Here is a 57,671-nt window from a genome sequence, read left to right on the forward strand (position 1 = left end):
CAGGGATCACTCACGGGCTCGTGGCTCAGAGCCAACAACCTATCGTCGACAACCGGATTGTAAACCGCCGTCACTTTCGAAGCCGAGATACCCAATTCATTAACAAGATCATCGGCGACACCCCTGGATACCGTAATCACGTGGTCGGCATAAGGGTAGGCCATGGCAACCAGGCGTTTTATCAACATCATTCGCAGGGAATTTGCCTTAGCCGCAGAAACAGAAAGATTTGCTCTCTCGCTAACAACAAGCCGGAACTTCACGCGCGCAAACAGGCGCGCCAGAATCGCCGCCAGGTTGGCATGGGTTAAAGCAGATAAGACAACCGCAGGTTTAGACTCACGAAGGTACCGAACCAGAGCCGGGACAGAGGACATCACTCGGGCAGACTTCAGGTCAATCACCCTCAACTCTGGGCGAAGCTGATTGAGATATTCCCCCTCGGCTCTGGCCAGCACAAGGTCCACTTTATATCCCGTCTCGGCAAAGGCATTGGCCAGGGTTACCATCACCCGTTCTGCACCACCTCCGCCAAGTGATGGAACGAAAATGGCAATGCGCTCTCCCTGCTGAACCATACTATCCATTCCTTTGATCAAGAAAACGAGAATTGCTGTGCCAAAGTGAGATCAGAAGCAGGCGGTAGATCAGCCCCAGAGCCACCTGCGCCTCTCGGCCTTGCCCATGCGCCGCGCGCTGAAGCCTCTGAACCAGCCGACTCACCGCTTCGGTACACCAAAGCCCACATGAACAAATAACAGAGTGCGCCCAGGCCCAATTATTGAAAACCACCGACGCTCTGTTGTAGGAAAATCCCAGTTTCCCCAGTTTATCGCTATCCAATCCCAAGCGTGTTTTCAACAGATCTCTCAACATCAGCTTGTTGCGAAGCGCGGAGCGGTCAAAAAGCAGTTCCTCGGGTAGCGTTGAAAACAACGAGGCAACCTTCTCGGAAGCCCAGGGCAAAACCAGATTACCGCCATATGCATCCGTGAAGTTTCTGACCTTTCGAATAAAAATTTCCTGATCAATCGCCCGCCCGCGAACCTCTGCCCGCAGATCAAGATAATCCTGCCCCGTATCAAAGCTACGCCAGGAGCCGGATATATCCGTTGATTCCGGATAAATTTTTCTCGCATCCGATAAAGAAAAGCCATTCAACCCAGTGTGTTCGACTCTGTGCTTGGCTGCCGCGTGGAGAAACCCGTCAGAAGCAGTTCGATCGCCTAGCGGCCTCAGGTACTGCAAAAAACGGGAAAGCTTCTGCTTCTTGAATTCATCAACGGAGGGAATGTGCCCAATAAAAACATCATTTCCCATACCATCGATAATATTCGCGCCCTTCAGTTCGGGTGCCTGGATGCCATATAACGGATAGGCCATAGATACACCGTCTACACAGGGAAAAGGCGCTTTGGCAAAGTAAGCTTCTACGTCATTGATTGCGCTTTCGCTCAAGGAGTCCACTTCCTGCAGTACTTCATGCCGGAACCCCAGCTTTTTCGCGATCTTTTCGCTCAAACCACTCTCATCCTTCGGCCCTGCGGATTTATGAGTGATCAGAGTAACGCGATCCTGCAGGCCCGCGTCGGCAAGGGCAAGGGCAATACTGTTGCTGTCTTTACCAGCGCTGTGAAACAGAAACGAAGGCCTGGATGCATCCAGCTTGCTTGTAGTTGCTTGGGCCAGAAGCTCAAGATATTCGTTGTCATTGCACGAGCGCGTGCCCGGTGCCGGCCTTCGGGCATTCAAAAAAGGAAACTGGTATCGGAAGCGAACAGATACTTTCGCATGGGCCGAGCTAAGCACGGCTTCATCACCAATGCCCAGCAGATATAACCGCTGATAGATTGTGCGGGGGGGCGGAATCACACCACTTTGCAGAAGGAACGAAACCGCATCGGGGCAGATTTCAAGCGGTTCGATTTGGTGGGCTCGCTCAAGCAAGGCAACAAGGTTCGAGGAATAGAACGCTGCCTCCCCATCCCGTGTGCAATAGATGTATATCGGAGTGGATGCCGCCAGATCCGAAGACAGAGTGATCTGTTCACTGGTTAGATCAAATGATTGCACCACACTCAAACTCCCTCTCCAACTGCCAATACCCAACAATCTTGCGAGGCCAGTCAAATTAGCGAGATAACCTCGCCCGCAGTGCCTGCCTCACATCCGCAAGATCAACCAACAAACACGCCATCCCCCCCGCAAAGGTTCCCGCGACAAGTCCACTTGCCAGCCCCATCCAGGGCGTATCAAAAAATCCAACGCCCAGCTTTGCCAACCAGCCCACGGCAAAAGCCACGACAATGGCCTTGGCGAACAAAGGCAGCACCCTTGGCATCTGAAACACCCGCACTCCAAGCAGAAAGCTGGACGCCAGGGCAATCAGGAAGGCGCCGAGTGTAGCCCAAGCCGCACCAAGAATGCCAAAGTGGGGGATTAAAATCAGGTTAAGCCCAACATTAGCAAGAGCTGCCAGCGCACCATTAAAGAGTAACCACTTGCTTGCCATGCCTAACTGAAAGGCCAGATCAAAATGATACGCCCTGATGCCGGCGGCCGCGCCAGCTAGGGCGATCCAGGGAAGAATCGCCAGTGCGGCCGCTCTGAACGCCTCACCAATCACAATAGCAATCAGCGCAGGGCCAATAGCCACCAAACCTGCACAACCGGCAATGGCGGCCGCTAGAATCAGCTGGCCATTCTGAGACAATTGCTGCCTGGCCTCCGACTGCCCGCCACGCTCCATCGCGTTTACCGCAAGCGGATAAGCCGCCGTATTAATAATGATCAACACCAGCATGAGTGTTTGAAAAATCAGATCATAGCCCGCCGAATACATCCCAACGGCCTGCTCATCCAGAAGCCACGCAATGATCAACCGATCAGAGCCCGACACAACCCAGGACAGAGCAAAAGTCACCGTTAAAGGCAGCCCATAACCCAGTTGTTTCCGCAGCACATCGCCCGACGGCAATCTCATTGATACGCCTTTCCAGGCACCCAGCGCATAAAGCAGAAAAGCCATAATATGAGCGGCAATCAGGCCTGCTAATGGAGCTGAAGACCCTAAACCTAGCCAGGCCAGCGCAGCACCCACGATCACATAAATTATCGCTTTACTGCCGGAAAGACGTCCATACCACGCGGGCTTAACGCTGGCCTGGGCCAAAGAGAGACTGAGCTCAAACCAGGCCTGGCTCAGTAAAAGCAGCACTGCCAGAAACAGAAGTTGCTGCCACACCGGATCTGGCCAAAGTAACCCGAGCAAAACACCAACACCTGTAACGGGAACCGCCACCCACAGAAACAGCGCAAGAATCCCGCCTAGAAACGCTTCCCGGTTCTCACGGTTGGCCTGGTAGAAACGCCCCACCACCATACGCAGCCACTGAAACAAGACAACATTCGCTAAACCCACGCCCGCCAGAACCAGGGCATAGCGCCCGAACTCATCCGGAGCAAGTAACCGAGTGAAGATTGCCAGAGCTGCAAAATTCACGATTCCCGGCAAGCCCCGGGCGATAAAGTAAAAAAAGGTTTGGCGCAGTAACATGACAGCCTCTAAGCAAAAAACGCCCTGAAAGGGCGTTCTAAATGGGAAGAGAAGTAGCCAAGCCGACAAAGGCTAACTGATATTCAGAAATGCGCAATCAAGCTTTATTACGTTGCCGTCTGAAGATAACCAGCAAACGCCATACATGGGTAAGCGCCCAATCATATATCGCGAAAACAACAACAAATCCAGTGAACATTATCCACTCAGGAACTCTTAGAACCTCGCTCATTAAACCAATACTAGCGAACAAAAGAGCGAAAGCAGTAATCAGCAGGAGAGCTTCTCGGTCACTAAATCCTGCGCGCATAAATATATGGTGCAAATGTTCTCTATCAGGCTTCATAATTGACTGCCCTTTACGTGCTCGCCTGATCATAATCGCAACCATGTCCATCAATGGGATGGCAATAATCCATAGCGCCGTAACCGGACGCATCGCCATCTGGCCCGGCTGGGTCGCATTCACCAAGAGCCAGACCACCGCAAAACCGATAAACATAGACCCGGCATCGCCCATAAAAATCCGCCGGCGAAACGGAGGAATGCGAAGATTCGCCATAAGATAAGGAACCACGGCGCAGGCTATGGCAAGCGTCAGTGCGAGTTCGTGCTTGAAGCCCTCGGGCGCTGCAAACAGAAACCCGAGTGACCCGAGTGTAACCAACGAAAGAGCCCCTGCCAGACCGTCAATGCCATCAACCATATTGAACGCGTTGGTCGCTCCGATGACGGCGGCAATCGTAATAAACGGCCCTAAAACCCCAAGCCCTATCTCACCGAACCCGAACAGATTTCCAAACGTGGCCAAGGAAAAGCCCGAACCAAGCGTCAAAACGCCTCCAAGAAGGACCTGAACGCCCAAACGAAACTTCGCCGGCAAATCAACCGCATCATCGGCCGCGCCCACCATCACCAGCACGGCAGCACAAATGATAAATAAACCGTGCGGCCCGGCCATCGGCATCCAGATCACCCACGCTAGAAGAACCCCAAGAAATACACTCAAGCCCCCAATAAGCGGCACGGCTCCAGTGTGGAGCTTTCGGTGGTCAGGATTATCCAACAGCCCAACCCAGCTGGCTGCGGGCCTGAGAACAAAAAGGAAGAAAAAGGCGAAAAAACCGGCCATCAAACCGGTAGAGGTAGCGGCTTCCATGTGGGAGTTTCTCGTAAGTTGGGTGATTCACCGAGCACCGGCTCAGTAGGCATTTAGTCAATTATTAACGAGGGAAAACGGGATACTATCTGGACTTCTTTCACATATTCCAAAATGACACTTTTCAACAAATCCCTGAGCTTCTCACCCCCCCCTTTACCAGCGAGATCAGCGGTGGACTCTCCCTGGCCACGATAAGGCTGTCCGATTCGTCTCCGGATAACACCGCCAAGGCGTACGGCGCAATGCACATAAGAAAAAGCTTACTCTCTTCATGCTCTGTCCAATTACCCGCCCGACAAGCTTCGATAAGGTGGGCGATGGTTTCGGTATCCGAATTGAACCGATAGCCCAGGGTTTCAAGTTGTGCGCCCAATGCCCAGTGGCTTTCAATAATGCCCTGATGCACCACCGCGAGTCCGCCGGAAAAATGCGGATGGGCGTTGCGCTCTGCAGGCACACAATGAGTTGCCCAACGGGTATAGACACTACCTAGCCGGCAAGTCCACCGTCGAGTAATCACGCTCCCGGTTCAGCCACCCTACCCATGGAAAGAGCCCGATGAAAAGAGCCATTCAGCAGAGCTATACCGGCAGAGTCATATCCCTGAATTCAAGGGTGAGACCATTGATCAGAAAAGGAGCAATTTCACAGTGCGTTAAAGCAGCAACTATTCCGCACATAATAAAGAAAACCTTGGTTGGGGGGCTTGGTTAAAGCCGGAGGTCCGCGTCGCCGAGCGGCAACGCACCCTTCAGGTCAAACAGCACTCCATCAGCACTCAAAAGCCGGCGGAGGTCCGCAGCTCTCATAGCGGCGTACTCCCGGTGAGGTACAGCCAACACAATGGCCTGGTAATTCTCAGGAATAAGCTCCTCCACCAGGGAAATACCGTATTCTTGCTGAGCTTCGGCTTTATCAGCCCAGCAGTCCGTTACATGCACTTGGCAGCCGAAGTCCTGTAACTCCTGAATTACATCGATAACCCTTGTATTTCGAAGGTCCGGGCAGTTCTCCTTGAAAGTCAGTCCCATCACCAGGACCCGCGCATTCGCAACAGCATGGCCCTCCTTAATCATGCGTTTAATCAATTCGGCAGCCACATAAGGCCCCATGCCATCATTTACCCGGCGGCCCGCCAGAATAACCTCAGGGTGGTAACCAATGGCTTCAGCCTTGTGGGTGAGGTAGTAGGGATCCACCCCGATACAGTGGCCGCCCACCAGGCCAGGTTTGAACGGCAGGAAGTTCCACTTGGTGCCTGCGGCTGCCAATACCTCGTGTGTATCAATCCCAAGACGAGCAAAAATCATAGCCAGCTCATTCATCAGAGCAATGTTAAGGTCACGCTGGGTGTTCTCAATGACCTTGGCGGCTTCCGCAACTTTAATGGAACTGGCCTTGTGGGTACCTGCCGTAATAATGTCGGCATACAGAGCATCGACTTCATCGGCCACCTCTGGAGTGGAGCCAGAGGTAACCTTCACTATTGTCGTCACCCTGTGCTCCTTATCTCCCGGGTTGATGCGTTCCGGGCTATAACCAGCGTAAAAGTCCTTATTGAAAGACAGACCTGACACCCGTTCCAGTACTGGCACACAGACCTCTTCGGTGGCGCCGGGGTACACAGTCGATTCATAGATAACAATGTCCCCTGCCTTGAGCACCTTACCCACTGTCTCACTCGCCCGAACCAAGGGGGTCAGATCCGGGGTGTTGAACTCATCAATGGGTGTGGGCACTGTGACAATGAACACCGTGCAATCCGCCAATTCTTCCAGATTGTCTGTAAACGATAACCGGTTCGCTGCAGCCAACTCCTGCGAAGATAACTCCCGAGTGGTGTCGATTCCTTCCCGCAGATCGCTTATCCGCTTGGAATTGATGTCAAACCCCAACGCCGATCGTTTTTCACCAAAAGCAGCGGCTAGCGGAAGCCCCACATAGCCGAGCCCAATTACTGCAATTTTTTTCATTTAAAGAATGGTACCTTTACGCATAATTTTTAAAAACTAAAGACGATGTAGCGAGCGCCGGCGTTTCATAATTCATGGGGGTGTCGAAAACCTTGTTCAAAAGTACTAGAAGAAAATGCCGATCAACGGGAATGGGAATGTCTCTGGAGACATACGCTATACTCTGGTCGAAAGCCCAAACGGCTGAACGGTTCCATTCAAACGCGCCTATCGATGTCATTTAATTTTTCTGAGATGAGATTTCCATCAGGTCGAAGTAGGCACGGCCGACGTGCTTCCAGGTGTAGCGCCTTTGTGCAATCTCCCGCATATGCCCCCCGATCTCCTGCCCTCGCGCATCGTCTATCTTCTCGACCTCTGCTATAAGACTCTCAACGCTTTCAAAATAACTGGCACAACCTTCGGTCGTGTGGCGATTAAAACTGCAACCATGGGCAAAAACAGGAATTCCGAAATGCATCATTTCCACAAGTGATGGATTCGTTCCTCCGGCCGAATGTCCGTGAATATAGGCTCTCGCACCGTCACGGACCCAACGGAGACGACCTCCATCATAGATCGGGTCAATCAGATTTAGATTCGCATAAGCGCGATATCGCTCCCGGAGCTCCCGACCATAATCGCTATTGTCCCAATTACCCACGAAAACTAGCTGGCGCTCAGGCATTCGGGCAAAAGCCTCAAGAATCATCGCTACGTTATTTTCAGGCTCAATACGGCAAAGCGCGAGAGAGTATTTGTCTGGCAACTTCAGCGTAGGATCTGCAACTGGTTGCGATGCTAGAGCGTGATCGCCCCCATAGGCGATAACATGACATTCAGCACCATAGCGGTTTCGAACATGATCTGCGATAGCTACATTATCTGCTATAACGACATGGGACCACCGAACCGCTACCCGTTCAGACCAGCGAAGAATCAGCCGCGCCAAACCACGCCATTTACCGCGCTTCCATTCAATTCCGTCAATATTTGTAAGCACACGGGCGCGCGACACCAGCCGAACTAGAGGCAACGCGAGTGCGCCCGAAACACCAAGCAATACGATAACATCCGACCTACGCCGAATCGCATCGAAAAGGGAGAGCACATCATATGGTACAGATTGAGAGCCATTGGCATTCAGGTTGATATAGCGCAGTTCAGCACCGCGGTATTTGGCAGGGTGCGTATCAAATGCTTTCGCCGAGCAGTAAACGCTTAGTTGACCGCCCGGTCTGTGTGTACTGTGGAACCCCACTAGGTTTTCAGCAAGCGTCTCGAAACCTCCGTAGTTGGCTGGCACGCCGACAGTACCAATGATTGTACAACTCAGGCCTGACATCAGAAAGCAATCTCCCCCAAAAAAACGCAATTTAGACTAATATCCCCAATCTCCAGAGGGACTCAAAGCAGCAATAATAAGTCCACCTTTTCTGCAAAGTGTTTTTGGAATAAGAAACCCCCACGCGATTTTAAATAAAGAAATCAAAGTTTTTAAAAAAAATCTTTATTTAAAAAAAACAAAATTATTTTTCCAAAATATATATTAAACAAGACATGAAAGAATAACGCCTTTGCCGAAACCAACTACTAAAAAAGGTTCTATTATATTTCAAGAGCTAACCAGAAGCGCTTTTTGGGTTGTGATTTTAATCAAAACAAGTGGAACCTTTCACTCAAGTCGGCATAGACCTCATAAAACATTCCGCTCTCATTGGCCAAACCAAAGAGCGAAAAAACCTTCGAGCTACAGCCAGTGACAGACCATTTAGGCATGAAAAAAAGTATGGACGCCGCACGGAACATTGAATTCTTCTAAAAAGAGAAAAAGCACTTTATTCCAGAGGAACACCCCGTGGAGCAGCCTTGAAGTTTAGAAAATCCCCAAAATGCTATTAGTGGGAAAGGCTTGTTCAGTAATCAATAGACAAAAAGCCAAAAAATTAAAACAGGGCATCAACACCACTTTTCATCGATAATGCTTAAGATGCCTTCTATCGCACTACTCAAGTACCAATCAGGCTTTATAGAACTTGAAATTTGGTCTGAACCAGAATTACCCAGCATTCTCTCAGCCTCGTTCAAAAAATCTGAACACTTGTTGTAGTTTACTATAAATTCCGAATTATTAATCTCAAAATCCATTGAAGTGAGGCAAGGACGATTATACTTCATGTATTCATACAACTTCAATGGAGATCCATCATGACTCTTATCTTCTAAGTAAGGAATAAGACCAACCTTAAAAGTACTAATTAACCGAGGAATATCTGAATATGTGAACTTCCCACGCAAACAAACGTTAGGTATTTTTTTTAGCTCCCTATATACCCCTTTATCTAGCGCTTTTCCATAAACAACAATGGAATATTTTTCAGCAATTTCTTTTAAAACTCCGAGGTCAAATTTATCCGTAATAAAACCTAAGAAACCGAAATCGAATTCAGGCTCGGATTCATGATCTGCAAGTCTCTCCGCACCAGCTGCCAAAAAAATTTTATTGGACACGATTACAGGGTCTGTGTCGGATCGCCAATTCCTGCTACGAAGACACGCATCGCTAACACCAGTAACAACATTAGCATGGGCCTCGACAAATTGATATTTCTCTTCAACTAATGACTTCTGAAAATCAGAGAACCTATTGTGCTTTACAAAATTGTCGATAAAGTCGTACCAATACAGCCAGCCATCCAAGCTGTATTTAGAAAAGCAACCAATAGGAAGAAAGTCTAGAAAGACGTTCACGCAATCTTCCTTCCAAAATTTCGCCAGACTATCTTCAATTAATTTAGGATAAATCTTTCGAGCCCAAGCTCTTCCTCTAAGCGGCCCAAAAAGATCTTTCGAAAGGCCATCAATGGTGGTGACCTTATTAATCTCAAAAGATTTACCCGAGATTTTTCGACCTAAACTTCTCTCAACTATAGAAACCGGTCTATTTAAAGCGACTATCGAGGACACAGACTGATTGTTCGCAAGAGTCTCTAAAATCTGAAGATCTCTTACTGATGGGCCATATTCATTATAAAAATAGCTATCTCTGTAAAGACTGACAAGAAAATTAAACTTCATACCGTACCTGTAAAACCAATCAAAGCACAGAAATAAGATCCATCTCTAGAAAGGTATTGGTTGAATAAGTAATGAGAATGTTCATTAAAAGAATCGCGAAAATCAAGGCTCTCCAATAAAAATTGTTTACATATTTACTGAAGAAATAGGCAAACGTCAGCGCCTGGATCGGATAAAAAACATAGAAGAATCTATACGAATACTCTGAGAAAAATACGGCAGAATAGAGAAGATTTCCAACCAAAGACACAGAGAACAAGAGATTGAAGACTTTATCTGTCTGAACGATACTATTTAATTGGCCATGCAAAAAATAAATACCTGTAAGCAGAAGGGACAAAGCCGCAAAATACGCTTTAACGGAATCTGAAAAAAGTCCATCTTGAAGCGTTAGGTACTTAATCGCAGCAAAAATTAAATAATTATCTGAGAATGGAAGCTTCAGCAATAGATTTACTAAGGTGTCGCCTCCCCCGGAGCCCCAAGCAAAAAAAAGCATACATGACAAAATATAACAAAACTTTTTCGCCTCAAATTTATTAACAAATACCCTTAAGATTAAACCAAAAAGCATCAAAACATATGAATAGTGAATAAATATCGGTAATGCCAAGACCGCTCGGTAAAATTTTGGTTTATCAATCAAAAAAACCAACAAATACATACCGAGGTACGACGCCAAGCCCTGCCTTAGACCATTGGTCATCATATCAAGACCCGGAAGAAATGCAACGAACGCAATAAAGGCAAATAACTTAGATTTGATTTTTAATTTAAAACAAACAGCTACAATTAAAATACACTGAACTGCAGTTAGAAAATAAATAAAATAGACTGGAGGAAGAAAAAAGCTGAAACCTTTATTGATCAGATAAAACAGAGGTTCAAATTTGAATTCTCTAACCCCACCTTCGATAAAGCTTAAGTAATAGCTATGGTAGTTATAAGTGTCTGCTCCGGAGCTCAAACTCCTAAACCCCAAAAACACCGAAAACAGGAAAACTAAAAAAATCAAAAATGCGACATCAAAATATCGGTCGCGATACGACTTAATCAACAAGCTTGGATAAACTAAAAAAACTGTAAAAGCAATAAGGATGAGGTTAGTCAATTCTTTTCACCGAAAAATCACAGAGACCTGCAAGGTCAACGTTTTTCTTGTTCAAGCCCCTAAATCCTGGCGATCATAAAAAACAAGGAATCAGTAAAGACATTCTCAACCAATTAGATCTCGAAGCAAGCCTTTAAAACCGTATCTAGAGGAGTATCCTCCTTTTGACCAATAGAGGGCAGCACCTAACGCCCTGAAAAAAAAGGCTTGCCTCCTAATTTCCGACCTTTCCTCTAGGTTTTGAATATGCAGACTAATTGATTTATCGAGGTCATCCAACTCTGCAATGTTCGCCGACGCTGCTTTGTCTTTTGATTTTTGCACTCCGGAGTGAAATATTTTTAATCTCTTGATCTTAGCTAACTCAAGTTCTTCCGAAGAATCGGAAAAAGCTTTGATGAGGCTCTCTTTGTAAGATGCCCACTTTGTCATTCGCACCGTGCGATTAACAATAAAGTCTGATTCGTTATTTTCATGTCGCCTGTAGTATTGAAGAACGCGCTCCTCCACGTACCTTTTGTTAAGTCCATCTGCAAACCAAACTAACCACGCATCATGGGCATCAAACGCTTCTGGGATTGGTAATGCCAAATCCAGTAGCTCTCTTCTTAGCGCACAGCAGCAGCCCATCACAAATCGCTCTAAGGGCATGCCTGCGTCGCTAATTTGGCCGAGCTTTGTAAGGCCAACTTCATTCAGCGCACCATCTGTAAGTGCAGCATCATTGGTTATTAACCAAAATTTTGGGTTTCGGTCTGCCACTGAAACTATATGTTCGATTTTCTCAGGGAACCAAACATCGTCTTGATCACTCAGGAATACCAAGTCTCCGGTCGTTTTCATTAACGCTGCGTTGAAGTTTCCGCAGTAGCCAAGGTTTTCGTTATTTCTATAAAATTCAACATTGAATGGTGCCGTTTTAGCGAATTCTCGGACAATAGCTTCAGTTTCATCTGTAGAACAATCGTCCGTGATGATGAGTTCGTCTGGTGTGCGAGTTTGGTCGGCGAAACTTTTTAGCTGTTCTTGTATGTATCCTGCACCGTTGTAGCTGGCCATAGCGATCGATACTTTCATGTCGTCTCGTATTCACCAAGTTGATAGATGTATTTGGTCACTAAACCGTTTCTCTACCAAAGCAACGAAGTTCCTCACCATCTCCTCATTTCTTTGCTCCGACACTGAAAGAAACTCCATAAGCTTTGGCCTCGTCTCAAGCGCCCAAGGTACGTCTTCCCAGCCATAGGCAATTCCATACCGGTTGAATATTTCAGGGCGCCATTCTTCTTTTGATACACCGGGTTGGGGGACCACAACCGGGATACACCCACACATCGCAGCGTAACGACAATACATTGTGTAGGGGTCATAACAGACAAAATACTTATATTGGTTAAAAATCTCTGCCAGTTTTTTATGCCCAATATCATCGACATTGAGGGCACCTCGGTCATGGTAATCAAGTGCACGGTCCCTGCCCTTACGAACCATGTAACACTGGCCATTGCGTGAGCTCGAATTATTATTGACATAGATGTCGCTCATCAATTCGGTAACTGTCAGCCTTTTCGTCTCATCTGGATTAAGAGCCCAGTCATTAAACTTTTCTTGATAAAAGAAAAACAATTCATTTTCGCCAAAATCGAAATTACCGTTGATGACTCCTGGCTTATTAAGCAGCCACCGAACTACATTTGGTGATCGAAGCGGATTTCCAGCAACGATTTCAGGGTATAAAACAACGGAATTATTGAGATCTTTATGACGAGCCAGTCGAAGCTCGTATGGCGACCTTATATCTTTCCGTCCCATCAGATGGAGAGCTCGGTATGCAGCCCAAAGAACCACCTTCTTCCAGCCGAGACTCGTGGCTAGTTCATAAATCGCAGGTTTTTGGTGTGGCCAGATTCTTACGTCGTGCCCCATAGCCCTGAGGAGGCTCGCCAGCTTGTGAAGAACGATTATTCCCCCACTGTTTTCTCGGTATATCGGGGTGTGTACGATAAAGCGTTTCATCAGTGCCTCTTGCTTACTAATTCACAGTAACCTGTTTATTGGTCTCAAAAATCTAAGTTTGTTAACTACATATCTTGTACCGTGAATTTTGAGTGCAATACTCAAGACCAATGCAATGGTGGCACCTGAAAAGCCCCCGAAGAGCAGTGACAAAAGTGGCTGAGCAGTAATGAGATTTGAAACTCCCAATGCAACGCCTCCAGCAACCGATGCTACAAGCATTGGTTTGGCTGCATCAGACAATTGGGCAGCAAGACCATAGTCGACCAATGTTCTGGAGAAATAGGTATTTGGCACCAGCGCTAATAACGACCCTATGATCTGGCCAACCACAATACCTTTTACGCCATAGGGTATCGCAATAAATAGTAATGATAGACTCACAGCTTTCTTAAGTAGTCCTACTTTCAGTACAAGATCCGAACGACCTTTCACATTGAGAAGATTGACATTCAAAGCGTGCAACGGATAGATCGCGCCAACCACACAGAGCAATTGCAGATACGGCACGGCAGCTTTCCAATGCTCGTCGAACAGGAGGTTGAATAGGGGGGCTGCCAGCCCAGCGAGTAACGCCATTACAGAGGCGATCACGAGCATCATGACTTGCAGAATCTGACTATATTTCGTTCGCAGGGCAGCATTATCCTCCTGTAATGTTGATAACGCTGGAAAGGTCGCCTGCTGAACGGCAAACGTTAGCTGGCGGGAAACCAGCTGTGTGATTTTTTGTGCAAAGAAATACAGACCTGTCAGTTCTGCGCTGAAAAAACGACCAATGACCAACACGTATGAGTTTTCGAAAAGAACCTGCAGAAACTCCTCGGCAAGCAGGTTTTTACCGAACTTGAACAGCTTCGCCAATGACTCGAAGCTAAATTGCAGCGCTGGCCGCCAATTGCTCGCCAGCCACAGCACGATGGCCGAAACCAGCGCTGAGCTTAGCATTTGTGCTGCAAGGCTCCAGACGCCCCAACCTGCATACGCCATATAGATCGCCAGAGCCCCCGATATGACAACACCGGTTGTGTTGGCCTTCATCTGGGCCTTGAAGTTCATTTCACGGCTGAGTATCGCCGTTTGCACAACCTTGGTAGCGTTTATAAATACAATCAACCCGACTATCCGAATAAGGTCGGTAAGCTCTGGCTGGTTGTAGAACTCGGCTACGAAGGGGGCTCCAAGGAAAAGCGTTACGTATACAACGCCGCTCAATGCCAGGTTTGTCAGAAATACTGTATTGAGATCTGCTTTTGTAACAGACTTACTGCGAATCAGCGCTTGGCTGAGTCCCGAATTGATGAGCGCATTCGATAACTCAAATACCACCATGGCCATGGCGACAAGCCCGAATACCTCCGGCGTAAGCACACGAGCAAGAAAAATCGTAAAAAGCGTGGACGCCCCGCGCGTCATGAACAAACCGGCAAAGTTCCAAAGCACACCAATCCCAATTTTTCGATTAATGTCTTTCATAGATGCGGGGTGTTCTTCCGGGATCGTTTTTCACCCGGAGTGATCCCGGCGGTACCATGTTCTGTTATGTCACGCCCCATCCGGTTGTTACCGCAAGCATTGAAACCATGTTTACTATAAAACCTGACTGCAACCTGATTCCTTGCATCGACTTCCAAAGAGAGCTTTTCCATCCCATCCTTCATGGCGCCTTCAAACACATTCTCCAACAAGAATTCTGCCAACCCGATTCCTCTTAGGGCTGGTTTTACACAGATAGAAGTGAGGAAGGCTGTCCTGCTCTGCAAGTCATTGGAATAGTATGCAGCGTGGCCTACATCTTGGCCTTCCATTACTAGGAATAAACTCTGTGCTCTTTTTGCCAGTTTGTGTGCGTATTCTGGCAAATCCACTTTATCGCTGAGGAAGGGAGTGAACTCACGGTCTACAGACAACAGGAAATCAAGAATTCGATTCTCTGAGCTAGATTTCTCAATCACGAACTTATTCATGAATTTTATAACATCTGAGAAGAGTTTTGGTCTTTTCTATGCCATTGAAAAACAGAACGTCTATAATAGAGAGGTTCGGAATGAACTCTTTGCCGAACTGTTTATAGAAAACTTGGTCGATCTCATGGAATTTAAGATCGACACCTTGGCGAGCAAAGTCTTCTTTTTTGTATAGCGCCTGTCCGCCAATCGGGTTTACGTACTCAGTCGCCTCTAGCAAATCACAGATTTTTAGAACGCGATCTTGACCCTTCAGCTGAGCAGTATCACCCAACTGAGACGAAACTAACAGCCTTGTATTTATCTCCAGACGCTGGCAGATTTTATTAATAGAGTTAAAAATAAAATCAAAAAGGTTCGTTGAAGCATGAAAAAGACAAGCTTCCAGAAGTGGAGCAATTTCCTGAAAATATGGTGCCTTCTGGTAAGCCGCCTTCAATTTACGATAAAGCTTTTCCCGTTCTACGGGCCAAGAGTCTGATAAACGGCGCTCATACACATCCAGATAATCGGAATCTTTCTTCAGCGGCAAAGTGAACATCTGGTCTTTGCCGCCATTGATATATCGATTCCTTTGAATCCAGCCTTTTTTCGTGAACTGTATGTCATCGTAGACTACGAACTCGTCCACATTCGCCATCAGCTGCCAATACCCTAGATATGGCAGGAAATACGGTTGCATAATAGCGACACGATTGCCAACAGACATATTACAAGCTCTTCAACAAATCGAAGTGGGTTTTCGCCTGTTTCCGTACCGCCGGAATATGGGAAGACAGATAATTACGATATTGCTCCCGGCGATTCCAACAATCCTTGATTCCGGCTTTTAAAGCTCCTGGTGAGGAGGGGTCCACCACGAACTCCTCCGCACCCGCGATGGTTGCGAATCCTTTGAGTTTGTGCGCTTTTGGCTCATGGCCATAGTCGATAACGACTGTTGGTATGCTCTGAGATAATGCCGCTACCGCAGCATGTACACGGCCACTTACGAGCATATCGAATGATTTGATAATGGCCTTTGTTTCCCAGGCACCATACACGCCATCTAACGCCATTACGTCTTCAGCAACTCCCCGATCTTCGATAACACTCTGGAGCTGCTTTATAATCGGGTAATCACGACCGTGCTTCAGCCTGAAAGGTTCTGGGGGGATGTCAAAACCATTAGAGTGCGACATAAGGCAAACTCTGGCCCCAAGCTCTTCAGATATGAACTCTACTGCTTCTGCAAAAACGCTGTAATCCTCATCATTTCGGGGCCACTTGTCGAAGGGGCCTTGCTCAAAATTCCAGCCACACAGAATAAAGCCGACAACCGGTTTAGGTTCGGGGCCACCAAAATCATAGATACTTTTCACTACCTCTTCGACGACGCTCTGCGAGGCAGGTTCGAAAAGGAAAGCTGGGCAAGCCAATGTGAGAGTATTGGAGCAATCGAACCCCTCGTCCTCCAGCAAACGCGTACTCAAGGGCTCCCGGTTGGTAACCAGGTCAAAGCCGCTATATACCTCTTTAGCCATGTGCTTAAGTTCGGGATTTGCGAACGGGCCCGGTGAGCCCGCCAACATAACGGTCTTTTTACCAAGCAACTGTGCGGCCTTATTCTTGAGCAAGCCCACTTCGAATCGATCTGGACCCAGAAAATCAGCGTTATCACCCCAAATGTCACCACTAAAGTCGACAATTAAATCAGCCCACAGGAGCTCATCGATATAGGGAGTGGTCTTTGGCAGTTCTCCATTGCCTTGATGATGCTCGGCTATCGCTACTTCTTCCTTCGCCAGTGCTAGGTCATTGCCGCTCCAGCTATAATAGAGCTCCATAGGCAATGTAGAAACGGATTCTTCATCACAGAATCGGTCTGACAGCTGGAAGGTTGTTTTAATCGTAGACGCCGGAAATACTCGCCTTAATTCACGGAAAAAAGGTTCTGTGATGTAGTAATTCCCGATGTTGCCGAACTCCATCCTGCCCCAATGCAGTGTGCATTGGCCCGTAACTAGAATATTCATAGAGCCTCTATCGTTTTTTCAAGAATTAAGTCGACGCTCTCTTCCGAGAGGTCGGAGAATATTGGCAAGCACAAGACTCGGCTTGCGATGTCGCTTGATACAGGTTGATTTTGCCGCGCATTGAGGCTCGTAACCGACTCTAGCGAAGGATAAAAATATCGTCTGGCCAGAATTCCATTCTCTTTCAAGTGGTGGGCCACCGCGACTGCCTGCATTTCGCTTTCGAGTACTATTGGAAAGTAGGCATAGTTATAGGTCAGTTCGCGACTTTTGGTCTGCAGTTGCACCAGCCTCTCCAATCGCTTCTCATAGCGCTGCCAAATATCTTCTCTGGCCTTGAGATTTTGTTGGATTTCGTCCAGAACACACAAGCCCATTGCAGCCTGCAACTCGTTCATCTTAGCGTTGATCCCCAACTCTTCGATGCTTTCAGGCCCGGTAATACCAAAGTTAATCATCTGTTTTGCTCGATCTAGGTCTTCCTTGCGCCTGAAAACGATGGCGCCACCCTCACAGGTATGAAAAAGCTTGGTAGCGTGAAAACTGAGCGTGGCTGCATCACCCTGCTCTAGCAGGCTCTTTCTGCCGTAATTCACTCCGAAGGCATGGGACGCATCATAAATAACTTTAAGGTTGTGTCGGACAGCAATGCTGTCGATAGCCTCAAAGTCGCAGGCGTTACCGAACACATGAACAGGAACAATTGCACGAGTGTGAGCGGTAATTGCTGATTCAATGTTACCTGGATCAAGACACCAGGTTTCGGGGTCAATATCCGCGAACACCGGCTGCACCCCGTCCCATTTCAGTGAACTGGCAGTAGCAATGAAACTAAACGGCGTTGTGATTGCCTCGGGATGCTTGTCTGACCTTGAATCACTCACGCCCAAGGCACGATACGCAATTTGAAGCGCAAGGGTGCCGTTAGCCACCAGTAATAGATTTTTCACCCCCAGATACTCTTCAAGACGACAAGTCAGTTCTTGAACAAGCTGGCCATTATTGGTCAGCCATTGGCGTTCGTATATGCCGTCCAGGTATTGATCAAGCTTTGCTCGGCTGGGAAGGTATGGTTTGGTAACAGGGATCATTCAGTAATACTCTTTCAACTCTTCCTGGGCTTGTTGCAGGGTTTGCCCCTGACGATCTTTTGCAGATAATAAGGGGTTATCACCACTCTCAACGCCCCAGTTGATACTAAGAGTGGGGTCATTCCAGCAAATGGTGCGCTCGTGGTCAGGCGCATAGAAATCTGTACACTTGTATTGAAAATCCGCCGTATCACTGGTTACCAGAAAACCATGTGCAAACCCCGGCGGTATCCAAAGCATGCGTTTGTTCTCTTCAGAAAGGTACTCCCCTACCCACTGACCAAAAGTGGATGATTGCGGGCGAACATCAACCGCTATATCCAGCACTTCGCCACGGGTCACTCGCACCAGTTTGCCTTGGGGCTGTTGGATTTGGTAATGAAGCCCTCGGAGAGTGTTTTTGACCGACCGACTATGGTTATCCTGAACGAATGTCGCACTGATGCCCGCATCCCGAAAAGCTGTGTCATTCCAGGTTTCCATAAAGAAGCCGCGTTCGTCACCGAACACTTTCGGCTCGACAAGTTTTACTTCTGGAATTCTGGTCTCAATGATTTTCATAAAGTTCGCTTACTTCGTTTTGATCAGTTTTTTTAGGTAATCGCCGTAGCTGTTCTTTTTCAGGTTTTCTGCCTCCGCCAGCAGTTGTTCCTCGCCGATGAAGCCCATCCGATAGGCGATTTCTTCCAGGCAAGCTATTTTCAGACCCTGGCGCTTTTCCAGAGTTTCGATAAAACCGCTGGCTTCATGTAGCGAATCGAAGGTGCCGGTATCCAGCCAGGCAAACCCCCGGCCTAACAATTCGACGTTGAGATCACCTCGTTCCAAGTACGCCTGGTTCACACTGGTGATTTCCAATTCACCACGATGGCTGGGCTTTACCTGTTTGGCGATGTTTACGACATCGTTGTCATAAAAGTAGAGACCGGTCACCGCATAATCTGATTTCGCGTTTGCCGGCTTTTCTTCGATGGAGATCACTCGATGATTATTATCAAACTCGACTACGCCGAATCGTTCCGGATCTGTAACTTGGTAGCCGAATACCGTCGCCCCTTTATTCCTAGCTGCAGCGGTTTGAAGCAATTTACTTAGGCCCTGGCCGTAGTAAATATTGTCGCCCAGAACCAGACATACACCGTCGTCGCCTATGAACTCTTCACCGATGATAAACGCTTGGGCAAGCCCTTCTGGGCTTGGTTGCATTGCGTAGCTGAGGTTAATACCCCATTGGCTTCCGTCACTGAGGAGGCGCTTAAAACCGTCTTGGTCCTCGGGTGTGGTTATTACGAGAATCTCCCGTATTCCCGCCAACATAAGCACGGACAATGGGTAATAGATCATCGGTTTGTCGTATACCGGGAGAAGTTGCTTGGATATACCTCTGGTGATCGGGTACAGACGAGTGCCGGAACCGCCGGCGAGAATAATGCCTTTCATTGATTTTCCAGGTATTCGCTTAGTGTGAGCTGTAATTGGTCTTGCCAGTCTGGTAGCTGAATGCAAAGAGCTTGCTCCAGTTTGGTGACCTCCATCCTTGAATTCAGTGGTCGTTGGGCTCGAGTCGGGTAATCACGGGTGGGAATGGAGTTTGCTGTGATATTAAATCCCGCCAGATGAAAAATCTCCTCAGCAAATCCCTGCCAACTAGTTTCACCCCTGGGTGCCAAATGGTATAGCCCTTTCGCCAGCGGCCTGTGAATGGCTAGGGAGGATATCTGGGCGACCAGCCTTGCGGGCGTGGGTGCGCCAATCTGGTCAGCCACGATGTTGAGTTCGGTTTTACTTTGCGCAAGTCGCAACATGGTTTTCATGAAGTTGTTGCCGCGAGCACTGTAGACCCAACTGGTGCGAAATATCAGATAATCTGCGCCGCTTTGTTCGATGGCTCGGTCGCCCTGAAGTTTGGTTCTACCGTAAATACTGAGCGGGGCAGGTTCGCTGGTTTCCTGCCAAGCCTGGTCACCGTCACCTGGATAAACGTAATCACTACTGTAATGAACCAGCCTTATCCGGTAGGCGGCGGCATAGCTCGCAAGCTGCTCAGGCAGGCCAGCATTGAGACGCTCAGCGTCAGCTTGGTTGTCTTCGGCGTCGTCTACTGCGGTCCAAGCTGCAGCGTTTACGATTAGATCTGGCTTTATACTGGCTAGGTAGTTAGTCACGCTCTCTTCGTTCATCAAGTCCAGCGTATCCCTACCCGGGGCTTTGACAGTCCCCAACGGGGAAAGAGTGCGGAGGAGTTCAAACCCGACCTGGCCAGTTTTACCCAAGAGTAAAATTTTCACTGTCCTACCCCCAACCGCTCTCGTTGATAGCTGCCATCCTGAACGTGCTGGCACCATTCCAGATTGCTCAGGTACCACTGGACGGTTTTACGGATGCCCGATTCGAAGGTTTCTTGCGGGGACCAGCCGAGCTCTTTCTGGATTTTGCTGGCGTCAATTGCATAGCGCATGTCATGACCCGGGCGATCTCTTACATAAGTGATCAGGTCCCGGTAATTCATTTCCTGTGGGCGTAATTCCTGAAGCACGTCGCAGAGGGTATGCACAACTTCGATATTTTGTTTTTCGTTGTGGCCACCAATATTATAAGTCTCGCCCGGTGTACCTTCGGTGACGACCTTGTAGAGGGCCTGAGCGTGGTCTTCCACATACAGCCAATCCCGGATCTGGTCGCCTTTACCGTATATGGGCAGCGGCTTGCCTTCTAAGGCGTTGAGAATTACCAACGGAATGAGCTTTTCCGGGAAGTGGTACGGCCCGTAATTGTTGCTGCAGTTAGTCACCAGTGTTGGCAGGCCGTAGGTGCGCAGCCAAGCTCGCACAAGATGATCGGAACTTGCTTTGCTAGCCGAATAGGGACTGCTTGGTGCATATGAAGTTTTTTCGTTGAAGAGATACTCTTCAGCATTTTCTAATTCCGCAGGATGCGGCAGGTCACCGTATACTTCATCTGTGCTGATGTGGTGAAAACGAAACCGAGCTTTTCTCTCAGCATTCATGGCCTGCCAATAATAGCGGGTGGCCTCCAAAAGAGTGTAAGTACCAACGATATTCGTTTCGATGAATTCGGCAGGTCCATCAATAGAACGATCCACGTGGCTCTCTGCTGCCAAGTGCATCACGGCATCAGGCTGGTGTTCCGCGAATACCCGGTCGATTTCGGCGCGGTTACAGATATCTACCTGCTCGAAACTGTAACGATTACTCCCGCTCACATCGGCCAAGCTTTCGAGATTGCCTGCGTAGGTAAGCTTATCGAGGTTGACCACTTCATCGGAAGTGTTATTGATTATATGCCGGATGACTGCGGAGCCTATAAAACCAGCCCCGCCTGTTACTAGTAATTTCATTTCTATTCCTGCCAAAGTAGCATCAGAGTGAAGCCCGAACGCTCGCGACTTATCACAGTATCTGAATTTGGGAAATGACTGTCTTAAGCTGGAAACAGGCTTTGCCCGCCAATTCCTTCAAGCTCTTGAAGACATGCATTTCGAATAAGGAGTTGAGGAAAAATAAGCGACTAATCAATAGAGCTTTTCTAAAACTTATAATGACCGTTTATCAGTTGTTGCTTATTTCGCTTCTGTTGCCGTTCTTTGCAAAGGCCACGATGAGTACGATAAAAACCGACAACATACCGCCAATCATTGTGGCAATCACGGCAATCAAGGCCCTTTTTGGTTCGCTTTTCTCCTCCGGGACAACGGCCGGATCCACAGTCTGGAAAACATACTCTTTTTGGGCATTGGCCAGCATAACCGTTCGGGTTTCACTCTCAATCAACTGGTAAAATACTTGTTGCATCCCGGCAATATTGGTGTCTTGCAACTTCTCTTCCAGATAATTGATGCTGGCTTCGGCTTCCAGAACGTCCCGTTTGCGCATGTGCTCATTAATGTCCCGCACCAACCACTCCGTCCAATTCTTGGCGGCAAGCGGCGACAGGCTTTTCACGCTCACAGTAACCATTCCGTTATCGTTGTTTTCGCTGACACTCAGGTGGTCTTCCCGAAATTTTTTGACCATGTCCCAATTCGTCGGCGCCAGGCTTTCGCCCTCCTCCACAGCCCACTGATCGGTTTCCGGATTGTATACGTCTCGGTCATAAATCCATTCTTCACGCTCCATACTCCAGCCTGAAGTCGCCATCAGCGGTATCGCCAGATTATGCCTCTGGATGAATTCGGTGAGAAATGCTCGGGACTGAAGGATTTCTTTCGCAATGACGACCTTGTTCGAGCCATCCTGGCCAACATTGACGCCAGCTAGACTGGCCAAACCGCCCAACTGTCCTCCCAGGCCTGCAGCGCCTTCGGCCTCAGTTGGCGCCAAAAGCGCGCTTGCCTGGTAGATGTTGGGCTTAGAAAGGGCGTACGCAACGCCAGCGACTGCAAAAATGAAAGTAACTGCAATAATTATCCACTTTCCGCGCCATAGGGTGACGAACAGCTCGCGGAGGTCGATTTCGTCATCTGGGTAGTGTTGGGGCTCTGGTGTCTGAGTCATCAAAGATTCCCCACTGCCGCTGCACCCAGAGCAATCTGGTAAACAATCTGGCTGACGTTTGTCCACAGCTCCAGCTGGTTCAGACGGTCCACGTCGATTGGCATAATGATCGTGTCACCCGGCTCCAATTGCTGGCTCCGGCTGCCAAACCACCGGCTTTTCTCCGGCAGCATTACGGAACCGTCCGCTTTTACCACGTATACCCGGCTTTCGTCGGCCTGTCGCGTCGGCCCACCAGAGCGTTCAAGGTAGTCATCTACGGTTAAGCCGGCCTGATGCAAATGGCTAGTGGGAAATTGAACTTCACCGAAGACAGTGACGGACTGGGGAATGGTCGGAACAGTCAGTGTATCGCCATCCTGGAGGCGAATATCCTGGTAGCCTTCATCATTAACCACAGCTTCCAGATTCACAACCATACGACCAACTGGTCGGCTGCTCTGAACATCCTGCAGGAGGTTTTCGACCTGCTGAACCCGGTCTGCACTTTGCCCAGCTAATCCGTCCCCTTCCAATTGGACACCGAGCAGATCTCCTTGCAATCGCTCTTCAGCTTCACGCAAACGCTGGGCCTCCAACTGGCGCAATTTGGCTCGGGTAAACACCGCGCCTCTCGGGAAGGCATTATCGGTCAGGCCGCCGGCGCGCTCGATCACCTGCTTGAGGGTTTCACCGTCTCGGAAAGTATACTCACCGGGATAGCGCACTTCTCCTTTAAGCACAATAGTGCTGGTTTTCGCAAAATCCGGTATGGATTTGATCAGAATTCTGTCGCGACTCTGGAGCGCGAGGTTGCCATTTCCGGCCATTGCGTCTGCCAGGTTCACGTTAAGGATATTCGTTTTTCCAATGCCGTTTTCATCGGTGGTGTATCGGGCGACTTCAGCGTGAAAGAGAGAGGCCGAATCCCTTAGTCCACCCGCCACAAAAATTGCGTCCGAAAGCTGGCGCGAAGCCGGCATGGGGTATTCACCGGGGTACCTTACTGGTCCAGTGATGCGAATAGTTTTTTGCGGAGAAGAAGGCGTGGCCTGGCTCTTCAGGCGCTGGAGCACAGGCGAAAACAGGCTGGCCCGTGTGTAGTTACGGCCTTCTTCGCCACCTTCCACTTTTCCGGCATCAGAGAAAATCAGCAGCTGGTCTTTCTCCTGCAGCGGGGTATCAAATTCGCTGCCCGGGTTTTGTACTGCTTTTCTCAGGCGAAGGTTCAATACCGAGATGCTGTCGGTTTCTTTGTCCGTGCGCACGATGGCCGCGTAGCGCTTGTCTGCAACGGGGGTAAGGTCTGCGTTCAGGTTTTTGATTACGGAACTCACCCGCATTCCCGGCATCCAGGCAAAACGACCCGGGCGGGTGGCCGCGCCACTGATCTCAACATACTGCCCGGTGATATCGGAGATCGAGGGAATGGAAACGGTGTCACCGGCCTGAATTCGCGCGTTCTTGCCTTTTCCGGCGGTGTAATCGGCCTCGGTAATGATGCGCAGGAAATCGTCGTTAGTGCGTTCGATATTGATACGCTGGGGATAGGCCTGGGGCGTAAGGCCGCCAGCCATTCGAACCAGGTCTGCCAGAGTGTTCTCATGGTTCAGTTCATAGAGCGCTGGGCGATACACCTCGCCCTTTATGCCTACGCGATTGCCGACAGGTGGAATGAAGATTACGTCGCCTGGCTGCAGGCGGCTGTCGTTAGAGCTATCGCCCTTGAGCAGCAAATCGTAAAGATCGAGGGTGCCAACCAGTTTGCCATTGCGCTTGTGCTGGAGGTTTCGCAGGGAGCCGTTTACCTTGATACCACCAGAAACGTACAAGGCGTTGGTAATGGTTGATAGGGAGCTGACCGAGTATGAGCCGGGGTTCCGCGCTTCACCAAGAACGAACACTCGCATGCTGCGCAGCTCGCCCAGTGAGACACTGGCTTGTACACCAATGTATTGCTCGGACACCCGCTTACGAATTTGTTGGCTGGCTTCTTCAAAGCTAAGCCCTGCCACGCTCATGGGGCCGGACTGGGGAAAGCTGATAGTCCCATCGCGGCTGATGGGCAATTCCAGGTTCTGGTTTTCCTTGCCCCAGAGTTGAATGCGCAATACGTCACCAGGGCCCAGGGTGTATTCAGAAGGAATCGGAATTTCGGTTACCGGAGCAAAGGTGGTTGGGCTGCCTCTGAAAAGATCGTAGCCGTAGGGCTTGAGGCCGCCGTTTTTTGCTACGGTTTTCTGTTCCTGCTGTTTTTCTTCCTGGGCCTGTTCCCTCTCTTCGTCTGGCATATCAGACAAAGGTTCTACTACCTGAACGTCCCGAGGGCGTTGGCTCTGCTGACCAGAGGAACCGAGGCTATCAAGATCGATTCCATATTGGCTGGCCAGAGATTCTTGTTGGGCCTTAGGAAGAGATCTGAATTGCTCAATCTGAGCGGGCGTAATGGATTGAGCATGGGCGGACAAGGCAGGCAAAAGTGCGAGCGCCAGGATCAGTTTTTGTTTCAGGTTCACGGGTGTCGGGTCCGGTTGGTTTTACTGAATGTCAGAAACGGTAACGCCAAGAGGCAGAGAGACTCCATTGGTCTTTCTCTCCTCCAACAAGTTGAATTTTTTTACTGGTGAGGCTAGCTTTTAGATCCAACCAACCATTCATTACTTCAGTACCATAGCTGGTTTCAAGCAAAGCAATGTCCTGGGCATTTGTCGGCAAATAGGCAAACACGGCCGCATCAGTAACTTTTGCTCCCGATACTCCATCCTTGTTAAAGCGGGCTGCGGTGAGGCTGACACCAAGGTTACTGCCATCCGGAAAGAAATTGAACATACCCAAGGCCAGGGCTTCCGCGTCTGCATCTATGCTCGCGCCCATGCTGCGGCCATAGTAGTGATAGCCGGTTTGATATCGAAAGTGGTCGTAAGTGATATTTGGCATTGGATCGCCCAGCACATCGTCTGCAAGAGTGTTGGCGTATTCTAAAAACCACTGTTGGCCATCACCAAAAAAGGAACTTGTCCAATCTGAACCGAAAAGCCAGGATTTTCGGGCCGGAAAGGCGCCAGCTTCATCCTCGCCCATCATTTGGGCGTATACCCCAAAGCTCTGGTCGCCCACAGCAAAACCGTAGCGAACGTCGATACTACCAAGCTGGTTGCCAGGGTCGTTCTCTTGGCCATCTTGGGAGTTGTCTCTACCGATAAGGATATCCCAAACAGTGGAGAGGTTTTCCGGCCGGCCTTCTCCGCCAAACATGAGTATTCTGGACAACCCTATATCAAGACCGCTTACTGGCCGGAATCCAAACCGCATTCCGATCAGTTTCGTGTCCGGAACCACGCGGTTGCTTTCCATCTGACCCGCAAAAACGCTGAACTGCCAGGGCCCAACCCATTCAAGCCACTTGGATTGCGGAGCAGTTGTCTCGTTGCGGTTGAGCCACACCGAAGGCAGAGGCCGGGCGTTGTTCGATAAAATCAGGCTGTGCTGCCATCCTGGCCCCCACCATCGATCAATTGCGCCCGCGCCCAACACCCAATTGTTAACCGTAGCGGCAAGATAGCTTCCATCCAAACGGAAAGTGTCATCGTCTTCCGGGTTCGCAGAGACCGATGGGTTCAAACCGAAAGCCCAGTGCGCTCCCTGCCATTGAAGATCAAGGCTGAGCTCACCGGGCTGCTCTGGCTTGTCGGCAAAACTGCGCACAAGTGTTGGCTCGGATGTACCAGCCACTCTGGCCTCAGCCCGGAATCCGGCCGTAGCATTCTGCTCCATTTCGAAACGTAGGTATGCCCATGCGCTTCCTGCAGACGGATCACTCGCCAAGGAAGATTGCTCTACACCACTGTGGACGTCGGCCCAGGAGACAGGCCACGTGGTAGCAACTCGGTCAAGGTGGCCACGGTCTGCCAGCTTTTGTAGGGCATATCTGGCGCGAACATCACCAGGCTCAAGCCAAGGCGAAGCAATCACAGAGAAGCTGCTCAGGCACGCTACCGCCCCACCGACCAGGGCCCAGTGTTTTAAGGTCATGAAGTTGGATTATCTTTAAAGCGACGGGAAACAGGCAAAAGGAAGGGGACAACTGACTCCCAACTGATTCCCTGTCGGTAGATGAATGTACTGTTTCAGAAGCGTGACGATTTTACGGCAATGTCTATGACAAGCAAGTGACAAAAAGTCTGGCACATGGGTTTTCAGTGAGTTGCGTTGGTAAAGAATTGTTAAAGTGACGCAGATGCAACTATTTTTGCACAGGAGACACTATCGGCGGGACAAACATCAATCGAAAAAGCTCTTTGCCAACGGCCACAAACGACAGACCCTGGCGGAAACTAAGAGGATTTCAGGGCAGAGACCGGAACTTTTACTCTTTGCCGCTTTTGCATAAAGTTGATGAGCACTATGGCACGCGCCTCACCGTCGTACGCCTGAAAAATGGCATTGATGCCTTCAAATGGCCCTTCGTTCAGCTGCACGGACTGGCCGGGCTTGATACCACCCCGCTCTGCCACTGAATCCAGGCTGTTTTTTATGTGCTGGATGACCTCATCGCTGATAGCTGCAGGCGTGTTGGCAAAACTGACAATCCTAAGAACACCGCGGGTCGAACGCAGTTTTGCCCATTGGGGATGGCTTTGTTCCAAGTTCACGAACAAATAGCCGGGGAACAAGGGCTCCAGTTTTTTTGTGCGCTTGCCCGCCTTGATTTTCTCAACGGTAATTTTTGGGTAGAAGCAGGCAATGTCCTGATTCTGGAGGTGGGTTAGGGCTCTGTCGCCCTGGGCGGGTTTGTGCTGGAGTGCGTACCATGTCATGGCTGCGGAATATACCAGCTTCCTGCAGCAATGAAATAAGGATTTAACACATCTTGTTTACCGTATTTCAGTGGTTCGCCATCCACCGCCTGAACCTTTCCTCCGGCAGCCACCAGCACCGCCTGAGCTGCGCCAGTGTCCCACTCGCAGGTTGGCCCCATGCGCGGGTAAATGTCAGCGTGGCCCTCGGCAATGCGGCAAAATTTGAGCGAGCTGCCAGCCTGCACCAGTTCGTGCTCACCAAGATTATCGATAAACGCTCTGGTTTCTGGGTTCAGATGGTTCTTGCTGGCTACCACGCGTTTCACGTCTCTCGGCTCCGCCACCCGAATTCTGTGAACCTTGCCTGTGCGATCACGCATATGGGCGCCCTCGCCGACCATACCCCAGTAGGCTTCTTTCAGGGCCGGAGCGATGACAACACCCATAACCGGCTCACCATCCTCAATCATGGCGATATTGACGGTGAACTCACCTGTGCGTTGAGTGAAATCCTTGGTGCCATCGATGGGGTCCACCAGCCAGAACCGGCGCCAGTGTTTGCGCTCTTCCCAGGGAATGTCTTTGCCTTCCTCGGAAAGAATGGGGATGTCGCGACTTATACGGCGCAGGCCATGAACGATGATGTCATGAGCGGCGGTGTCTGCAGCTGTGATGGGCGAATCATCCGCCTTGTAGCTTACCTTGAAGTCTGACTGATAGATATGCAGAACCTTCTCGCTGGCCTCGTCTGCTACCTTTATGACGTCCGGGAGGATCGAGCTGTAATGCATGTGATTCGCTTCCTGCTTCAGATCAATTTGGGAGCAACAAGTTGGGGTCAGATGAACTTTTCATCTGACCCCGATTTCATAGACCGATAGTATCATCTATAAATTAGGGGTCAGAAGAAAGCTTTCTTCTGACCCCGGCTTCACCAGAAAAGGACTGCAACATGAAACTTCGCTTCCTCGGCGGCACAGGAACAGTCACCGGCTCGCGCTACCTGCTCTCGGACGACAAGCACCGGGTACTGGTGGACTGCGGCATGTACCAGGGCGTGAAAACCCTGCGCCGGCGCAACTGGGCGAAGTTTCCGGTGGATCCTTCCACCATTGATGCGGTTGTGCTCACCCATGCCCACATCGACCATTCCGGCTACCTGCCTGCCCTGGTGAAGAACGGATTTAAAGGCAAAGTATACTGCACCAAGGCGACCCACGAATTGTGCAAGGTTCTGCTGCCGGATGCCGGCTTCCTTCAAGAGGAAGATGCCAAGTATGCATTCCGCAAGAAGTTCTCGAAGCACGAAAAGCCGGAGCCGTTGTTTACCGAGAAAGATGCCTGGGAAGCCCTCAAGCATTTTGAGTCTCTGCACTACCATGAGACGTTCGAGCCGGTGAAAGGCTTTCAGGTAACCTTTACCCCTGCAGGGCATATTCTGGGGTCATCCTGTGTGCACGTTCATCACAAGGGCGCAGACAGAACGGTTGTATTCAGTGGTGACGTTGGACGTCAGAATGACATCATCATGCGGCCACCGGAGCCCCTTCAGAAAGCCGATGTGCTGGTGTGTGAGTCAACCTATGGTGATCGCGCTCATGGTGAGACAGATCCGGAAGCAGAACTGGCCGAGATCATCACGAAAACAGCTGGGCGTGGCGGTATTGTGCTTATACCTGCCTTTGCCGTTGGCCGAGCGCAGATGCTGCTGTATGTGATTCACAAGATTATGGGGGATGGGAAGATTCCCAAGCTCCCCGTTTTCCTGAACAGCCCCATGGCCATCAAGGCTACGGAGATATTCTGCAAGCACCATAAAGAACACAAGCTCAGTGCGGCGCAGTGCGAGCTGATTGATGACAAAACCAATTTTGTACGCAAAGTGGAAGAGTCTATTGAGCTAGATGCGGTGCGTTATCCCTGCGTGATTATTTCGGCTAGCGGGATGGCAAGCGGTGGACGAGTGCTGCACCACTTGAAGACGTTGCTGCCGAACCCTCGTAACAGCGTCGTGTTCGCTGGGTTCCAGGCACCGGGTACTCGTGGGGATGCTTTGGTGAATGGGGCGGAGTCGGTTAAGATTCATGGTGAGTATTGGCCGGTTAAGGCCGAGATTCATAATCTGGATTCGCTCTCGGCGCATGGGGATTATAACGAGATTCTTGCTTGGCTGGAGCAAGGCTCGCTCAAGCCTGAAAAGGTTTACGTCACTCATGGGGAGATGGTTGCGAGTGACGTAATGCGGAAGAGGATACGTGATAAATTTGGCTGGGATGTTGAGGTGCCGGAGTTGTTTGAGGAGGTGGAGATATAACCATTCCATAACCTATATGACCTGGCATCCTGGAGGCCTGTAGGCTTCTTTCCGAGGCTGTAAACCAAATTGTGTAACTGCCCACGACTGAGTAACCTTTTCAAAAGGATACCATCGTGGGTACGCAATTGGACCAAGAAAAACTCAAAGCCATGGCCACCGAGCTGGCCAAGGACATCAAGTCTGAAAAAGATCTAGGAGCCCTCACTCAGCAACTGGTCAAGCTCACCGTCGAGACCGCTCTCAACGCCGAACTGGACGAGCATCTTGGATACGAGAAGCATGCTCCTGAAGGCCGTGGCACTGGCAACAGCCGTAACGGCTATTCTGCCAAGCGCCTGAAGGGCCAGCACGGCGAAGTGGCGATAGAAGCCCCTCGTGACAGGGACGGCTCCTTCGAGCCGCAGTTCGTCCGTAAAGGCCAGTCCCGCCTGACCCAGATGGATGACCAGATCCTGGCGCTATACGCCAAGGGCCTGAGCACCCGGGATATCGTGGACGCCTTCAAGGAGATGTACGACGCGGACATCTCGGCAACACTGGTTTCCAAGGTGACGGAGCGTGTGATCGATCAGGTTCACGAGTGGCAGAATCGCCCTGTTGATCCGATCTACCCCATCGTCTATCTGGACTGCATCGTTCTGAAAATTCGTCAGGACAAGAGGGTGATCAACAAGTCCCTATATCTTGCCCTGGGCATCAACATGGAGGGCCAGAAAGAGTTGCTGGGCCTCTGGCTGGCCGAGACCGAAGGTGCGAAGTTCTGGCTATCGGTACTGACGGAACTGAAGAACCGTGGTCTGGAGGATATTCTGATCGCCTGTGTGGACGGTCTCAAGGGCTTCCCGGATGCCATTGCGGCTGAATACCCCCAAACCAAGGTTCAGCTCTGCATCGTGCATATGGTTCGGAACTCGCTGCGCTACGTGTCCTGGAAGGACTACAGGGCGGTTACTGCGGACCTGAAGCAGATCTACCAGTCTGCTACGGAACACGAAGCCCGGCAGGCGCTGGAGGCCTTTGGCGAACGCTGGGATAGCCAGTACCCTCAGATCTCTCGCTCCTGGCACAGCCATTGGGACAATATGATCACGCTCTTCGAGTACCCTCCGGCGATCCGGAAGGTCATCTACACCACCAATGCCATTGAGTCACTGAACAGCGTTATCCGCAAAGCGACCAAACGTCGCAAGCTGTTCCCTACCGATGACTCGGCACTAAAAGTGGCCTTCCTGGCGATCCAGCAGGCATCAAAGAAATGGACCATGCCGATCCGTGATTGGAAGCCGGCATTGAATCGCTTTATTATCGAATTCGGTGACCGCCTGGACGGCCACCTGTAATGGGGTGGGCAGTTACACAGATTTATTTACAGGCTCTTCTTTCCATTGGGAAGAGCCGCTTTTATCAATCAAACAACTCCAAGAACCCTCAACTGTTCGCTCGAACCGAATCACAACACCTGTCAAAAAGGGTAGTGCCTCGTCTCCCATGGTCACCTGAAGGTGACCAGAACCGTCAGCATTTAGGTTCGCTATAGGCGTGAGCGAATCCTCTAGAGTCAAAGAAGACGGCACATACCCCAAATCATGATTGCTTACGGCCAAGCCTTCAGAGATCCGGAATTCAAAACTAGACTTATAAGTTCCTAGCTCCCCTAACGCCCGATTCACCTGGGTTTTAGCTACGCTGGTTTGGTATTGCGGTATGGCTATCGCTGCCAAAATTCCAAGTATAGCAACAGCTATCATTAGTTCGATTAATGTAAAACCCGAATTCTTAACGTTCATATTTCGCTCCGCAATGGATCGCCTCACTCAACTTTGCATAGCAATAAACAAGCCAACGATTTTACTTCGGTTTCAGTCGTAGAATTCCGTCAATGATTCTGCAACAAATGAATAAAATTGCTTTAGCGATTCGCCACCATCATTCGGAGCGCCAGCGCCGAGCCAGATAAACACCCCTCCTTTTTTGTCAACAATTACGGCAGAAGTTGTTCCGGGCAGCTTCCCTCCTTGGATAAATAAGGGAATGGACTCTGGTTGAGCCTGGAACTTATACAAACCGAAGCCGTAACATTCTTGCAATTCTGCTTTGTCACACCGCTCAGCGGACCCTCCCTTTAAAATGTTGAGAGGCGACCACTCCAGAGACTCTTTTACCAAAATTGCCAATTCCGAAGCGTTTCCAGACAACCCTACAGATGAAGAAAGAGAGTAGAAGTCGAAGAGAGAAATATAATTGTTTGTGAAAAAATTCTCATGCCTCATATCATAGGTGACTTCATCCTCATAAAATGGGCCATCAATAAACCGGAAAAGCTTTGATTTGAAGTCAAACTTTCCAGCTATATAAGCACGAAACTCTTGTTCCGTAACAGCTTCTACGACCAAGCCGAGCAAACAATAACCCAAATTAGAATAACTGACATTCGACCCTGGGTCGAACTGCAAAGACGTGTCCCTTATTTTATGAGGCATGCTTGGGCACCATGGTTTCTTCTTTGCCATAAACATTAAATCTTGGGTTTTCTCTCTATCCCAACCAGCTCTGTGCGTAAGCAAATCTTGAACCGTTATTTTCTCCACCCTGGGATCGAAAAAGTTACCCTCCAAACCTAATATTTCAGTTAACTCTGAATCTAGCGAAAGTTTACCTCTGTTGATTAAGTCCAAAATGGCAATCGATGTAACCACCTTAGTCACACTCGCGTACCTGTAGCGATCAACATCACTCACAGCTCGACCACTCCAAAACCCATACTTCCATCCCATCTCACAATGATGCAGCTGCCCTTCGGGCTCAATATAAGCAACCTGACCAGAAAGCGCTTTCAGAGCAACTGAACCTTTTTTTTGAACGCTCTTAAGCCATTCAGGCGAATCATTACTGCACGATATGGAAAACTGGGAAAACGGCACCTGTACGAAGAATAATAGTCTTGAAAAACCAAGTGGGTTATTAACTAAAGCCCATGAAACCCCACTTACAACAGCCACCAAAATTAAAACTATTAAAAAATCCGAAAACCTACCCCTGACAAGTCTCATTTTCCAACCCCACTTACAAGCTTAAAACGCAAGAAGAAACCATTAAAAATATAAATAGATATCGCTACTCATCGTGGGAAAATACCATGTAGCCAAAAACGAGGCATCCAATAATCAAATCCAAGTGACCGATAAATAAAGCTATCCTCAATCATCAGATAGTAATATCGATGAACACCAAAAATGAAAACAAAAATCAGCAAACCTAGCGAAAATCGTACAACTAGATTGCTGCAGCGAAAGTCAACTGTTAAACGCCCCCATCCCTTTGGCCGCCCGCAAACCAAGTATATCTCAGCAAGAAAAATGGACCAAACAAACAAACCGACTATCATCGACGAGGCCGATATATAAATTCCGGAAAAAAGTGAGTGAACTAGAGAAGCAGTTATTGACGCAGAATATACAACTATCCTTTGCCGCTGCGCCTTATCGCCACAATTCATCATTACAATAGATTTTCTAAAAATTTGGAAAATCGAGAACAAGACAATAATCAGGGCGATCCACCCATACTCTGCTGCCACCAGTAGGTACATATTATGGGGAGCCCCATATCGGAGGCCATCTTCCATGCCCTCAGTCAGTGATTGGTGCGTCATCCATGACATTCCACCCATGCCAAATGGAAAGTTTTGAAAGCTCATCAATAGCGCCTCAGCCCACAGGATAAGCCTACCAGAGCCACCAGTATGGAAACTTAAACCACCCTTCGACTCCCAAGAAAGAAACACAGGGAGCAAATGATTCAAACAAACCCAGAGTATTAGACCGCCGATAAGCAGTTTAACCATCTCTTTGAAAAACAACTTAACTTCTTGTAAATCTTTAGACAAAAGACCCGCTATTGCCGTAATCGAAACCAATGATAAAAGACTACCTCGAGAGGCAGTGGCAAAAAGCATCCAGACCCATAACACACCGAGAAGATGTGGGCCCCATTGAAATAGTGGGTGCCACTTCCTCTTCCCGAGAATCACTAATGGAATCAATGGCACCAGCCAAGTGGCTGTGTGGCTCCAGAATCGAACATTCTCGAATCTCAAAGGGAACTCTCCATTAAACCCGCTCATTATGTAAGGTGCCTCGCCAGACAACCAATAAAAACCGAAGTTTAAACAGATAAAGAAACCGCCAATTATTAATGAAAACGCGGCGAATGCATACGCCCCGACTTCATTCAAATCTCGTATTCTAATGTAATTGGCTAACCCTCCAGCAGATAAAGCAAACAACAGATAGCTTGAAATCTCAACCTGAGCGAAGAATCCAGCTTGTCGCGAGGGTGTAAAAGCCGCCATTAAAAAGAACAAATAGAAGAGAGGGCTAAATGCCACTTTGCCTTGGCTTGGCTTTTCAAAAAAGATGGCAAAGAGAAAGATTGTGGCCGACAGCGAAACCAAGAAAATTCTCTGAAATGAATATAGATCAAATTCCAAGATAATTGGTTCGACGAAAAAAACGACGAGCAAAGAAAAAACATAGAGTAGAGAAAGCGAGACTGCCTTTCGATCTGGCACTTTAAGCTCCCTCGAAAAACGCTGATCTTCTAAAGAAGAATCTCATTGAAGCCTTTAAAAAAAAGGGGCCTAAAGAGGCCCCTTCATACAAACTAAATCCAGCAATTAGTTTGTGGTGGTAGCAGCCGTTCCACAACCTGCAGGCTGATATTTAGTATCGGTGTTTGTGGTACAAGACCAAACGCCATTTGCGTCACGTGCCCAAGTCAAGGTATCGCCGTTGATTGCAGATGAAGCATTACCGCCGAAGGTAGCGACCAAACTAGCGGTGTTATTAGTAGCGTCAATGGTTGCGACCAAGCCTGCGCCTGTTCCGGACCCCTGAAGGTTAACTGCACCCAAAAGGTTACTAGCAGTCCAGCCAAAATTGCAGTTTGCTTCTGCAATGCCGTTCATCATACAGTTCTCGGTAGCAGTACGAACTGAGCCAACTTCACTCATGACACGACTTACCTGTGAGCGTGCGATGTAATCTTGGTACTGCGGAATCGCGATGGCAGCGAGTATACCGATGATGGCGACAACGATCATCAGTTCGATAAGGGTGAAACCTTTCTGGGCGTGATTGATTTGGATGTTCTTCATAGTCGACCTCTGTGATTGTCGTTAATTAACTCTATCCTGGCCCGGGCCCGGTGGAGTTAAGCCCCGCGACCGGTAGTTTGAGCCTGTCAGATCTAAAGCATTCGGTGTGCCAAGTTTTTTAAATGCAAAACAATGAGAAATACTGACTTATAAACAGCCACTTAACCGAATTTCTGCTTAGATTAGGGGCCCCACCAGTTCAAGGAATCGATGCCCAACGACGTCAGTCGGTGACAATTTTTGTCACTCTGAATCACTCTCGCTCGATCCATGTACTGAAGAAGGGTCAGAAGAAAGCTTTCTTCTGACCCCGGTGCGTGCCGCATATCAAATAGGGTCCTTTCCAAACCGGAGCTAGCCATCTAAACTCATTGGAACTTTCAAAACACCCGTTTCAGCAACTTAGGCTGCGCTCCTTATCTAATTTATGTCTACCAATAAAAGTAATATCACGCTTACGGGCCTTGCGAGGCGTTTCGTGGATGACGGACTGCTGGACGAGGCGGTAGCAAAGGATGCCTTTATTCAAGCGTCCCAGAACCGTATACCTTTAATCACCTATCTCACTCAAAACAATCTTGCCGATAGCTCCAAGCTAGCGTTCTCTGCAGCTATGGAGTTCGGGGTTTCGGTTCTGGACCTCTCTGCGTTTATGCCAGAAATGATGCCGGAGAAGGTAGTAGATGAGAAGCTGGTTCGTAAGCACAACGCGCTTCCGCTATACAAGCGGGGAAACCGTTTATTCATAGCCGTCTCAGACCCCACTAACATTCAGGCCTTGGATGAGATCAAGTTCAACACCGGCCTCAGCACAGATGCCATCTTGGTGGACGACGCCAAGCTCAGAGAAGCCATCGATAAGTATCTGGAATCTCAAGATACCTCTATGGGCGATCTTGAGGATGCCGATCTTGAAGGAGTAGAGACCGAGGGTGGAGAACAGGAGGACGATAGCGCAGTTACCGCCAGCGAGGTAGATGACGCTCCCATCGTCAAATATGTGAACAAGATGCTGCTGGATGCTATCCGGGGCGGTGCCTCCGATATTCACTTCGAGCCCTATGAAAAGGTCTATCGGGTTCGGTACCGGACTGACGGGATACTGAAAGAAGTTTCCAGACCCTCTATTAAACTGGCCCCGAAAATTTCGGCCCGAGTGAAAATAATGGCTCAGTTGGATATTTCTGAGCGTCGGGTACCTCAGGATGGCCGAATTAAAATGAAGCTGTCCAAGACAAAAGCCATCGACTTTCGCGTGAATACTCTGCCCACGCTCTGGGGTGAGAAAATTGTTCTTCGAATTCTGGACCCCAGCCAGGCGAAGCTGGGCATTGATGTGCTTGGCTATGAAGCGGACCAGAAAGAGATGTACATGGATGCCCTGAAGCAGCCGCAGGGCATGATTCTGGTGACCGGCCCCACCGGCTCCGGTAAAACGGTTTCTCTGTATACCGGCCTGAATATTCTGAACACCCCGGATATCAACATTTCTACCGCGGAAGACCCGGCGGAAATCAACCTGGAGGGTATCAACCAGGTAAACGTGAACAACAGAGTCGGACTGGGTTTTGCCGAAGCCTTGCGAGCATTCTTGCGCCAAGATCCCGATGTGATCATGGTGGGCGAGATCCGAGATCTGGAAACAGCCAACATCGCGATTAAAGCAGCGCAGACTGGCCACCTGGTTCTCTCAACACTGCACACGAACAGTGCTGCCGAAACTCTTACGCGGATGATGAACATGGGCGTGCCCTCATTCAACATCGCAACCTCCGTTAGTCTAATTATTGCTCAGCGCTTGGGTCGCCGACTGTGCAGCGCTTGCAAGCAGCCCTTTGACGTCCCGAAAGACGTGCTAATGGAGGAAGGGTTCACACAGGAACAAATTGATACAGGCTTCACGTTGTACCGCCCCAAGGGCTGTGATAAATGCAATGGAGGATATAAGGGCCGCGTCGGAATTTACGAGGTGGTAAAGATTACCGACGAGCTGGCGAACATGATTATGGAAGAAGCCAGTTCCATCAAAATTGCAAAGCAGGCTCAGGCCGAGGGCTTCCGTAACTTGCGCCAATCGGCACTTATGAAAGTGATCGAGGGCGTAACAAGCCTTGAGGAAGCCAACCGCGTGACGAAGGATTAAGCATGGCAGAGAAAGCGCAAAAGCTGGAATCGTACGTTTGGGAAGGGAAAGACCGCAAAGGTAACAAGTCCAAGGGCGAGCTAACCGGCTCCAACCTTGCACTGGTTAAGGCACAGCTTCGTAAACAAGGGATTATTCCGGATAAAGTAAAGAAAAAGCCCAAGCCGCTTTTCGGTGGCAGCAAGAAGATTACCCCCTTCGACATTGCCATGCTGACTCGACAGCTTGCCACCATGATGAAGGCGGGTGTGCCTCTGGTTCAGAGCTTCGATATCGTTGCGGATGGTCTTGAAAACAAAGGACTGCAGGAACTGGTAATGAGCATCCGGAATGATATCTCGTCCGGTACCAGCTTTGCCGGGGCCCTTCGAAAGCATCCGAAATACTTCGACAACCTATACTGTAACCTGGTTGACTCCGGGGAAAAGGCTGGTGCGCTGGAGCAGATGCTCGACAGAATCGCTACCTACCTCGAAAAAACAGAGCTCTTGAAGAAGAAAGTTAAAAAGGCAATGACTTACCCAATTGCCGTTATTGTGGTTGCAATCGTTGTCACAGCTATCTTGCTTGTGAAGGTTGTCCCGCAGTTTGAGAGCCTGTTCCAGGGATTCGGGGCGGAGCTGCCCGTTTTCACTCAGATGGTTGTAGAGCTTTCCGAATGGCTACAAAGCTGGTGGTTCGTTGTGCTTCTTGGCATTGTAGGAACGATATTCCTGTTCAAAGAGGCAAAACGCCGCTCTCAGAAATTTTCTGACCTCGTTGACAAATATGTACTTAAGCTGCCGGTGGTTGGCGAAATCCTCGATAAATCGGCCGTCGCCAAATTCGGCCGAGTACTTTCAACTACCTTTGCTGCCGGTGTTCCATTGGTGGATGCACTTGACTCAGTAGCGGGCGCAACAGGCAACGCAGTTTATCGCGATGCCATCGATCGAATAAAGAACGACGTTTCAAGCGGCACCCAACTGCAGGCATCCATGCGCCAACAAGACGTATTCCCTGTGATGGCAGTCCAGCTAACGGCAATCGGTGAAGAGTCCGGTAATCTGGATGAGATGCTGGCAAAAGTTGCAGAACATTATGAAGCTGTAGTCGACGACATGGTCGATAACCTGACCTCCCTGATGGAACCAATGATTATGGCGGTTCTGGGCGTTCTGGTCGGTGGTTTGATCATTGCGATGTATTTGCCGATCTTCCAGATGGGTCAGGTTGTTGGTTAAAAGCTTACCTGCAAGGCCCGCTGCTTTAAGGCGGGGTCAGAAGAAGGCCTTCTTCTGACCCCGAGTTACCCCGCCTGATTCTCGGATAATTGATGATTACTCTGGACGCCTTTCTCGCCACTCCCTGGCTTCTTTTTCTTTCCGTCACCTTCGTATCCCTCTGCATCGGCAGCTTCCTGAATGTTGTCATTCTGAGGCTGCCGAAAATGATGCACCAGGACTGGCGCTGCCAGTGCGAGGAATTCCTGGAGCTGCCGGACAAGCAGCGAAAGCAAGAAGAACGGATTACGCTTTCCAAACCGGCTTCCACCTGCCCTTCCTGCGGCCATGGCATTCGGGCGTGGGAAAATATTCCGGTGGTGAGCTGGCTGGTTCTTCGGGGCAAATGCGCTTCTTGCAAGGCGCCTATCTCGCCCCGTTACCCGATCATTGAGGCCGTTACCGCGATTTTCTCAGTGGTGACCATTGCTGTCATCGGGCCGAACGAGTCGGCGCTGTGGGCCCTTCTGCTGGTTTGGGCTCTGGTGGCCCTGACCGTTATCGATTTCGACACCCAGCTACTGCCAGACAGCATTACGCTGCCCCTGATGTGGCTGGGCCTCGTGTTGAATTATTTTGGCGTGCTGACGGACTTCAACAGTGCCTTTTGGGGTGCGGTGGCAGGTTATCTCTCCTTGTGGTCTGTTTACTGGCTCTTCAAGCTGGTAACCGGCAAGGAGGGCATGGGCCACGGAGACTTCAAACTGCTTGCCGCACTCGGCGCCTGGCTGGGGTGGCAGTTGTTGCCAGCGGTGATTCTGCTTTCCTCGGTTGTAGGTGCCGTTGTCGGTATCAGCCTGATGGTGTTCAAGAAGCATGGGCGGGAAGTTCCGATTCCGTTTGGGCCCTACCTCGCCACGGCAGGGTTGATTTGTTTGTGGTTTGGCAGTGAGATTCAGGCGTTCTGGTACGGATTCCTGGGAGTCTGATTCATGAAGATTGCTGGCCTTACCGGCGGGATTGGTTCCGGAAAATCCACTGTGGCTCGCTTGTTTGGTGAGCACGGCGTGCACTGGGTGGATGCCGATGATGTTGCCCGGGAGGTGGTTGAGCCCGGTACGCCAGCGCTTGCTGAGATTGCCAAGCACTTTGGGGAGGAGATTCTCACGCCCGAGGGTGCATTGGATCGTGCGCAGCTTCGCGCAATTGTCTTTCAGGAGCCGGAAGAGCGAGTTTGGCTGGAGTCGCTGTTGCATCCGATCATCCGCGAGGAATTGATTCGGCAATTGAATCCGGAAAACTACCAGCTCCCCTATGTGCTTCTGGTCTCCCCTCTCCTCCTCGAGACCAATCAACACGAACTGGTTGACCGCATTATCGTGATCGACGTGCCCAGGGACGTTCAACTTGAACGCACCATGGCTCGGGACACCAATTCCCAAGAGCAGGTTGAACGGATCATTGCGGCTCAGATGTCCCGTGAAGATCGGCTGGCGCGGGCGGATGAGGTGATTGATAATGACCGCCCTCTGGATGATGTAACGCGTAAGGTGCGGGAGCTGCATGAAAGGTTGCTGGTGGAATTTGGCTGACTGGTTTTTCCGCTCTCGTTTTGCAGGTCTTGCGGCTGCACTCTTCCTGACACTCTCTTCCCCAACCCACAGCATCGAGCCGGTGTTTGAGGTTCGGGAGCGCTCTGTGGCTGAGATTCTGTCTCCGGCACAGCTCCCGATCGGCTTCTACACATTTGAGCCAGACGAATACTGGGCAGATCCGCGGGATTCCTACTGGCTCAAATTCAGCAACTGGGTACTGCGGCAGGAGCGTCTTCACGGGCAAAAGATCCAGTCGGTGGGCCAGTGGGCAGACCGTACCTTATCGGGCAGCGCCCAGAGCCTTCCCAACAATGAGAGCTACCTGCGCATAGGCTTTGCAACGGAATCCGAATACGGCGACCCGGCCCAGTTTGAGCCTGAGGCTCGGTTCCGGCTGGATATTCCCACCACCCGCCGGAAACTGCGCCTGGTGATCGAGAGCGAGAGCGAAGACCTGATTCCTCTCGGGGAGCGCCAGCGGGACCGGCAGCTTACGGAGCCCGAGCGTTCCGATACGGAAGCCACAGGTGCACTGCGTTACCTGACCCAGATTGGTGACGCCATCAACTTTTCCAACGACGTGGGTGTGCGCCTGCGACTTCCTCCAGACGCGTTCTGGCGGGCAACGGCTGAGAAACGTTGGCGGCTGGACGACAAGTGGATTCTGAACGCTCAGCAGCGGTTTTATTACTTTCATCAAGACGGCTGGGGCGAGCGAACCTGGATTGGCGTTGGGCGCCCGGTGGGCAATGACTGGTATTTTCGCTCGTCGTCAGAACTGGAGTGGGTGCACAACGACAAGGAATTTGTTGCGGCTCAGATATTCAGCATGCGTAAGCGCATGAATAACCGCTTGATTGTAACGCCCCGGCTGGGTGTGCTTGGGGAAAGCAAACCTTCCTGGCGCACCACATCAGCATTCGGCGATCTCACATTCCGCTACCGTCTACACAGCAACTGGCTCTATGCGGAGCTGATTCCAGCACTGGAATTTCCCCGGGAGGAGAGCTTTAAAGACCGTGCTTCTGTGGTGTTTCGGGTGGAAATGTTTTTCTCCGGTATCATTGAGGATGATCGTTTGTAATGCCAAGACACCCCTCGAAACCCGCGGCCGAGGCCCTTACTCTCACGCCTATCGCCATTACCCGCTCATGCTTTCAGGACAAGTTCGGGGTGCCTCGCCAGCCGGGGCTGACCCGTCATGCCCGGGCCGACCTGATTATCCAGCCACCGTTTGACCGGGAAGATGCCTTTCGTGGGCTGGAGACCGCCAGCCACCTTTGGCTGACCTTTCAGTTTCACGAGGCGGTGCGGGCAGACTGGCGGCCCGTGGTGCGCCCTCCCCGCCTGGGCGGCAATCGCAAGATGGGTGTGTTTGCCAGCCGGTCTCCGTTTCGCCCAAACAGCCTCGGCCTCTCGGTCGTTCGCAATGAGGGATTGGTGCGCAAAGATGGACAGCTCATTCTCCGCATCAGTGATCATGACCTCATCGAGGGCACACCGATACTGGATATTAAACCCTACCTTCCATTTGCCGATTCAGTTCCTGAAGCGACATTGGGCTGGGCAGACTCGCCACCCACGGAAAAACTCGACGTGGTTTTTCTGCCGGAAGCGGAGGCCCAGATTGGCAAGCTGTCACCCGAAGAGTATCCGGAACTTCGCCCGCTGATCGAGGATGTGGTGGCTTACGATCCACGCCCCTCCTTTCGCAGAGGACGGGAAGAAGAGCGCATTTACGGTGCGCATCTGTACGATTTGAACGTGCGATTCCGATTCGTGAATGATCATTCACGGAAACGTGTCGAAGTGCTGACGGTCTGTTAAACTGCTTTTGGTGATTTTGTAGTCGACACAGGGAATATGTGCCTTGCCTTCAAAGCGGTTCTTCAAACGATTGGGAATACGACCACTGGCGGCAAGGTTGCTCGCCTACGTATTGCTGTTCAGCCTTTTTCTGTCTCTGGTGGCAACGGGCGTTCAGCTGATCGGAGAATTCGAGCGGCGCAAGAACGATCTGCTGAATGACCAGACACGGGCCGCGGAGTTGGTTTCCGGAAGCATGAGCAACAACATCTGGCTGATGAATTTCAGCGAGGTGGCCAACAGCCTGGATGATATGAAAGCAGTGCCCGCTGTCCAGTACGGGCGGGTGGTGACCAGCACCGGCGAAACCTTCAGCACCGGTACTTACCCTGAGGGCCGGGTCATATCGCAGACCTTTCCACTGGTTTTCGACCGCTCCAACAACCGCAGTCCTGAAAACGTTGGCACGCTCACCGTCACCTCCTCCATAGACCAGATCTACAAAGACCTGCGTAACCGCGCGCTCCTGAACCTTTTGTTTCAATCCATTGTTGTCATGCTGGGCACCCTGGGCCTGCTGGTGATCGTTCGTTTAACGCTGTCCCGGCATCTGGAATCCATGGCCGATTACGCCGCCCGACTGAATCTCGACGCGCTGGTAGACCCGCTGAAGCTCAAGCGCAAACCCCGAAAAACGCCAGATGAACTCTCGGAGCTGGAGCAGGCCCTGAACAAGATGCGCCTGCAAATCCTTGAGGACACCCGCTCCCTGCGCCAGACCACAATCCAGTCCCAGGGTGAAAGGGACGAGGCGGTGCGGGCCAATCACGCCAAGAACCAGTTCCTCGCGAATGTCAGCCACGAACTGCGTATTCCTCTGCAATCAGTGCTGGGCTACGCCAACCTGCTCACCGATACGCCGCTGGATCAGGAGCAGCGGGAATACGTGCTGACCTTGTTGAGCGCCTCGGAAAGCCTCTCGGCCATCATCAACGACCTGCTGGATATCTCCAGCATGGAAGCGGGCAAACTGGTACTTGAAGACATCCCCTTTGACCTTCGGGAAACCCTCAATGATCTGGTGCACATGCTTGGCTCTCGCGCCCGCGAGAAAGGCCTCGCACTGGAGCTTCGGATCGACGAAAACCTGCCCTGGGCGCTGAAGGGCGACCCGGTTCGCATTCGCCAGATATTGTTGAACCTTACGTCCAACGCCATCAAGTTTACCGATTCCGGCCATGTGCTGATCAGTATCGAGGTGTTGGGCCGTCGGGATGACAAGGTTCGCCTTCGCATTGCCGTGGAAGACACCGGCGTGGGTATCAACCCGGAAGATGTTCCCCTGGTTTACGAGCCCTACGTGCAGCTTGGCCAACAGTTCCAGCGTCAACTGCCCGGTGCAGGCCTTGGCCTCACCATCTGCCGCCAACTGGTGGGCCTGATGGACGGGTCCATGGATCTTGAAAGCCGCCCAGGTGAAGGATCGACCTTCTGGATGGAACTGACCCTGCCCGTGGCCCCGGAGAACGCGGCCCGGGTTCGGCCAGATACCCGGATGGTGAAGGACCGCCGGATTCTGGTAGTGGATTCCTATGAGCTATCCCGCAAGATCACGCTGGAAATGCTGTCCCGCCACGAGGTGCACATTGAGGCGGTGAAATCCGCTGGCGAGGCGCTGACATCCCTGCGCACCGCGTTCGATGGCCAGCAGCCGTTCGACGCGATCATTCTGGATGGCTTTGTACCGGATATGGACAGCGACCTGCTGTGCCGGCAGATCCGTAGCAACCCGCTCTGGTCAGATATGCGCCTGCTGATCCTCTCGTCCAACCCCCAGCGGGGCGATGCCGAACATTTTCGCCAGGCGGGCGCCGATGCCTTCCTGAGCAAATCTCTGCGAGAGTCTTGCCTGACGCCGATCCTCAACCAGTTGTTTGCCGATGCAGCCAAAGAAGAACGGCGTTTCCTGACCCGATTCTCGCTCCAGGCCACCACCGATACCGCCCGGCGCCGGGAGCTTCCCTGCGGCCGCATGAAGGTGTTGCTGGTGGAAGACAATCCCGTGAACCGCACGCTGACCCGTCGGCTGTTGGAGAAACTCGGTTGCGACGTGATGACCGCCAACGATGGTGAGGCTGCGGCCAGCCTCTGGCAGTGGCACCCGTTCGATCTGGTGTTCATGGATTGTGTGATGCCCCGTGTGGATGGCTTTGAAGCCACCCGGCGTCTGCGGGAATGGGAGAAAACCCACAACCGCGCGCGCATCCCGGTGGTCGCACTGACCGCCAGTGCCATGGAAGAAGACGAGGAACGCTGCCGCCGATGCGGTATGGATTCGTTTGTTGCCAAGCCTGTCAATATTGAAATGCTGCGGGCAGTACTGGAACAATATTGTCAGGCGTCTGCTGCCTCCTGAGACCGGCTTACCGAACTACGGGCACAGACATCCAGACACGTTTCCGATACCCGAAGGCAACCATGAACGTTGAATGCCCAACCTGTAAAAAGTCCGTGGAATGGACCGAGACCAATCCCTGGCGCCCTTTCTGCTCCGAGCGTTGCAAACTGATCGATCTGGGGGCCTGGGCCAACGAGGAATACCGGGTACCCGCAGAGAACGCATCACCAGAGGATCTGGACCAGGGCGGCGAGACCACCCGGCACTGATCTGCGAAAAATGAAAGTTAACGGGGACTTACCGGCATTTAAGTTGAGTGGCCCGGAACACCCCGTTAACATACCGGCAATTCTGCTAAAAACGTAACGAAGGTGCACATATATGAAAGCGTCCCGGATTTCCCTGATGATTCTCTCACTGGCTGCCGCGCCTGCCTTTGCAGGGGATGTCGACCTCAGCCTCACCAACGATTCGGTGAAGGGCCAGGTAAATTTCTTCGGCACCAACAACGACCTCCAGCTTGGCACCGGTTACACCTACCGCGAAGGTGGCCGCGATATTTTCAACGTTGATTTCCATGCCCAGGGCCGCACGGCAATCGGCAACCTGCCCACCACAGCCGGCATCGGCATGAGGGGTATCTATTGGGATCAAAGCCGCGCCGATGGCGGTGCTGTCGGTCTTGGCGGTTTTGCGACCGTCAATATCCCGGATGTCCCTGGCCTGTCGTTCACCGGTGGCCTGCACTACGCCCCCAGCATTCTCTCGTTTGGCGATTCCGATGATATGACCAGCCTTGAGCTGCGTGGTAGCTATCGGGTTATCCGCAACGCCGAGATTTTCGCCGGCTATCGCTATCTGAACACCGATATCGAGAACTCCTCACGAGACGTCAATCTCGATGAAGGCGTTATGGCGGGCATGAAGATTTTCTTCTGATTCCTGCCTTTTCTGAAACGGGCCCGGTGGGGCCCGTTTCGTGTTTCCTCCATAACCCTTTCGTGCTTTTCCTCACGCTTTCCCGAGAATCCCACTGTTAGACTGTTTGCCTGTATTTTCTGCACGGATAGCCAGGCATGCGATTCACACTCGGTTTATTGCTCTCTTCGACTCTATTACTCACCGCCGGATGTGGTGGCGGTGACGATGCCATTGAGGGGGCGGCTAGTCAGCCCAATGACTTCGCAGGCAACAAGAACCCGGTGGACGATTTCAGCTCCGGCAACACCGGCGATTCCACCAACACCGGGGGCCTCGCCAGCAACGAAGTCCGGGTAACCATGGAGGTACCGGGTGGTGTCACCAGCGAGGGCGAGCCTACCCGCCGTAACCTGAGAATCGTACCGCCGGACAGGGTGAGTGTTTACTACACCAATCAGGCCCTGTCTGTGCTTGATGAACCCGCGATTTCCACGCGCACCGACAGCGAAGGCTTCACCATTATCGAATTCACCAATGGCCTGCCCCTGGGTCCGGATGTGATTATCGATGCCAGTTACGGCAACACCCGCATGCGTGCCCTGGCCGCCGATGCTGACCGGGATGTGAAGGTGAATCCCTTCTCCGAGTACCTGGTGCGCAATACGCTCAGCAGCTACACCGCCGGCGAGTTCCAGACCATTATGGATTGCGTTGCCGATGAGGGCGGCGAGCCGTGCCTGAACAAGTATGTGTGGTCTACCCTGGCCGACCAGGTGCACGACTTTGAAATTGAGATTCCTTCCAATGTTGGCCTCGGCGGTGCCCTGGATATTCTCGAAGATCGGGGAGACTTTGCCCGTTACGTGAGCGCAATGGCCGACTACGCGGTGCTCGATGAGACGTCCTCGGGAAAGATAAGCGCCAGTTCCGCAGACTATAATTCGGTATTCCTGGGCATCGAGTTGGGGCAGACTTTTCTCGAGTCTACCCTGAGCGGGTCCGGACAATGGGGTGTTCGAACGGCCCAGGAAGAGGTGCTGACCGATGATAATGGCACCGGCTATGTCTATCCGGCTCTCACCCTGACCAGCTTTGATGCCTTCAACATCCGAGTGACCTCTCTGGCCAACGATATTCCATACGATCGCGAGGCTCTGATTCACCAGGCGGGAAACGACTTCTTCGTGCGGGGCTCTGAATACTGGGAACGGAACACTCATTCTTCATCCCCCGGAGCAGCCACGCTGTTGGAAGACACCCGCCTGCTGGCAGGCCGGGCCCTGTATCAGAGCATTACCGGCCGGGGCAGCTCGAAAATTATTGGCTGGACTCGCAATCCCTACTATCTGGACGCCTTCACAAGCGCGCCTGAGGATGAAACCACTGGGCCCGACCGGGTGATCAGCGGCTATTTCAGCGCTGGCAAAGCGATCGAGCTGGAAGCAGACGGCGACCAGTTGCGGCGGCTGGGTACTCTGGAGGATCAGTATCTGTCGGTTCTTGAGGTCAACCTCCTCAGAAAGGAGGGATTCGACGCCGACAGTCTGAATGGCCGCGACTACAACATGCTGTATCTTGGAACCCGATTCAGCGACGAGACAACGCCTCTCACCATCGAAACAGGCGTTGGCCAATGGCAGATTTCTGGCGGTACAGTTAACCAATCCCAGAGCTTTACGTCATTACAACGAGACAGTTCAGGCACTGTCTCGACGGACTCCAGCGGTACCCGAGCAGAATCCTGGACCCTGAGCAACCGAACCTCGCGGCTCAGCAACGGGGATGTGGATATCGGACGACTGAACCTGGACATAACCACCGCTTCCGGTGATTTCCAGCAGCCAGATATTGGTGTCGGTGCCAGCACCCCGGATGGCACCCTGATGGCATTCAACCTGGACGATAGTCCGCTAGGCGACGGTATCCTGATTGCCGCGGAACAAACCGCGAACACCGCACCGGCTACGGGACAGTTCAGGCTTCAGGGCGTGGCCCTGGCCCTGACATCGCAGACGAACCGCCTCCGACATTTTGACAATGCCCTGCTGACCATCGAATCCTCAAGCTCGGCAACACTCTCGCCGACTTCGCTGACCAGCACCCATTCCGTTGATGACGAGACCGTGACAAAACCTGCGCTGGAGAGCCTGGCGGACATCGACCTGGCGCTCAGCCAACTGGGCGACGGGAGGGTAGAGTTCACCTCAGGCAACCTTGTGCTTGAGGGTTTTCACACCGCCAGTCAGGACCAGTTCTATTTGCGTTTCCGATCCACATGGGGTGGTGAGGAACAGATCGGTTTGCTTGTTGCAACACGACTGCCCTGACGGCAGTGGCATCCGACAAAACCCAACTGGCAAACGCTCTCGTATAACCTGTTATAATCATTGCTATATCGATTGAAACGAGAGGTTTTATGTCTGCGGGTAAACGGGCCATCATACTGATGCTCCCCCTGATTGCATTTGCGATCGGCGGTGGCTTTTATACGCCACAGGCCAGTATTGACCGGATCAACTCCGATAACACAGGCTCCGAACCCGCACTGTCTTCTCTGCCCCCGCTCCCAAGTTGGGCCAACGACGACTTGCCGGATTTTTCTCAGTATCAGGACACCACGGAGAAAAAGGCCGCGTTCTTCTCGTTTCTTTACCCACGGATTGTTCTGGCCAACTCCCGGATTCTGATTGAGCGCGACTACCTGGATAGCCTCGCTGCGAAAGAGACATTGACCAGCAAAGAGTATGATTGGCTGGCCCAACAGTCTGAGCGATTAAGGGTAGATGCCGAGCCCGGCAGCGACGAGCAGTTTGCCCTGCTACGCATGCGCCTCGATGTGATTCCTCCGTCTCTGATCCTGGCACAGGCCGCCAATGAATCCGCCTGGGGCACCTCCCGATTTGCCACGAAAGGTAATAACCTTTTTGGGCAGTGGTGCTTTTCAAAAGGTTGCGGGCTTGTTCCCCGCGGCCGGGCAGAGGGCGCGAGCCATGAGGTGGCCAAGTTCTCCTCACCCTACCGCTCGGTTCGTGCGTACATACAGAACCTGAATCGCCACCCGACCTATCAGTTGTTGCGAGACGTCCGGCTCGAAGACCGCCGTGATAATGCCCCTCTCTCAGGCCTGGAGCTTGCAGAGGGTCTGCTTGGCTACTCCGAGCGCGGAGAAGAATACATTGAAGAGATCCGGGCAATGATTCACTACAACAACCTGGAGTTTTACGACGACGATTTCCGCAGCGTGGTTAGAAACCTCGAACCCGGCAGCCTCGAACAGCTGGCTTCTACCGAAGCGGAAACCGGTTTGCTACCCCGCCAATCATCACTGAAAACCAACCCGGCTGAAGGTTAGAGACCCTACCCCATGCTCGATTTTCTCCCCGCGCCGCTGAAGGGGACTTTGGCGGCCCTGCTCATCCTGTGTAACACGTTGGTGCTGATTCCGTTTCTCCTCGCAGTCGCCCTGCTTAAACTCGTTCTGCCCATTACCGCCGTACGAAAGGGCTGCACGGTGATCCTCAACACCATCGCGTGGGTCTGGATTGGCTTCAACAATCTGCTGATGGAACTTCTGCACAAGGTCGACTGGGATGTGCGGGGCGTGGAAAATCTCAGCCGGAAGCACTGGTATTTTGTCACCTGCAACCATCAAAGCTGGGCCGACATTCCCGCCATTCAGTACGTACTGAACAGCCGGATTCCCCTGCTGAAGTTCTTCCTGAAGAAACAGCTGATCTGGGTGCCGTTTCTGGGGGTTGCCTGGTGGGCGCTGGATTTTCCGTTCATGCATCGCCACACCAAGGAACAGATTGCCAAACGCCCTGAGCTCAAGGGAAAGGATGTAGCGGCCACCCAGGCTGCCTGCGAGAAGTTTCGCTATACCCCGGTGACGATCTTCAACTTCATGGAAGGCACCCGTTTTACACCCGAGAAGCATGATCGCCAGAACTCACCCTACAAGCACCTGTTGAAACCAAGAGCAGGCGGAACGGCTTTTGTACTGGGCGCGATGGGCGACATGATTCACACCATGCTGGATGTCACGATCGTGTATCCCGACGGCAGGGCCGGCTTTTGGGATTACCTTTGCGGGCGAATCCGAAGGATTACTATTGACGTGCGGACGCGGGAAATTCCAGGCGAGTTTCTGGGAATGGATTACGAAAACAACCGGGAGACCCGGATTGCGTTCCAGCGCTGGGTGAGCCAGATTTGGGCCGAAAAAGATGCGCGAATCGATGAGCTTAAAGCAGCCCAAGCTCCCGGGCCCGGACAATAGCCTGGGTTCGGGATTTCACTTCCAGCTTGGCATTGATTCGACGCGCGTGGGTTTTCACCGTGTGCAGGGAAATATGCAGCTTGTCAGCTATTTCCTGGTTTGAAAGCCCTTTTGCAATCAGCTCAAGCACGCCCTGCTCCCGCTCACTGATGGGTTCTGCCAGGGTGTCCAGGGTACCAGCGACCTCACGCAGCTCGAACACCTCGCCCAGCGCCTCTTTAAACGCACTCTCGGGAAGCTGACCAAAGCCCTTCGTCATTAGCTCCTGCAATTCGTTCCTGAGCTCCCGGAACGGACTGATGAAGTGCTCTGCAGCAGCCTCATTGACGACAGTAGACAGAATCTTCAGGGCAACCACCGGTCCCTTTTCATCCAGAACGATCACAGCCTCAAGCAAGCGCATGTGGAGCTCTACGCCCCATGGAATGGCTCCCTCATATCGTTCACGGATACCCTGGAGTGTTTCCCGGGCTTTTATCAGATCACCGCGGGCCAGGTCGACCCGAACCTGAAGGCAGTCCAGCAAGCCCGGCATCATGGGGAAAAGCTCCGGTACGCAGCCCGCTTCCCGGTAAGGAGCAAGCTTTCGAACCGCCTGATCGGCACTGTCGATCTGATTCTGCGACAACCAGCAGTTGGCTTTCAGGGCCTCGAGAACAGGTACGAACAGGGATTCGTCGACTTGCCAGGAATGCATGGTACGCTCGGCCCGACCAATCCAGACAAACGCATCCTCCAATCGCCCCTGGGCCCGACACATCAAGACACGAATGGTCATCGCCAGCAGCAGTCCAAGATCCCTGGTCTGTTCAGCATGTCGCCCACAGGTGACCAACAGGCGATCTGCTTCCGCTTCACGGCCCTGATGCCAAAGCACAAGCACCAGATTCAGTTGCAGGCGGGTTTCACCAATCCGGGCAGGACGCGAGAGCTCCTGCATGGCGGTATCGAGACCGGTGCGCAACAATTGCTCTGCATGTTTCAGGGCGCCTTTGCCCAGTTCGATCCGGGCATGGGCATAAACCGCCAGTGCTTCCGAACCGGAATCGCCCGCTTCTCTTGCCAGTCTCGACGCAGCCCGGTTTGCTTCCCGGGCCTCCGGGAATCGACCCGCGGCGCACAATGCACTGGAACGGACCATCTGCGTGACAAGCTGGCCCTGAGTACTGAGTTCCCCGTCAGCCAGGGCCTCATCAGCCATGTCCAAAGCCGGCCCAACACTGCCCTCGCCCCGCAGGATAAACGCTTTCAAGGCACGAATCCGTGCAGCCTGCTCCTGTCGGTCGGTCACAGCCAGACCATCAATCAGCGCTCGAGCCTGGCGGAACTGGCCGCCAATTGCATGAACCCAGCTATAGACAATTCTGAGACGCACGCTTCGTTCCAGGAGCTGGGCCGGCAGACTCTTTCGAAGGCGCAGGAGCGATGCGGTATCCTGACCCAACAGCAAAGCCTCTGATCCCTCAGCGGCTATGCGGATGACTTCCTCGGCATCTCCAGACAGTAGCGCGTATTTCAATGCTTCCGGGAACTGGTCGCGCACGCCAAACCATCGGCTCGCCTGCAGCATCCGCTCCGAATAACCGGCCATTACGGGCGACTTCAGCCATTCCTGCAACAACGGGTTTACACGGAACCAGCGACCACGGCCCGGCATCGGCTTCAGGGGCAGCCCCCGCTCGGCAGCCTGAGAGGGAACAAAGCCAGCTTCAGGCAGGAGTCGCTCAAGCGCCAGGAACAGTTCATCGGAGCACAGTTCAAGTTCTGCAATACCCCGCATGGACCGCATCTGCCCCGGGGTCAGATTGCCAAGCACCGACTCCTTCAAAAACCTTTCAACGCTCGGTGTTTCCTGAATGGGTTTGCGCTCGATATTCTGAGCAACCTCCCGACGATACAGCGCCAACGGCGTCGCCCAGCCCTCGGTCATATAGTAGAGGTTATCGACAGCAACGCTGGTGAGTTCGCTCTTCGTCGTGGCGGACCGGAAAAACTCGAAGGTTTCTGAACGGGAAAACTCAAGCGTTTCAGACCCGATGCGGGTGAAACGGTTTTCCAGCTCGAGGCTGTGCGTTTCGAAAGGTAGCGCCTTACGGGAGATAAGAACGATGGACGAACCACTCGGAAATTCCATCACCAGCTGTTGAAGCAGGTCCACTACGGCGGGATTGCTGAGATTTTGGAGGTTGTCGAGCACCAGGACCCGTGGCTGGCCGGAACCCTCTCGCGCCAAAGCGACCTGCATCATCGAAAGGGTATCCGAGAAGGTGGCGCCGCTATGGAGCCCCTGCTCCGGGGTTTCAGGCAGATCCAGGGCAATGGCAAGCAAGGTCAGGAAGCGGGATGGTGCATTATCCTGGGAGTTCAGCGTAATCCAGCGGACTTGATCGGCAGCCATTTGAGCGCTGACGAGGCCGCTGACCACAGCGTGGGATTTGCCGTAACCACAGGGCGCCTCCAGAAAAAGAACACCTCTGGAAGTCAGTGCTTCGGAAATCCTGGTATCAAGCTTTGGCCGAACCATTGAATCGGACGGAACCGGGGGAATATGAACCCGTTGTCTGAGCAGGTCCCTGATTAACTCGCCCCGTTGAAGACCACTGTTCGCTGACTGGAATTCGTCGTTGGCTGCACAGCCATCATTGAATGGTTTCACGCACTGCCCCATTTAGCTCCGGCTCGCACTGCCTTGCACCGCCGGAAAAGTGGATCTTGCACTGACTTTTCAATGGCGACCGACATCGGGTACGCCTTTAGTATGATAAGAAGGTTAAACCAATTGAGGGGTGGGCTGCAAAATTTTGACGTGAAAGGGTTTTCCAGGGTGTAAAAAAAACGGCGGGCCGTGAGGCCCGCCGTTTTTTGGTCTTCTGTAGAACCCTTACCGGGTACCGGCGCGGCGCAATGCGGCCGGCGTGTAATCCCTGGAGCGGCGCTCAACGCCAAACTCATACGGATTCTCTTCCTCGTTGGTCAGACCAAGCGCGAGGTAGCGGCCAGAGAGCAGGTCGTACAGCGTCTCTATGGCGTACCAGGGCACGTTCTGATCGTAGAACTGCATATTGTGGGCTTCTGCAACACGCCAGAGTTCGCCACGGCCGTCGTAGTGATCAATGACAGATGCCTGCCAGGAGTCTTCATCAATGTAGAAGTCACGCTGGGCATAGATGTGGCGGGCCCCTTCTTTCAGGGTTGCGCGAACATGCCATACACGGTGCAGCTCGTAGCGAGTGTAATCCTGATTGATATGACCAGCCTGAATAATCTGGTCATAGCTCAGACTGCGATCGGTCAGCTTGTAGGAGTTGTACGGAATGTACATTTCCTTCTTGCCAACCAGCTCCCAGTTGTAGCGATCCGGAGCACCGTTGAACATGTCGAAGTTATCCGAAGTACGCATACCGTCAGACGCGGTACCCGGTCCGTCATACGCTACCTGAGGCGCCCGACGAACCCGACGCTGACCGGCGTTGTAAACCCACGCACGGCGAGGCTCGGCAACCTGGTCGATGGTCTCGTGTACCAGCAGTACGTTACCGGCGAGACGTGCCGGAGCGGTAATGGCCTGCTTGAAGTAAAACAGAACGTTCGCATCCTCGTCCGGATTGTAATCCGAGAGGTAGGTACGCCAGGTAAGCTCGTCCTGGAATTTCACAACAGAGAAATCACCAGCTTCAGTCGGCGTCACCTGACCAACGGTACGCTGTACAGAACCACCTCTATAACGGGTAATGTGGTTCCAGATTGCCTCCAGACCATTCTGGGGAATCGGGAACGGGGTGGCAGACTGATAGTTGCCCAGACCGTTACCGTCCTTGATCAGCTCAACCGTGGTCGCGTTTTCAACGGTCTGCTCCATGACCTCTTCAGGATAAGCAGCAGTACGATGGGTTTCGTACACCGGCATGAAGTAGTCATCGTAGCGCTCGATCATAGCCACCTGGCCAGGGGACAGGTTGTCTTTGTACTGCTCGACGTTGTTCTGATCGATGGTGAACTTGGGCTGCTCATCCGCGAACGGATTCACGTAGATGCCGTCATTATTGTAGCCGGGAGGCGGCGTTGTCAGACCACCGGTCCAGGGGGGAATGGCACCGCCGTTACCGGCTTTTTCTGCACCCATCGGTGTCAGCGAGTTACCCAGCTTGGCCGCTTCTTCAGCAGAAACCGCACCCCAGGCCTGGCCGGCAAACATGCTCGCTGCCAGAACGCCTGTGGCCAGTAGTTTCTTGTTTAGTTTCATTTAAATTCCCTCGTTCAACGAATACTTTCCGGGTTCAGAATGAGTATGAAACGCTAGCACTCACGAAATCGCGGTCAGTCAACTCGTTATACGGCTTGCCGCCGAAAAAGTTTGTGTAACCGATGTTGCCGGTAATCTTGTTCTGGTAAACCGCCTGCAGAGACAGACCGATAGCCTTGCTGCCTTCGTTGAAAGCACCGCCCGGCTGCGGGCTGTAACCCTCAACATCGTGGCTCCAGGCCAGCTGAGGTGACAGGTTAACACCGGCCACGGCGTCCAGGTAATCCCAAACCAGACGGGTACGGTAACCCCACGAGAAGTCGGTTGTGAAGCCTTCGTTGTTACAGTAGTTGGTGTTGATGTTGGCACCACCGTCGGAACAGATGTCGATTGGGCCGAACGGGAGAGTACCAATACCGAAGGTGCCTGAACGACCGTAACGAGCTTCGTCGTAATCCGGCAGGTCATGCACATAAGTTGCACCGAACTCCGTGATCAAAGACAGCCGACTGGCGCCCATTACCTGATCGAAGAACTTGATCAGCGTAAACTGAGCCTGGGACACATTGAAACGATCGTATCCGGCGACCGGCTTGCCAGCCAGGTTTGCACCCGGATTTTCTGCAAGACGCTGCGCTTCCAGCTTACTAAGTGGGTCACCTGCTGGATCACGCTGCTGCAAGCCACCAAAGATCAATTCAAAAGCGTTCCACTGCAAAGGCACGTTGTCGCGGAAGCTGTATTCAGCGCCCAGCGACCAGCCACCGGGTGTGGTGGTGTTGATGCTGATGCCGTACAGGTTGATGTTCTCCGGGTACTCGATGAAGTAGCTCGGGAAGCTGGAGAACGGCAGGCTCGGATCGTTCTGCTGCGTCGAAGTCGGGCTGGATGGGTTGTTCACCAGACCACTGACGTATGGCAGACGACTGTTGTACTTGATGTAGTAGAAACCCAGCTCTGAGTCATTCAGCTCAGGTACATACCAGCGCACGGCCACACCAAACTGGTCTTTGGAATCCGCTTCCTGGTCTCCAATCCGAGGCGCGATGAAGCCCTGTGCAAAGGCCTGGGAATCCGGTAGCTGGCCAGCGAGAAGTACCGGGCCGCAACCATCAGCTGCGAAATCGTTGGTTGAGAAGAAGGTTCCGCAGTCATCCGGACGAACTGGCTCCCAGTCCGCCTGCACAAAAGTTTCCAGTGTAATATTTTCAGTCACGCCGGCAGACATGTAGAACATCTCCACGGGCAGCAGGGCGTCTTTAAGCTCGGAGCCCGGCGCCCGGAAAGCGGGAACGTCTACAGGGTTGATGATATTGATACCGCCCTGAATAAACGTACTTTCGCCCCAGCTGAGAACCTGCTTGCCATAACGCAGGCTGACCGGAATCTGGCCAAAGTACCAGTCCGAGAATACATAGGCATCCAGAATTTCACCACCGGAAGCATAGTCCTTGGCATGTTGATTCAGCTCGCGGCGCTGACCGACAAAATCAACGGCACGGCTTTCATCTTTCAGTTCAAAATCATACCAGTAGCGGCCTCGAAGCAAACCACCAACACGGGTAAGGAAAGAGCTGTCGACGTTGTAATTGAGGTAAAGCTCGCTGTTACCCTTGACGATTTTGGAGTAGGTATCGCCACTTTCGAAGTTGAGGTTGCCGTCGTCGTAGTTGTTGGTGGAGGCGCCGATGTTTTCCAGAGCACCGCCCGGAGCGTACTCGGGGCCAAGGTTACCCTGGGCGATAAGGCGTTTGTCGCGATCTTCGACCCGCCAACCGGCACCTGCGGACAGCGTGGTGTTGAACTGGGCTTCCACATCTCCCACGTAGAACGAATAGGCGGCTGCGTGACCGGACATCCCGGCTGCAACTGCCACGGCCAGCGGTAATTTGGTCCAACGCTGCCATTGATGTGTTTTTCTTGTCATTGGAAGGCTACTCCATTGTTGTTCTGAGTCGCTGCTCTGATTATTGGTGTTCACGATGTATTGGAGGCTTCGTGCACAGTGCTCGTGATGTTGGCACTATAGCTAACGCCTTCGGGCGCTTTGATCAGTCAAAAGTATGATTTTGCTATCATCCCCCTGTAAACGCCGTTTGCCGCCGGGTTCCGTCGCACAGAATCACTATAGACAACAAAATTAGATGCAACCACTTTGGTTTTGGTGGTTTTTTTCGCTTTAAACTTGGGAGCAAGCACTGCCGCCGGGGTGAGCCTTCCGGGAACCGCTACGAGCACATCCATGTGCGCTTGTTTCGGGCCATCCATGGCCCTCTACATTCCCGGAAGGCTCACCCCGACGTCAGCGCCCATAGTTCCGATGTAATCTGCGACTCAGATGTCACCAGATTCACGACAAAAGGAAGCTTCGGCACCAGTGCCTCGAAAAGCCTTCTCGTATTGTCAGGGGCAAGGGGCGGTCGTCTTTCTGAAACTGTCGGCAGCATGGATGCTGCCGTCAAGCCTACAGGGACGTATTTACGGCGTGTTTCAGAAAGACGACCGCCCCTTGTCCAACAACCGAAGCAAAAGAGCTATACAGGATTCCTGCTTAAAGCATCTCAATAGCCATGGCCGTAGCCTCGCCGCCACCAATGCAAAGAGCTGCAATGCCCTTCTTTTTGCCGTAACGCTGAAGAGCATACATGAGGGTGACCAGCAGGCGGGATCCGGTGGAGCCGACCGGGTGGCCCTGTGCGCATGCGCCGCCGTGGATGTTAACTTTCTCGGGGTCCAGGCCTAGTTCGCGGATGGGCATCATGGCGACCATGGCGAAGGCTTCGTTGATCTCGAAGAGGTCGACGTCGTCTTTGCTCCAACCGGTTTTGCCGAATAGGGTTTCGATAGCGCCAACCGGCGCGCAGGTAAACTCGGCAGGATGCTGGGACTGGGTGCTGTGACCGACGATTCGCGCCAGGGGTTTGAGGCCGCGTTTTTCAGCCTCGGACTCGCGCATCAGGAGCAACGCAGACGCGCCATCTGAGATCGAAGAGGCATTCGCCGCTGTGACGGTACCATCTTTGGCGAATGCCGGGCGGAGGCTCGGGATCTTGTCGATGTTGGCGTTGTGGGGTTGCTCGTCGTCCTCGACAATCACTTCGCCTTTTCGGCTTTTCACGGTTACCGGAATGATCTCGTCTTTCAGCAGACCTTCCTCAATGGCTTTTTTGGCCCGAGTGAGGGAGGTGATGGCGTATTCATCCATTTCTTCCCGGGTGTAGCCTTTCTTGTCCGCCATTTCCTGGGCAAAGGCGCCCATCAGGCGACCAGTTTCGGCGTCTTCGAGGCCGTCCAGGAACATATGATCCTGGGGTGCCTGACCCGGGCCCATGCGGTAGCCGCTGCGAACGCCCTGCAGGATGTAGGGAGCGTTCGACATGCTTTCCATACCACCGGCAACCATGATGTCGTTGCTGCCGGCTTTGATCAGATCGTGGGCGAACATGGCGGCTTTCATGCCGGAGCCGCAGAGTTTGTTGATGGTGGTGGCGCCGGTGTGATCCGGGAGCCCCGCCTTGCGCATAGCCTGGCGGGCCGGGCCCTGTTTTAGGCCGGCAGGCAGGACGTTGCCCATGATGACTTCCTGCACATCCGCAGGCTTCAGACCGGCGCGTTTTACGGCCTCGGCGATGGTGATCGCTCCAAGATCGGTTGCGCTGACACTGGCCAGGCTACCCTGGAATCCACCCATGGGGGTACGAACCCCGCTTACGATAACGACGTTGTCTGTGCTCATTTCTGAATCTCTCTGTTGGTTGTCTGGCAGGTTCTTGTCGGATTGCGCTGTGCTGATCCGACCTACGCAGGGCTGTTTTCTTTTTTATGGTTTGTGCGGTGCTTCGAGGTATTCCCGGGACTGCATTTCCAGCAGTCGAGATTCGGTGCGCTCGAATTCGAAGCCGAGGCGGCCGCCGGTGTAAAGCTCTTTGATAGGTGCCGCCGCCGAGATGATGACTTTAACGTTGCGGTCGTAAAATTCGTCAATCATGTTAATGAACCGGCGCGCCTGATCGTCTTTTTCTTTGCCCAGAACGGGCACGTTGCTGACGATGATGGCGTGGAACTGCCTGGCCATCTCGATGTAATCGTTCTGGCTTCGTGGGCCGTCGCAGACGTCTTTGAAATCGAACCAGACTACGTCGTCTGCGTGCGCCTGGGCGGGAATTTTACGGCCGTTGATTTCCATGGATTTGCTGTGTTTACCGGCCTCAACCGCCAAAGCATCGAAACTTTTTCGCAGGCTGACATCTGCATCTTCATCAAGAGGCGAGTGGAACAGTTCCGCCTGCTCGAGAGTCCGCAACCGGTAGTCTACTCCGCCATCAACGTTGACCACATCGGTGTGCTTTTTGACGAGTTCAATAGCGGGCAG

Annotated in this window: 49 protein-coding genes (2 of these 49 running past the window's edge); 14 read left to right on the plus strand and 35 right to left on the minus strand. The window is 51.9% G+C overall.

The genetic code is table 11. The annotated features are described in order from the left end of the window. The 25 genes from AC13DD_RS11470 to cysQ form a co-directional block, all read right to left on the minus strand. Positions 1–578: the 5' portion of a glycosyltransferase gene (locus AC13DD_RS11470; protein WP_482931168.1), read on the minus strand. It extends 577 nt beyond the left edge of the window; only the first 578 of its 1,155 coding nucleotides appear in the window; the start codon lies at positions 576–578; its stop codon lies beyond the left edge, outside the window. Position 579: 1 nt separating this feature from the next. Then, positions 580–2,073, minus strand: coding sequence for an asparagine synthetase B family protein (locus tag AC13DD_RS11475; protein ID WP_482931169.1), 1,494 nt, complete (start codon positions 2,071–2,073; stop codon positions 580–582). 58 nt (positions 2,074–2,131) lie between these two features. After that, positions 2,132–3,556, minus strand: a complete 1,425-nt coding sequence (locus AC13DD_RS11480) for an oligosaccharide flippase family protein (protein ID WP_482931170.1) — start codon at positions 3,554–3,556, stop codon at positions 2,132–2,134. A gap of 97 nt (positions 3,557–3,653) precedes the next feature. Beyond that, entirely contained in the window at positions 3,654–4,715 is a 1,062-nt protein-coding gene (gene wecA, locus AC13DD_RS11485) for a UDP-N-acetylglucosamine--undecaprenyl-phosphate N-acetylglucosaminephosphotransferase (protein ID WP_482931171.1), read from the minus strand. Between the two features lie 124 nt (positions 4,716–4,839). Next, complete coding sequence (locus AC13DD_RS11490) at positions 4,840–5,175, minus strand: class II glutamine amidotransferase domain-containing protein (protein WP_482931172.1); 336 nt, start codon at positions 5,173–5,175, stop codon at positions 4,840–4,842. A gap of 253 nt (positions 5,176–5,428) precedes the next feature. After that, positions 5,429–6,691, minus strand: coding sequence for a Vi polysaccharide biosynthesis UDP-N-acetylglucosamine C-6 dehydrogenase TviB (tviB, locus tag AC13DD_RS11495; RefSeq protein WP_482931173.1), 1,263 nt, complete (start codon positions 6,689–6,691; stop codon positions 5,429–5,431). Between the two features lie 220 nt (positions 6,692–6,911). After that, positions 6,912–8,015 carry a DUF1972 domain-containing protein gene (locus tag AC13DD_RS11500; RefSeq protein WP_482931174.1) on the minus strand — a complete coding sequence of 368 codons (1,104 nt, stop codon included), beginning with the start codon at positions 8,013–8,015 and terminating at the stop codon, positions 6,912–6,914. A gap of 614 nt (positions 8,016–8,629) precedes the next feature. Continuing rightward, on the minus strand, positions 8,630–9,748 hold the full coding sequence (locus AC13DD_RS11505) for a hypothetical protein (protein ID WP_482931175.1): 1,119 nt from the start codon (positions 9,746–9,748) through the stop codon (positions 8,630–8,632). Positions 9,749–9,767: 19 nt separating this feature from the next. Beyond that, on the minus strand, positions 9,768–10,859 hold the full coding sequence (locus AC13DD_RS11510; RefSeq protein WP_482931176.1) for an EpsG family protein: 1,092 nt from the start codon (positions 10,857–10,859) through the stop codon (positions 9,768–9,770). 105 nt (positions 10,860–10,964) lie between these two features. After that, entirely contained in the window at positions 10,965–11,936 is a 972-nt protein-coding gene (locus AC13DD_RS11515) for a glycosyltransferase (RefSeq protein WP_482931177.1), read from the minus strand. A 12-nt stretch (positions 11,937–11,948) separates the two neighbouring features. Further along, on the minus strand, positions 11,949–12,875 hold the full coding sequence (locus AC13DD_RS11520) for a hypothetical protein (protein WP_482931178.1): 927 nt from the start codon (positions 12,873–12,875) through the stop codon (positions 11,949–11,951). Positions 12,876–12,896: 21 nt separating this feature from the next. After that, positions 12,897–14,351, minus strand: coding sequence for a lipopolysaccharide biosynthesis protein (locus AC13DD_RS11525; protein ID WP_482931179.1), 1,455 nt, complete (start codon positions 14,349–14,351; stop codon positions 12,897–12,899). Beyond that, on the minus strand, positions 14,348–14,830 hold the full coding sequence (locus tag AC13DD_RS11530) for a GNAT family N-acetyltransferase (RefSeq protein ID WP_482931180.1): 483 nt from the start codon (positions 14,828–14,830) through the stop codon (positions 14,348–14,350). The genes AC13DD_RS11525 and AC13DD_RS11530 overlap by 4 nt, the downstream gene beginning before the upstream one ends. A gap of 4 nt (positions 14,831–14,834) precedes the next feature. Further along, complete coding sequence (locus AC13DD_RS11535; RefSeq protein ID WP_482931181.1) at positions 14,835–15,551, minus strand: WbqC family protein; 717 nt, start codon at positions 15,549–15,551, stop codon at positions 14,835–14,837. A gap of 1 nt (position 15,552) precedes the next feature. Next, positions 15,553–16,857: a polysaccharide pyruvyl transferase family protein gene (locus tag AC13DD_RS11540; RefSeq protein WP_482931182.1), complete on the minus strand. Its 1,305-nt coding sequence runs from the start codon at positions 16,855–16,857 to the stop codon at positions 15,553–15,555. After that, the gene (locus tag AC13DD_RS11545; RefSeq protein ID WP_482931183.1) at positions 16,854–17,948 is read right to left on the minus strand and encodes a DegT/DnrJ/EryC1/StrS family aminotransferase; all 1,095 of its coding nucleotides are present in this window, start codon (positions 17,946–17,948) and stop codon (positions 16,854–16,856) included. The genes AC13DD_RS11540 and AC13DD_RS11545 overlap by 4 nt, the downstream gene beginning before the upstream one ends. Next, the gene (gene rfbC / locus AC13DD_RS11550) at positions 17,949–18,509 is read right to left on the minus strand and encodes a dTDP-4-dehydrorhamnose 3,5-epimerase (RefSeq protein ID WP_482931184.1); all 561 of its coding nucleotides are present in this window, start codon (positions 18,507–18,509) and stop codon (positions 17,949–17,951) included. Between the two features lie 9 nt (positions 18,510–18,518). Next, complete coding sequence (rfbA, locus tag AC13DD_RS11555; protein WP_482931185.1) at positions 18,519–19,388, minus strand: glucose-1-phosphate thymidylyltransferase RfbA; 870 nt, start codon at positions 19,386–19,388, stop codon at positions 18,519–18,521. Continuing rightward, entirely contained in the window at positions 19,385–20,236 is an 852-nt protein-coding gene (rfbD, locus tag AC13DD_RS11560; RefSeq protein ID WP_482931186.1) for a dTDP-4-dehydrorhamnose reductase, read from the minus strand. The genes rfbA and rfbD overlap by 4 nt, the downstream gene beginning before the upstream one ends. Further along, the gene (gene rfbB, locus AC13DD_RS11565; RefSeq protein ID WP_482931187.1) at positions 20,233–21,306 is read right to left on the minus strand and encodes a dTDP-glucose 4,6-dehydratase; all 1,074 of its coding nucleotides are present in this window, start codon (positions 21,304–21,306) and stop codon (positions 20,233–20,235) included. The genes rfbD and rfbB overlap by 4 nt, the downstream gene beginning before the upstream one ends. A gap of 211 nt (positions 21,307–21,517) precedes the next feature. Further along, the gene (locus tag AC13DD_RS11570) at positions 21,518–22,462 is read right to left on the minus strand and encodes a Wzz/FepE/Etk N-terminal domain-containing protein (protein WP_482931188.1); all 945 of its coding nucleotides are present in this window, start codon (positions 22,460–22,462) and stop codon (positions 21,518–21,520) included. Then, on the minus strand, positions 22,462–24,957 hold the full coding sequence (locus tag AC13DD_RS11575; protein ID WP_482931189.1) for an SLBB domain-containing protein: 2,496 nt from the start codon (positions 24,955–24,957) through the stop codon (positions 22,462–22,464). Before AC13DD_RS11575 ends, AC13DD_RS11570 begins: the two co-directional genes overlap by 1 nt. Positions 24,958–24,988: 31 nt before the next feature. Then, positions 24,989–26,173 carry a capsule assembly Wzi family protein gene (locus AC13DD_RS11580; protein WP_482931190.1) on the minus strand — a complete coding sequence of 395 codons (1,185 nt, stop codon included), beginning with the start codon at positions 26,171–26,173 and terminating at the stop codon, positions 24,989–24,991. A gap of 602 nt (positions 26,174–26,775) precedes the next feature. Beyond that, a complete protein-coding gene (rfaH, locus tag AC13DD_RS11585) occupies positions 26,776–27,258 on the minus strand; it encodes a transcription/translation regulatory transformer protein RfaH (protein ID WP_482931191.1) in 483 nt (160 codons plus the stop codon). Continuing rightward, the gene (gene cysQ, locus AC13DD_RS11590) at positions 27,255–28,031 is read right to left on the minus strand and encodes a 3'(2'),5'-bisphosphate nucleotidase CysQ (RefSeq protein ID WP_482931192.1); all 777 of its coding nucleotides are present in this window, start codon (positions 28,029–28,031) and stop codon (positions 27,255–27,257) included. Before cysQ ends, rfaH begins: the two co-directional genes overlap by 4 nt. Before the next feature lie 161 nt (positions 28,032–28,192). Here cysQ and AC13DD_RS11595 point away from each other — a divergent pair, with 161 nt between their 5' ends. Further along, positions 28,193–29,554, plus strand: a complete 1,362-nt coding sequence (locus AC13DD_RS11595; protein WP_482931193.1) for an MBL fold metallo-hydrolase — start codon at positions 28,193–28,195, stop codon at positions 29,552–29,554. A gap of 128 nt (positions 29,555–29,682) precedes the next feature. Then, positions 29,683–30,897 (plus strand): IS256 family transposase, encoded by a 1,215-nt coding sequence (locus AC13DD_RS11600; RefSeq protein ID WP_008172129.1) that lies wholly within the window; start codon positions 29,683–29,685, stop codon positions 30,895–30,897. A 12-nt stretch (positions 30,898–30,909) separates the two neighbouring features. Here AC13DD_RS11600 and AC13DD_RS11605 read toward each other — a convergent pair whose 3' ends face one another. The 4 genes from AC13DD_RS11605 to AC13DD_RS11620 form a co-directional block, all read right to left on the minus strand. After that, on the minus strand, positions 30,910–31,344 hold the full coding sequence (locus tag AC13DD_RS11605) for a pilin (RefSeq protein WP_482931194.1): 435 nt from the start codon (positions 31,342–31,344) through the stop codon (positions 30,910–30,912). Between the two features lie 72 nt (positions 31,345–31,416). Beyond that, a complete protein-coding gene (locus AC13DD_RS11610; protein WP_482931195.1) occupies positions 31,417–32,607 on the minus strand; it encodes a serine hydrolase domain-containing protein in 1,191 nt (396 codons plus the stop codon). A 68-nt stretch (positions 32,608–32,675) separates the two neighbouring features. Further along, positions 32,676–34,127 (minus strand): O-antigen ligase family protein, encoded by a 1,452-nt coding sequence (locus tag AC13DD_RS11615; RefSeq protein ID WP_482931196.1) that lies wholly within the window; start codon positions 34,125–34,127, stop codon positions 32,676–32,678. 105 nt (positions 34,128–34,232) lie between these two features. Next, positions 34,233–34,712 carry a pilin gene (locus AC13DD_RS11620; protein ID WP_482931197.1) on the minus strand — a complete coding sequence of 160 codons (480 nt, stop codon included), beginning with the start codon at positions 34,710–34,712 and terminating at the stop codon, positions 34,233–34,235. Between the two features lie 427 nt (positions 34,713–35,139). On the opposite strand from AC13DD_RS11620, the gene pilB reads away from it, so the two are divergent. From pilB to AC13DD_RS11680, 12 genes are all read left to right on the plus strand, one after another. Further along, positions 35,140–36,855, plus strand: a complete 1,716-nt coding sequence (gene pilB, locus AC13DD_RS11625; protein WP_482931198.1) for a type IV-A pilus assembly ATPase PilB — start codon at positions 35,140–35,142, stop codon at positions 36,853–36,855. Between the two features lie 2 nt (positions 36,856–36,857). Continuing rightward, positions 36,858–38,078 carry a type II secretion system F family protein gene (locus AC13DD_RS11630; protein WP_482931199.1) on the plus strand — a complete coding sequence of 407 codons (1,221 nt, stop codon included), beginning with the start codon at positions 36,858–36,860 and terminating at the stop codon, positions 38,076–38,078. Between the two features lie 92 nt (positions 38,079–38,170). After that, positions 38,171–39,046, plus strand: coding sequence for a prepilin peptidase (locus AC13DD_RS11635; protein WP_482931200.1), 876 nt, complete (start codon positions 38,171–38,173; stop codon positions 39,044–39,046). Positions 39,047–39,049: 3 nt separating this feature from the next. After that, entirely contained in the window at positions 39,050–39,649 is a 600-nt protein-coding gene (gene coaE, locus AC13DD_RS11640; protein ID WP_482931201.1) for a dephospho-CoA kinase, read from the plus strand. Continuing rightward, positions 39,642–40,736 carry a hypothetical protein gene (locus AC13DD_RS11645; protein WP_482931214.1) on the plus strand — a complete coding sequence of 365 codons (1,095 nt, stop codon included), beginning with the start codon at positions 39,642–39,644 and terminating at the stop codon, positions 40,734–40,736. Before coaE ends, AC13DD_RS11645 begins: the two co-directional genes overlap by 8 nt. Further along, positions 40,736–41,479 carry a tRNA (N6-threonylcarbamoyladenosine(37)-N6)-methyltransferase TrmO gene (gene tsaA / locus AC13DD_RS11650; protein WP_482931202.1) on the plus strand — a complete coding sequence of 248 codons (744 nt, stop codon included), beginning with the start codon at positions 40,736–40,738 and terminating at the stop codon, positions 41,477–41,479. The genes AC13DD_RS11645 and tsaA overlap by 1 nt, the downstream gene beginning before the upstream one ends. 43 nt (positions 41,480–41,522) lie before the next feature. Continuing rightward, positions 41,523–43,874 (plus strand): response regulator, encoded by a 2,352-nt coding sequence (locus tag AC13DD_RS11655; protein ID WP_482931203.1) that lies wholly within the window; start codon positions 41,523–41,525, stop codon positions 43,872–43,874. A 62-nt stretch (positions 43,875–43,936) separates the two neighbouring features. Continuing rightward, complete coding sequence (yacG, locus tag AC13DD_RS11660; RefSeq protein ID WP_008170214.1) at positions 43,937–44,125, plus strand: DNA gyrase inhibitor YacG; 189 nt, start codon at positions 43,937–43,939, stop codon at positions 44,123–44,125. A gap of 112 nt (positions 44,126–44,237) precedes the next feature. Continuing rightward, positions 44,238–44,795: a YfaZ family outer membrane protein gene (locus AC13DD_RS11665; protein ID WP_092030965.1), complete on the plus strand. Its 558-nt coding sequence runs from the start codon at positions 44,238–44,240 to the stop codon at positions 44,793–44,795. Positions 44,796–44,932: 137 nt separating this feature from the next. Then, complete coding sequence (locus AC13DD_RS11670) at positions 44,933–47,104, plus strand: hypothetical protein (protein ID WP_482931204.1); 2,172 nt, start codon at positions 44,933–44,935, stop codon at positions 47,102–47,104. 89 nt (positions 47,105–47,193) lie between these two features. After that, entirely contained in the window at positions 47,194–48,129 is a 936-nt protein-coding gene (locus AC13DD_RS11675) for a glucosaminidase domain-containing protein (protein ID WP_273071666.1), read from the plus strand. 12 nt (positions 48,130–48,141) lie between these two features. Beyond that, positions 48,142–49,056: an acyltransferase gene (locus AC13DD_RS11680; protein ID WP_482931205.1), complete on the plus strand. Its 915-nt coding sequence runs from the start codon at positions 48,142–48,144 to the stop codon at positions 49,054–49,056. Here AC13DD_RS11680 and AC13DD_RS11685 read toward each other — a convergent pair. The 6 genes from AC13DD_RS11685 to zapE form a co-directional block, all read right to left on the minus strand. Then, positions 49,022–51,724 carry a LuxR C-terminal-related transcriptional regulator gene (locus tag AC13DD_RS11685; protein WP_474546427.1) on the minus strand — a complete coding sequence of 901 codons (2,703 nt, stop codon included), beginning with the start codon at positions 51,722–51,724 and terminating at the stop codon, positions 49,022–49,024. The two genes, AC13DD_RS11680 and AC13DD_RS11685, sit on opposite strands and share 35 nt — an antisense overlap. A gap of 213 nt (positions 51,725–51,937) precedes the next feature. Next, complete coding sequence (locus tag AC13DD_RS11690; RefSeq protein WP_008170202.1) at positions 51,938–53,299, minus strand: DUF1329 domain-containing protein; 1,362 nt, start codon at positions 53,297–53,299, stop codon at positions 51,938–51,940. Between the two features lie 34 nt (positions 53,300–53,333). Further along, entirely contained in the window at positions 53,334–55,226 is a 1,893-nt protein-coding gene (locus AC13DD_RS11695; RefSeq protein WP_482931206.1) for a DUF1302 domain-containing protein, read from the minus strand. Positions 55,227–55,354: 128 nt separating this feature from the next. Next, a complete protein-coding gene (locus AC13DD_RS11700) occupies positions 55,355–55,567 on the minus strand; it encodes a hypothetical protein (protein WP_008170200.1) in 213 nt (70 codons plus the stop codon). Between the two features lie 283 nt (positions 55,568–55,850). Next, positions 55,851–57,035: a thiolase family protein gene (locus AC13DD_RS11705; RefSeq protein WP_136630243.1), complete on the minus strand. Its 1,185-nt coding sequence runs from the start codon at positions 57,033–57,035 to the stop codon at positions 55,851–55,853. Positions 57,036–57,119: 84 nt separating this feature from the next. After that, positions 57,120–57,671, minus strand: partial view of a cell division protein ZapE gene (gene zapE, locus AC13DD_RS11710; protein ID WP_482931215.1) — the 3' portion only. It continues 546 nt past the right edge of the window; 552 of the gene's 1,098 nt are visible here — the last part of the coding sequence; its start codon lies beyond the right edge, outside the window; it ends in the stop codon at positions 57,120–57,122.

The organism is Marinobacter sp. L-13, assembly GCF_056857715.1.

Bases quoted from the DNA above. Each gene is read 5' to 3' on its own strand.
- AC13DD_RS11480 (WP_482931170.1), bottom strand. From the start codon at position 3,556: ATGTTACTGCGCCAAACCTTTTTTTACTTTATCGCCCGGGGCTTGCCG.
- wecA (WP_482931171.1), bottom strand. From the start codon at position 4,715: ATGGAAGCCGCTACCTCTACCGGTTTGATGGCCGGTTTTTTCGCCTTT.
- tviB (WP_482931173.1), bottom strand. From the start codon at position 6,691: ATGAAAAAAATTGCAGTAATTGGGCTCGGCTATGTGGGGCTTCCGCTA.
- AC13DD_RS11500 (WP_482931174.1), bottom strand. From the start codon at position 8,015: ATGTCAGGCCTGAGTTGTACAATCATTGGTACTGTCGGCGTGCCAGCC.
- AC13DD_RS11505 (WP_482931175.1), bottom strand. From the start codon at position 9,748: ATGAAGTTTAATTTTCTTGTCAGTCTTTACAGAGATAGCTATTTTTAT.
- AC13DD_RS11515 (WP_482931177.1), bottom strand. From the start codon at position 11,936: ATGAAAGTATCGATCGCTATGGCCAGCTACAACGGTGCAGGATACATA.
- AC13DD_RS11520 (WP_482931178.1), bottom strand. From the start codon at position 12,875: ATGAAACGCTTTATCGTACACACCCCGATATACCGAGAAAACAGTGGG.
- AC13DD_RS11525 (WP_482931179.1), bottom strand. From the start codon at position 14,351: ATGAAAGACATTAATCGAAAAATTGGGATTGGTGTGCTTTGGAACTTT.
- AC13DD_RS11535 (WP_482931181.1), bottom strand. From the start codon at position 15,551: ATGTCTGTTGGCAATCGTGTCGCTATTATGCAACCGTATTTCCTGCCA.
- AC13DD_RS11540 (WP_482931182.1), bottom strand. From the start codon at position 16,857: ATGAATATTCTAGTTACGGGCCAATGCACACTGCATTGGGGCAGGATG.
- AC13DD_RS11545 (WP_482931183.1), bottom strand. From the start codon at position 17,948: ATGATCCCTGTTACCAAACCATACCTTCCCAGCCGAGCAAAGCTTGAT.
- rfbC (WP_482931184.1), bottom strand. From the start codon at position 18,509: ATGAAAATCATTGAGACCAGAATTCCAGAAGTAAAACTTGTCGAGCCG.
- rfbA (WP_482931185.1), bottom strand. From the start codon at position 19,388: ATGAAAGGCATTATTCTCGCCGGCGGTTCCGGCACTCGTCTGTACCCG.
- rfbB (WP_482931187.1), bottom strand. From the start codon at position 21,306: ATGAAATTACTAGTAACAGGCGGGGCTGGTTTTATAGGCTCCGCAGTC.
- AC13DD_RS11570 (WP_482931188.1), bottom strand. From the start codon at position 22,462: ATGACTCAGACACCAGAGCCCCAACACTACCCAGATGACGAAATCGAC.
- rfaH (WP_482931191.1), bottom strand. From the start codon at position 27,258: ATGACATGGTACGCACTCCAGCACAAACCCGCCCAGGGCGACAGAGCC.
- cysQ (WP_482931192.1), bottom strand. From the start codon at position 28,031: ATGCATTACAGCTCGATCCTCCCGGACGTCATAAAGGTAGCAGACGAG.
- AC13DD_RS11595 (WP_482931193.1), top strand. From the start codon at position 28,193: ATGAAACTTCGCTTCCTCGGCGGCACAGGAACAGTCACCGGCTCGCGC.
- AC13DD_RS11605 (WP_482931194.1), bottom strand. From the start codon at position 31,344: ATGAACGTTAAGAATTCGGGTTTTACATTAATCGAACTAATGATAGCT.
- AC13DD_RS11610 (WP_482931195.1), bottom strand. From the start codon at position 32,607: ATGAGACTTGTCAGGGGTAGGTTTTCGGATTTTTTAATAGTTTTAATT.
- AC13DD_RS11620 (WP_482931197.1), bottom strand. From the start codon at position 34,712: ATGAAGAACATCCAAATCAATCACGCCCAGAAAGGTTTCACCCTTATC.
- pilB (WP_482931198.1), top strand. From the start codon at position 35,140: ATGTCTACCAATAAAAGTAATATCACGCTTACGGGCCTTGCGAGGCGT.
- AC13DD_RS11630 (WP_482931199.1), top strand. From the start codon at position 36,858: ATGGCAGAGAAAGCGCAAAAGCTGGAATCGTACGTTTGGGAAGGGAAA.
- AC13DD_RS11635 (WP_482931200.1), top strand. From the start codon at position 38,171: ATGATTACTCTGGACGCCTTTCTCGCCACTCCCTGGCTTCTTTTTCTT.
- coaE (WP_482931201.1), top strand. From the start codon at position 39,050: ATGAAGATTGCTGGCCTTACCGGCGGGATTGGTTCCGGAAAATCCACT.
- tsaA (WP_482931202.1), top strand. From the start codon at position 40,736: ATGCCAAGACACCCCTCGAAACCCGCGGCCGAGGCCCTTACTCTCACG.
- yacG (WP_008170214.1), top strand. From the start codon at position 43,937: ATGAACGTTGAATGCCCAACCTGTAAAAAGTCCGTGGAATGGACCGAG.
- AC13DD_RS11665 (WP_092030965.1), top strand. From the start codon at position 44,238: ATGAAAGCGTCCCGGATTTCCCTGATGATTCTCTCACTGGCTGCCGCG.
- AC13DD_RS11670 (WP_482931204.1), top strand. From the start codon at position 44,933: ATGCGATTCACACTCGGTTTATTGCTCTCTTCGACTCTATTACTCACC.
- AC13DD_RS11675 (WP_273071666.1), top strand. From the start codon at position 47,194: ATGTCTGCGGGTAAACGGGCCATCATACTGATGCTCCCCCTGATTGCA.
- AC13DD_RS11680 (WP_482931205.1), top strand. From the start codon at position 48,142: ATGCTCGATTTTCTCCCCGCGCCGCTGAAGGGGACTTTGGCGGCCCTG.
- AC13DD_RS11685 (WP_474546427.1), bottom strand. From the start codon at position 51,724: ATGGGGCAGTGCGTGAAACCATTCAATGATGGCTGTGCAGCCAACGAC.
- AC13DD_RS11690 (WP_008170202.1), bottom strand. From the start codon at position 53,299: ATGAAACTAAACAAGAAACTACTGGCCACAGGCGTTCTGGCAGCGAGC.
- AC13DD_RS11695 (WP_482931206.1), bottom strand. From the start codon at position 55,226: ATGACAAGAAAAACACATCAATGGCAGCGTTGGACCAAATTACCGCTG.
- AC13DD_RS11700 (WP_008170200.1), bottom strand. From the start codon at position 55,567: ATGGATGGCCCGAAACAAGCGCACATGGATGTGCTCGTAGCGGTTCCC.
- AC13DD_RS11705 (WP_136630243.1), bottom strand. From the start codon at position 57,035: ATGAGCACAGACAACGTCGTTATCGTAAGCGGGGTTCGTACCCCCATG.